At 58.2% G+C, this 56467-nt stretch carries 55 protein-coding genes and 1 riboswitch (2 of these 56 cut by a window edge); of the genes, 24 read left to right on the top strand and 31 right to left on the bottom strand.

The features are described from left to right. Positions 1-662, bottom strand: partial view of a gamma-glutamyltransferase gene (gene ggt, locus SPE70_RS24455; RefSeq protein WP_032740286.1) — the beginning only. It extends 1084 nt beyond the left edge of the window; the window shows 662 of its 1746 coding nt (coding positions 1-662); the start codon lies at positions 660-662; its stop codon lies off the left edge, out of view. 123 nt (positions 663-785) lie between these two features. On the opposite strand from ggt, the gene SPE70_RS24460 reads away from it, so the two are divergent. Next, positions 786-1106 carry a DUF2756 family protein gene (locus SPE70_RS24460; protein ID WP_032740288.1) on the top strand — a complete coding sequence of 107 codons (321 nt, stop codon included), beginning with the start codon at positions 786-788 and terminating at the stop codon, positions 1104-1106. Between the two features lie 23 nt (positions 1107-1129). On the opposite strand, the gene ugpQ is transcribed toward SPE70_RS24460, so the two are convergent. From ugpQ to livK, 10 genes are all read right to left on the bottom strand, one after another. After that, a complete protein-coding gene (gene ugpQ / locus SPE70_RS24465) occupies positions 1130-1870 on the bottom strand; it encodes a glycerophosphodiester phosphodiesterase (RefSeq protein ID WP_016161912.1) in 741 nt (246 codons plus the stop codon). Continuing rightward, positions 1867-2937 carry a sn-glycerol-3-phosphate import ATP-binding protein UgpC gene (locus tag SPE70_RS24470; protein WP_023323353.1) on the bottom strand — a complete coding sequence of 357 codons (1071 nt, stop codon included), beginning with the start codon at positions 2935-2937 and terminating at the stop codon, positions 1867-1869. Before SPE70_RS24470 ends, ugpQ begins: the two co-directional genes overlap by 4 nt. A 1-nt stretch (position 2938) precedes the next feature. Further along, positions 2939-3784, bottom strand: coding sequence for a sn-glycerol-3-phosphate ABC transporter permease UgpE (gene ugpE / locus SPE70_RS24475; RefSeq protein WP_032740290.1), 846 nt, complete (start codon positions 3782-3784; stop codon positions 2939-2941). Continuing rightward, positions 3781-4668, bottom strand: a complete 888-nt coding sequence (ugpA, locus tag SPE70_RS24480; RefSeq protein ID WP_012967120.1) for a sn-glycerol-3-phosphate ABC transporter permease UgpA — start codon at positions 4666-4668, stop codon at positions 3781-3783. The genes ugpE and ugpA overlap by 4 nt, the downstream gene beginning before the upstream one ends. 101 nt (positions 4669-4769) lie before the next feature. Then, entirely contained in the window at positions 4770-6086 is a 1317-nt protein-coding gene (ugpB, locus tag SPE70_RS24485) for a sn-glycerol-3-phosphate ABC transporter substrate-binding protein UgpB (protein ID WP_008806974.1), read from the bottom strand. Between the two features lie 271 nt (positions 6087-6357). After that, complete coding sequence (gene livF / locus SPE70_RS24490; RefSeq protein WP_004145133.1) at positions 6358-7071, bottom strand: high-affinity branched-chain amino acid ABC transporter ATP-binding protein LivF; 714 nt, start codon at positions 7069-7071, stop codon at positions 6358-6360. 1 nt (position 7072) lies between these two features. Beyond that, positions 7073-7840, bottom strand: a complete 768-nt coding sequence (livG, locus tag SPE70_RS24495) for a high-affinity branched-chain amino acid ABC transporter ATP-binding protein LivG (protein ID WP_008806972.1) — start codon at positions 7838-7840, stop codon at positions 7073-7075. Continuing rightward, on the bottom strand, positions 7837-9114 hold the full coding sequence (gene livM, locus SPE70_RS24500; protein ID WP_008806971.1) for a branched chain amino acid ABC transporter permease LivM: 1278 nt from the start codon (positions 9112-9114) through the stop codon (positions 7837-7839). Before livM ends, livG begins: the two co-directional genes overlap by 4 nt. Then, complete coding sequence (livH, locus tag SPE70_RS24505; RefSeq protein WP_012540389.1) at positions 9111-10037, bottom strand: high-affinity branched-chain amino acid ABC transporter permease LivH; 927 nt, start codon at positions 10035-10037, stop codon at positions 9111-9113. The genes livM and livH overlap by 4 nt, the downstream gene beginning before the upstream one ends. 61 nt (positions 10038-10098) lie before the next feature. Next, positions 10099-11208 carry a high-affinity branched-chain amino acid ABC transporter substrate-binding protein LivK gene (livK, locus tag SPE70_RS24510; protein WP_002920808.1) on the bottom strand — a complete coding sequence of 370 codons (1110 nt, stop codon included), beginning with the start codon at positions 11206-11208 and terminating at the stop codon, positions 10099-10101. Positions 11209-11631: 423 nt separating this feature from the next. Here livK and panM point away from each other — a divergent pair, with 423 nt between their 5' ends. Beyond that, positions 11632-12015 carry an aspartate 1-decarboxylase autocleavage activator PanM gene (gene panM, locus SPE70_RS24515; protein ID WP_012540387.1) on the top strand — a complete coding sequence of 128 codons (384 nt, stop codon included), beginning with the start codon at positions 11632-11634 and terminating at the stop codon, positions 12013-12015. 270 nt (positions 12016-12285) lie between these two features. On the opposite strand, the gene livJ is transcribed toward panM, so the two are convergent. The 3 genes from livJ to SPE70_RS24530 form a co-directional block, all read right to left on the bottom strand. Continuing rightward, complete coding sequence (livJ, locus tag SPE70_RS24520; RefSeq protein ID WP_002920812.1) at positions 12286-13389, bottom strand: branched chain amino acid ABC transporter substrate-binding protein LivJ; 1104 nt, start codon at positions 13387-13389, stop codon at positions 12286-12288. Positions 13390-13646: 257 nt separating this feature from the next. After that, a complete protein-coding gene (locus tag SPE70_RS24525; protein ID WP_032733893.1) occupies positions 13647-14891 on the bottom strand; it encodes an aromatic amino acid transport family protein in 1245 nt (414 codons plus the stop codon). Positions 14892-15038: 147 nt separating this feature from the next. Next, the gene (locus SPE70_RS24530) at positions 15039-16304 is read right to left on the bottom strand and encodes a 4-aminobutyrate--2-oxoglutarate transaminase (RefSeq protein WP_012540384.1); all 1266 of its coding nucleotides are present in this window, start codon (positions 16302-16304) and stop codon (positions 15039-15041) included. Between the two features lie 118 nt (positions 16305-16422). Here SPE70_RS24530 and SPE70_RS24535 point away from each other — a divergent pair, with 118 nt between their 5' ends. After that, entirely contained in the window at positions 16423-17946 is a 1524-nt protein-coding gene (locus SPE70_RS24535; RefSeq protein WP_136047519.1) for a MocR-like pyridoxine biosynthesis transcription factor PdxR, read from the top strand. 52 nt (positions 17947-17998) lie between these two features. Here the strand turns inward: SPE70_RS24535 and rpoH are convergent, their stop codons facing one another. The 4 genes from rpoH to ftsY form a co-directional block, all read right to left on the bottom strand. Continuing rightward, a complete protein-coding gene (rpoH, locus tag SPE70_RS24540; protein WP_002920815.1) occupies positions 17999-18853 on the bottom strand; it encodes an RNA polymerase sigma factor RpoH in 855 nt (284 codons plus the stop codon). Positions 18854-19122: 269 nt separating this feature from the next. Next, positions 19123-20178, bottom strand: a complete 1056-nt coding sequence (gene ftsX, locus SPE70_RS24545) for a permease-like cell division protein FtsX (RefSeq protein WP_008806965.1) — start codon at positions 20176-20178, stop codon at positions 19123-19125. Further along, complete coding sequence (ftsE, locus tag SPE70_RS24550; protein ID WP_008806964.1) at positions 20171-20839, bottom strand: cell division ATP-binding protein FtsE; 669 nt, start codon at positions 20837-20839, stop codon at positions 20171-20173. The genes ftsX and ftsE overlap by 8 nt, the downstream gene beginning before the upstream one ends. Before the next feature lie 2 nt (positions 20840-20841). Next, on the bottom strand, positions 20842-22365 hold the full coding sequence (ftsY, locus tag SPE70_RS24555) for a signal recognition particle-docking protein FtsY (protein ID WP_064170655.1): 1524 nt from the start codon (positions 22363-22365) through the stop codon (positions 20842-20844). 183 nt (positions 22366-22548) lie between these two features. Here ftsY and rsmD point away from each other — a divergent pair, with 183 nt between their 5' ends. Both rsmD and SPE70_RS24565 read left to right on the top strand, forming a co-directional pair. After that, a complete protein-coding gene (rsmD, locus tag SPE70_RS24560; RefSeq protein WP_002920820.1) occupies positions 22549-23145 on the top strand; it encodes a 16S rRNA (guanine(966)-N(2))-methyltransferase in 597 nt (198 codons plus the stop codon). Next, positions 23135-23410 (top strand): DUF1145 family protein, encoded by a 276-nt coding sequence (locus SPE70_RS24565; RefSeq protein WP_002920822.1) that lies wholly within the window; start codon positions 23135-23137, stop codon positions 23408-23410. The genes rsmD and SPE70_RS24565 overlap by 11 nt, the downstream gene beginning before the upstream one ends. A gap of 13 nt (positions 23411-23423) precedes the next feature. Here SPE70_RS24565 and SPE70_RS24570 read toward each other — a convergent pair whose 3' ends face one another. Then, positions 23424-23774: a DUF2500 domain-containing protein gene (locus SPE70_RS24570; RefSeq protein ID WP_023340790.1), complete on the bottom strand. Its 351-nt coding sequence runs from the start codon at positions 23772-23774 to the stop codon at positions 23424-23426. Between the two features lie 150 nt (positions 23775-23924). Here SPE70_RS24570 and SPE70_RS24575 point away from each other — a divergent pair, with 150 nt between their 5' ends. Both SPE70_RS24575 and zntA read left to right on the top strand, forming a co-directional pair. Beyond that, positions 23925-24551: a lysoplasmalogenase gene (locus SPE70_RS24575; protein WP_004173987.1), complete on the top strand. Its 627-nt coding sequence runs from the start codon at positions 23925-23927 to the stop codon at positions 24549-24551. A gap of 78 nt (positions 24552-24629) precedes the next feature. Then, positions 24630-26840 carry a Zn(II)/Cd(II)/Pb(II) translocating P-type ATPase ZntA gene (zntA, locus tag SPE70_RS24580; protein WP_023340791.1) on the top strand — a complete coding sequence of 737 codons (2211 nt, stop codon included), beginning with the start codon at positions 24630-24632 and terminating at the stop codon, positions 26838-26840. Between the two features lie 886 nt (positions 26841-27726). Here zntA and tusA read toward each other — a convergent pair. Continuing rightward, a complete protein-coding gene (gene tusA, locus SPE70_RS24585; protein WP_002920858.1) occupies positions 27727-27972 on the bottom strand; it encodes a sulfurtransferase TusA in 246 nt (81 codons plus the stop codon). Between the two features lie 206 nt (positions 27973-28178). On the opposite strand from tusA, the gene SPE70_RS24590 reads away from it, so the two are divergent. Continuing rightward, the gene (locus tag SPE70_RS24590; RefSeq protein ID WP_008806961.1) at positions 28179-28844 is read left to right on the top strand and encodes a 7-cyano-7-deazaguanine/7-aminomethyl-7-deazaguanine transporter; all 666 of its coding nucleotides are present in this window, start codon (positions 28179-28181) and stop codon (positions 28842-28844) included. Between the two features lie 73 nt (positions 28845-28917). Continuing rightward, complete coding sequence (locus tag SPE70_RS24595; RefSeq protein WP_012540380.1) at positions 28918-29475, top strand: DcrB family lipoprotein; 558 nt, start codon at positions 28918-28920, stop codon at positions 29473-29475. Here the strand turns inward: SPE70_RS24595 and SPE70_RS24600 are convergent, their stop codons facing one another. Then, positions 29476-30696, bottom strand: a complete 1221-nt coding sequence (locus SPE70_RS24600) for an MFS transporter (RefSeq protein ID WP_008806959.1) — start codon at positions 30694-30696, stop codon at positions 29476-29478. Positions 30697-30829: 133 nt separating this feature from the next. On the opposite strand from SPE70_RS24600, the gene SPE70_RS24605 reads away from it, so the two are divergent. Continuing rightward, positions 30830-31879, top strand: coding sequence for an AI-2E family transporter (locus SPE70_RS24605; RefSeq protein ID WP_008806958.1), 1050 nt, complete (start codon positions 30830-30832; stop codon positions 31877-31879). Here SPE70_RS24605 and arnF read toward each other — a convergent pair. From arnF to SPE70_RS24645, 8 genes are all read right to left on the bottom strand, one after another. Then, positions 31876-32256 carry a 4-amino-4-deoxy-L-arabinose-phosphoundecaprenol flippase subunit ArnF gene (gene arnF, locus SPE70_RS24610; RefSeq protein ID WP_008806957.1) on the bottom strand — a complete coding sequence of 127 codons (381 nt, stop codon included), beginning with the start codon at positions 32254-32256 and terminating at the stop codon, positions 31876-31878. The two genes, SPE70_RS24605 and arnF, sit on opposite strands and share 4 nt — an antisense overlap. Continuing rightward, the gene (gene arnE / locus SPE70_RS24615) at positions 32256-32594 is read right to left on the bottom strand and encodes a 4-amino-4-deoxy-L-arabinose-phosphoundecaprenol flippase subunit ArnE (RefSeq protein WP_008806956.1); all 339 of its coding nucleotides are present in this window, start codon (positions 32592-32594) and stop codon (positions 32256-32258) included. Before arnE ends, arnF begins: the two co-directional genes overlap by 1 nt. Next, positions 32591-34246, bottom strand: a complete 1656-nt coding sequence (gene arnT / locus SPE70_RS24620; protein WP_064170589.1) for a lipid IV(A) 4-amino-4-deoxy-L-arabinosyltransferase — start codon at positions 34244-34246, stop codon at positions 32591-32593. Before arnT ends, arnE begins: the two co-directional genes overlap by 4 nt. Continuing rightward, positions 34246-35148 carry a 4-deoxy-4-formamido-L-arabinose-phosphoundecaprenol deformylase gene (gene arnD, locus SPE70_RS24625; RefSeq protein ID WP_008806954.1) on the bottom strand — a complete coding sequence of 301 codons (903 nt, stop codon included), beginning with the start codon at positions 35146-35148 and terminating at the stop codon, positions 34246-34248. The genes arnT and arnD overlap by 1 nt, the downstream gene beginning before the upstream one ends. Beyond that, a complete protein-coding gene (gene arnA / locus SPE70_RS24630; RefSeq protein WP_064170590.1) occupies positions 35145-37130 on the bottom strand; it encodes a bifunctional UDP-4-amino-4-deoxy-L-arabinose formyltransferase/UDP-glucuronic acid oxidase ArnA in 1986 nt (661 codons plus the stop codon). The genes arnD and arnA overlap by 4 nt, the downstream gene beginning before the upstream one ends. Then, positions 37127-38110, bottom strand: a complete 984-nt coding sequence (gene arnC / locus SPE70_RS24635; RefSeq protein WP_008806952.1) for an undecaprenyl-phosphate 4-deoxy-4-formamido-L-arabinose transferase — start codon at positions 38108-38110, stop codon at positions 37127-37129. Before arnC ends, arnA begins: the two co-directional genes overlap by 4 nt. Before the next feature lies 1 nt (position 38111). Next, entirely contained in the window at positions 38112-39251 is a 1140-nt protein-coding gene (gene arnB, locus SPE70_RS24640) for a UDP-4-amino-4-deoxy-L-arabinose aminotransferase (RefSeq protein ID WP_012540377.1), read from the bottom strand. A 396-nt stretch (positions 39252-39647) separates the two neighbouring features. Further along, the gene (locus tag SPE70_RS24645) at positions 39648-40154 is read right to left on the bottom strand and encodes a phenolic acid decarboxylase (protein ID WP_012540376.1); all 507 of its coding nucleotides are present in this window, start codon (positions 40152-40154) and stop codon (positions 39648-39650) included. A gap of 97 nt (positions 40155-40251) precedes the next feature. Here SPE70_RS24645 and SPE70_RS24650 point away from each other — a divergent pair, with 97 nt between their 5' ends. The 8 genes from SPE70_RS24650 to SPE70_RS24685 all read left to right on the top strand — a co-directional run bounded on the left by SPE70_RS24650 (position 40252) and on the right by SPE70_RS24685 (position 47882). After that, positions 40252-41112, top strand: coding sequence for a LysR family transcriptional regulator (locus tag SPE70_RS24650; RefSeq protein ID WP_008806950.1), 861 nt, complete (start codon positions 40252-40254; stop codon positions 41110-41112). A 139-nt stretch (positions 41113-41251) separates the two neighbouring features. After that, positions 41252-42820 carry a nickel ABC transporter substrate-binding protein gene (nikA, locus tag SPE70_RS24655; RefSeq protein ID WP_012967108.1) on the top strand — a complete coding sequence of 523 codons (1569 nt, stop codon included), beginning with the start codon at positions 41252-41254 and terminating at the stop codon, positions 42818-42820. After that, a complete protein-coding gene (gene nikB, locus SPE70_RS24660) occupies positions 42820-43764 on the top strand; it encodes a nickel ABC transporter permease subunit NikB (protein WP_064142700.1) in 945 nt (314 codons plus the stop codon). The genes nikA and nikB overlap by 1 nt, the downstream gene beginning before the upstream one ends. Continuing rightward, a complete protein-coding gene (gene nikC, locus SPE70_RS24665; protein WP_012967107.1) occupies positions 43761-44594 on the top strand; it encodes a nickel ABC transporter permease subunit NikC in 834 nt (277 codons plus the stop codon). Before nikB ends, nikC begins: the two co-directional genes overlap by 4 nt. Then, on the top strand, positions 44594-45358 hold the full coding sequence (locus SPE70_RS24670; RefSeq protein ID WP_008806946.1) for a nickel import ATP-binding protein NikD: 765 nt from the start codon (positions 44594-44596) through the stop codon (positions 45356-45358). The genes nikC and SPE70_RS24670 overlap by 1 nt, the downstream gene beginning before the upstream one ends. After that, positions 45355-46146 (top strand): nickel import ATP-binding protein NikE, encoded by a 792-nt coding sequence (nikE, locus tag SPE70_RS24675; protein WP_008806945.1) that lies wholly within the window; start codon positions 45355-45357, stop codon positions 46144-46146. The genes SPE70_RS24670 and nikE overlap by 4 nt, the downstream gene beginning before the upstream one ends. After that, positions 46134-46532, top strand: a complete 399-nt coding sequence (gene nikR, locus SPE70_RS24680) for a nickel-responsive transcriptional regulator NikR (protein ID WP_032755954.1) — start codon at positions 46134-46136, stop codon at positions 46530-46532. Before nikE ends, nikR begins: the two co-directional genes overlap by 13 nt. Before the next feature lie 98 nt (positions 46533-46630). Next, positions 46631-46812: riboswitch (M-box (ykoK) riboswitch) on the top strand. Positions 46813-46868: 56 nt separating this feature from the next. Then, a complete protein-coding gene (locus SPE70_RS24685; protein ID WP_012540371.1) occupies positions 46869-47882 on the top strand; it encodes a magnesium transporter in 1014 nt (337 codons plus the stop codon). 34 nt (positions 47883-47916) lie between these two features. On the opposite strand, the gene SPE70_RS24690 is transcribed toward SPE70_RS24685, so the two are convergent. After that, complete coding sequence (locus SPE70_RS24690) at positions 47917-48192, bottom strand: LysR family transcriptional regulator (protein ID WP_004204933.1); 276 nt, start codon at positions 48190-48192, stop codon at positions 47917-47919. A gap of 336 nt (positions 48193-48528) precedes the next feature. On the opposite strand from SPE70_RS24690, the gene SPE70_RS24695 reads away from it, so the two are divergent. The 5 genes from SPE70_RS24695 to SPE70_RS24715 all read left to right on the top strand — a co-directional run bounded on the left by SPE70_RS24695 (position 48529) and on the right by SPE70_RS24715 (position 54851). Then, a complete protein-coding gene (locus SPE70_RS24695) occupies positions 48529-49482 on the top strand; it encodes a hydroxyacid dehydrogenase (protein WP_004204934.1) in 954 nt (317 codons plus the stop codon). Between the two features lie 10 nt (positions 49483-49492). Further along, positions 49493-50191, top strand: a complete 699-nt coding sequence (locus SPE70_RS24700; RefSeq protein ID WP_064170591.1) for an RraA family protein — start codon at positions 49493-49495, stop codon at positions 50189-50191. Positions 50192-50255: 64 nt separating this feature from the next. Further along, a complete protein-coding gene (locus SPE70_RS24705; RefSeq protein WP_004204936.1) occupies positions 50256-51650 on the top strand; it encodes a DASS family sodium-coupled anion symporter in 1395 nt (464 codons plus the stop codon). Positions 51651-51662: 12 nt separating this feature from the next. After that, entirely contained in the window at positions 51663-52826 is a 1164-nt protein-coding gene (locus SPE70_RS24710) for a metallo-dependent hydrolase (protein ID WP_064170592.1), read from the top strand. Between the two features lie 141 nt (positions 52827-52967). Continuing rightward, positions 52968-54851, top strand: a complete 1884-nt coding sequence (locus SPE70_RS24715) for a sigma-54-dependent Fis family transcriptional regulator (protein ID WP_032731397.1) — start codon at positions 52968-52970, stop codon at positions 54849-54851. A gap of 31 nt (positions 54852-54882) precedes the next feature. Here the strand turns inward: SPE70_RS24715 and SPE70_RS24720 are convergent, their stop codons facing one another. Beyond that, positions 54883-56076, bottom strand: coding sequence for a BaiN/RdsA family NAD(P)/FAD-dependent oxidoreductase (locus SPE70_RS24720; RefSeq protein WP_044649875.1), 1194 nt, complete (start codon positions 56074-56076; stop codon positions 54883-54885). Positions 56077-56305: 229 nt separating this feature from the next. Between SPE70_RS24720 and pitA the strand changes: the two genes are divergently transcribed. Next, positions 56306-56467, top strand: partial view of an inorganic phosphate transporter PitA gene (pitA, locus tag SPE70_RS24725; RefSeq protein WP_008806938.1) — the start only. 1335 nt of this gene lie beyond the right edge of the window; the window shows 162 of its 1497 coding nt (coding positions 1-162); it begins with the start codon at positions 56306-56308; the stop codon falls past the right edge of the window.

Raw genomic sequence — 56467 nt, forward strand, 5'->3', positions numbered from 1 at the left:
TCGCCCTTTTTCAGCGGCTCGCCGTTCTTCCAGAAGATCGCTTTACTGTTTTCATGCTGCGGGATCACTTCGCTGCCATAGGTCTTCAGATCGTCCGCCAGCGCATCGTTAACGATAAAGCCCTCTTCTGCCAGCTTAATCGCCGGGCGGATCACTTTGTTCAGCGGCATGGTGCCGTATTTTTCCAGGGCGAGAGAGAAACCGGCGACGCTGCCTGGCGTGCCGGAGGCCAGATGCGAAGTCAGTGATTTTTTACTGTCCGGGTTGCCCTGGTCGTCAAGGAACATGTCGCGGGTGGCCTGTTCCGGCGCCATTTCGCGGAAATCGATCGCCGTGGTCTTGCCGTCTTTAGTCCGCAGCATCATAAAACCGCCGCCGCCGATATTCCCGGCCTGCGGATGCGTGACCGCCAGCGCGTAGCCAACCGCCACCGCCGCATCGACAGCGTTGCCGCCCTGGCGCAGAATATCCACGCCGACGCGGGTCGCCAGCGCGTCCACCGACGCCACCATCCCCTGCCGGGCGCGTACCGGGTGGAACACATCTTCCTCTACGCCATAAGAGACCGGCGGCGGCGGTGGCGGATTGGCGGCGACGGTGAAACTACCGCCCGCCAGCAACGCAGCGATGACCACCTGGCGCCATATTGTTGTTTTTATCATTGTCTTACTCCTGAAAGGTAGGTTTCATTCCCCGCTTAAGCCTGGTTGATAACTCCTAAAAAATCATTGTTATGGCGGATTCGAGGTACACTTAAGTGATCCCACGCACGGGAGGAGAAAACCATGAAAGCGATTCTGTTTCTGGCGGCGCTGATGCCGCTTGGCGTATTAGCCCAGCCGATCAATATTAATAACAACCCTAACCAGCCGGGTTACGTGGTGCCCAGCCAGCAGCGCATGCAAAATGAGATGAAGGTGCAGCAACAGCAGCAGCAGAGCATGCTGAAGCAGGATCTGAACAATCAGACCCGCTCGCAGCAGCAGCATTTGCAAAACCAGTTGCAGACGAATCAGCAGCGCGCGACCCAGGGCGGCAATCTCAATCCGCCGCAGCAGGTGCTACCGAACAACAACGGTGGAATGCTGCGGCAGACCAACCCGTAAAGGTCAGCCGCCGCAAATCCGTCTTAAGGGTGGAAATTCGGCCCGATGACGTCAATGGCATCGGTGCAGATGCAATCTACACCCCAGCGCAGCAGCTCGGCGGCGCGCTGGGGTTTATTGACCGTGTACACCAGAATATGCAGGCCGGCCTGTTTCAGGCTCGCCACCCGCGCCGCATCCAACAGCTTGTGATTGAGGTGAATCGACACGCAGCCCAGCCGGGTGGTCAATTCGCGCCAGTCATCGCGCCACTCATCCAGCAGCAGCCCGCGCGGCAGCTCGGGCGCGGCTTCCTGCGCCGCCTCCAGAGCATCGATTTCAAAAGAGGAGAGCAGCGGCGCGGCCATGCCTTGCCACAGATCGCGCGCAGCCAGGGCCACCACGTTGCCGGTCTGCGGCCCCAGCCCGGTGGTCGGCTTAATTTCGATATTCGCCATCATACCGTGACGGCGGCAGCGCTCCGCCACCTGAGAGAGCAACGGCAGCGGCTCGCCCTTAAATTCACGGCTGAACCAGCTGCCGGCATCGACCTTCAGCAGATCGTCCCACGCCAGCTCGCCCGCCACGCCCCAGCCGTTGCTGGTGCGTTCGAGATTATCGTCATGCAGCAGAAAGATCTGCCCGTCCTTCGACAGCTTGGCGTCAAATTCAATCATCGTGTGCCCGTAGCGGGCGCCAACGTCGATAGCCGCCAGGGTGTTCTCCGGCGCCAGTTTACCGCCGCCGCGATGGGCGACGATGTGGGGATAAGGCCAGTTACTCATGCGCGTTGTCCTGTTTCACCATCAAAGAGGTGCAGATGTTCCAAAGGCAGATGCAGCCATAGCGTGCTGCCGCCCGCCGGGCGCTGCTGATGCGGCAGTCTGACCACCAGCTTCTGCTCGCCCCAGCGCCCGTGGGCGAGGTTATCGGCACCTAAAATTTCCAGGGTATCCATCAGCAGCGGAATGCCGCCTTGCGCCTGCGAGCTTAAAATAAAGTGCTCCGGGCGGATACCGAGCGTCATTTTACGCCCGGCGTAGCGCCGATGCTCGTGATTCATCGGCAACGCCATGCCACCGGCCAGCTCGAAGCGACCGCCGTCATCGCTGATGCGCCCTTCCAGCAGGTTCATGGCCGGGCTGCCGATAAAGCTTGCCACAAAGCGGCTGGCGGGCTTCTCATACACTTCCACCGGGGTGCCGATCTGCTCGGCAACGCCTTTATTCATCACCATCACCCGCTGGGCCAGGGTCATCGCTTCGACCTGATCGTGGGTGACGTACAGCGAAGTCGTTTTCAGGCGGCGATGCAGCTGCTGCAGTTCCAGACGCATCTGCACGCGCAGCTTGGCGTCGAGATTTGACAACGGTTCGTCGAACAGGAATACCGCCGGGTCACGCACGATAGCGCGGCCCATCGCCACGCGCTGGCGCTGACCGCCGGAGAGCTCCCGCGGGCGACGCTTGAGCAGACCATCCAGCTCCAGAATACGCGCCGCCTCCTGCACCCGCTCGGCAATCAATCCCTTACCCATGCCGCGGATCTTCAGCCCCCACGCCATGTTCTCTTCCACGCTCATATGCGGATAAAGCGCATAGTTCTGGAACACCATCGCGATGCCGCGATCTTTCGGTTCCATCTCAGTCACCCGTTTGCGATCGATCCAGATATCGCCGCTGGTCACCCGCTCCAGTCCGGCAACCATCCGTAGCAGCGTTGATTTCCCGCAGCCCGACGGGCCGACCATGACGATAAATTCCCCGTCCGCCACGTCCAGCGTCAGCGGTTGAATCACCTGGGTTTTGCCATCCCAGCTTTTGCTTACTGCCTGTAGTTTTAAACCAGCCATTTTATTTCTCACTATCGACCAGGCCACGCACAAAGGCGCGCTGCATGGCTAAAACGATGACGACCGGCGGGATCAGGGTCAGCAGCATCGCCGCCATCACCTGATTCCACTGGGTAGTACCTTCGCCGGTGGCGATCATGCCTTTGATACCGGCGACGGCGGTGCCAAGATTCACATCCTGAATAATCAGCAGCGGCCACAGATATTGGTTCCAGCCGTAGATAAAGGTGATGACGAACAGCGCCGCAAGATTGGTTTTCGACAGCGGCAGCACGATGTCGCGGAAAAAACGCATCGGCGAAGCGCCATCAATACGCGCCGCTTCAATCAGTTCGTCCGGCAGGGTCATAAAGAACTGGCGGAACAGGAAGGTGGCGGTGGCCGAAGCCATCAACGGCAGCGTTAACCCGGCGTAGCTGTCGAGCATGTCGAGGTTGGCGATGACCTCCACCGTCGGGAAAATCCGCACCTCGACCGGCAGCATCAGGGTAATAAAGATCATCCAGAAGAACAGGTTACGCAGCGGAAAGCGGAACCAGACGATGGCGAACGCCGAAAGCATCGACACCACGATTTTGCCGACCGTAATGGCGAACGCCATGATGAAACTGTTGAGCATCATCAGCCAGAACGGCGCGCTGTTGACGCCGACGCCGTTCACCCAGATGGTCTTCATGTTCTCCAGCAGATGGCCGCCGGGGATCAGGGTCATCGGCGTTTCAAACACCGATTGGTTATCCAGCGTCGCCGCCACGAAGGCGACGTACAGCGGGAATAAAATGACGGCAATACCCAGAATGAGCATGGTGTGGCTGAAAATCGTCAGCCCGCGACGGTTCTCAATCATTGGTAACGCACCTTACTTTCAACGTAACGGAACTGCACCACCGTCAGAATAATGACGAGGAACATCAGCACCACCGACTGTGCGGCGGAAGCGGAAAGATCGAGTCCGGCAAAACCTTCGCGATATATTTTGTAGATTAGGGTGGTGGTGGCCTGCACCGGGCCGCCGGCGGTGGCGGCATCGATCACCGGGAAGGTGTCGAAGAAGGCGTAAACCAGGTTGACCACCAGCAGGAAGAAGCTCACCGGCGCAATCAATGGCAGCGCCAGCTTAAAGAAGCGACGAATGGGCCCGGCGCCGTCAATGGCGGCGGCCTCAACCAGCGAACGCGGGATCGACTGCAGCGCGGCGAAGAAGAACAGGAAGTTATAGCTTATCTGCTTCCATACCGAGGCGAAGACCACCAGGAACATCGCCTGGCCGCTGTTTTGCGCGTGGTTCCAGTCGTAGCCCAGCTCGCCGAGGAAATGGGTGATCAGCCCGCGCCCGGGGTTAAAAAGGAAGATCCACAGCACCGCCGCGACGGCGGGAGCCACGGCGTACGGCAGCAGCATCAGCGTTTGATAAAAGCGGCTGCCGCGCACCACATAGTCGACCAGCGCGGCAAAAAACAGCGAAACGAGCAGGCCGCTAACAGTCACCAGGGTGCTGAATTTTATAGTGGTCCAGAACGAGTCCAGATAGTACGGGTCGTGGAACAGCGCAACGAAGTTATCCAGACCGACAAACTGGCTGGAGAGACCAAACGGATCGACGCTCTGCAGCGAGTACCACAGCGCTTCGCCCGCGGGCCAGATAAAGAAAATTAACGTGATAATCAGCTGCGGCGCGACCAGCACATAGGGCAGCCAGCGCGAGCGGAATACCGGACGGGATGATGACATGAAGATTTTATTCCTGAGCAGTGCCGGATGGCGCTACGCTTATCCGGCCTACATGTACTTTGTAGGCCGGGTAAGGCGAAGCCGCCACCCGGCATTTCATATTACGATTTGGTTGCTTGCTCGAAACGGCGCAGCAGTTGATTCCCGCGCTGAACGGCGGAATCCAGCGCCTGTTGCGGGGTTTTCTTGCCGGTCCACACGCTTTCCAGCTCTTCATCGACGATAGTGCGGATTTGCGGCATGTTGCCCAGACGCAGGCCTTTGGTGAACGGCAACGGCGGCTTGTTCAGCATCTGGCGGGTGGCGATATCGGCGCCCGGGTTCTTATCATAGAAGCCCTGCTGGCGCGTCAGATCGTAGGCCGCAGTGGTGATCGGCAGATAGCCGGTTTTCTGGTGCCATTCGGCGGCGATTTCCGGTTTGGTCAGGAAGTCGAGGAACTTCGCCACGCCGGTGTAAGTCTCTTTGTCTTTACCCTGCATCACCCACAGGCTGGCCCCGCCGATGATGGCGTTCTGCGGCGCGCCTTTCACGTCGGCATCGTATGGCATCATGCCGACGCCGTAGTTGAATTTGGCATACTGACGAATATCGGCCAGCGAGCCGGATGACGCGGTAGTGATCGCGCAGTCGCCGTTATAGAACTTCTCGGTGGACTCGTCTTTACGCCCGAAGTAGCTGAAATCGCCCTTCTTGTTCATCTCTTCGAGCAGGGCGATATGCTTCACCTGCTCCGGCTTATTGAACTCCAGTACCGCATCGGTACCGTCGAAGCCGTTATTTTTCGTGGCCACCGGCAGACCATGCCAGGCGCTGAAGTTTTCAATCTGGATCCAGCCCTGCCAGCCGCTGGCGTACCCGCACTTCATCCCGGCGGCTTTCAGCTTCGCGGTATAGGCCGCCAGATCCTGCCAGGTCTTCGGCGGCTGCTCCGGATCTAAGCCGGCTTTTTTGAAGGCGTCTTTGTTGTAGTACAGCACCGGCGTAGAGCTGTTAAATGGCTGGGAGAGCAGATGGCCGGTTTTCGAATCGGTGTAATACCCGGATACCGTCGGCACGAACTGCGATTCATCAAACTTGATGCCCGCCTCGCTAAACACCTGGTACACCGGCTTAATGGCTTTTGACGCCATCATGGTGGCGGTGCCTACTTCATACACCTGCAGGATCGCCGGGGCGTTGCCGGTACGGAAAGCGGCGATACCAGCACTCAGGCTCTGTTCATAGTTGCCTTTGTATACCGGAACGATTTTGTAATCAGGATTGGCCGCGTTAAAGCGTTGCGCCAGAGAATCCACTTCTTTACCCAGCTCGCCTTCCATTGAGTGCCAGAATGGGATGGTGGTAACCGCCAGGGCCTGACCGGCAAAAGCCAGGCTCAGCGCCAGTCCTAAAGCTGTATGTCGTAACGATATCATCGGTTATCTCTCTTGTTGTGCCGGATGCGCGATTTCACGCGTTTTATGCTCGCGGGGTAACATGACATGTTCGAATTACAGAAAAATAACTTTTTTATTACAAAAAAAAGATAGTAACGGGTCAGAGAGATGACAAGCCGATGAAAGGACGGGGGAAGTAAAGTGGGAGCTGAGACACGGATAATAGTTGCGCGATCGGCTCCCGGGGTCGGCGCAAGCGCCTCGCCCGGGCTACAAACCGGCGAAGCGAACGACGCCGGGTTGCGATGAATTAACCGCCGAGATAGGCGCTGCGCACCGCCTCGTTGGCCAGCAGCGCGTCGCCGGTATCCTCCAGCACCACGTGGCCGTTCTCCAGCACGTAGCCGCGGTCGGCCAGCTTTAGCGCCTGGTTGGCGTTCTGCTCAACCAGGAAGATCGTCATCCCCTGCTCGCGCAGCTGCTCGATGGTGTCGAAAATCTGCTGAATGATAATCGGCGCCAGCCCTAATGAGGGCTCATCAAGCAGCAGCAGGCGCGGCTGGCTCATCAGAGCGCGACCGATCGCCAGCATCTGCTGCTCGCCGCCGGACATAGTGCCGGCGCGCTGAATACGGCGTTCATGCAGACGCGGGAACAGCTCATACACCCATTTGATGCGGGTCTGGAACTGATCGCGGTCGGCAAAGAAACCGCCCATCGCCAGGTTCTCTTCCACCGTCATACGCGAAAAGACGCGCCGCCCTTCCGGGACGATCGCCACCGCTTCACGCATGATTTTCGCCGTCTGCCAGTCGGTAATATCCTTACCGTCAAAGACAATGCGCCCGCTGGAAGCGCGCGGATCGCCGCACAGCGTGCCGAGCAGGGTGGTTTTCCCCGCGCCGTTGGCGCCGATCAGCGTGACGATTTCACCCTGTTTGATATGCAGGCTGACGTTGTGCAGCGCCTGAATCTTGCCGTAGTGGGCGCTGACGTTGTCAAAAGTTAACATCGCGTTTTCCATCTTATGCCTCACCAAGGTATGCGCGGATCACGTCCGGGTTATTACGAATCTCTTCCGGCGTCCCGTTGGCCAGCGGCGTCCCCTGGTTCACGACGTAGATGCGATCGGAAATGCCCATCACCAGCTTCATATCGTGTTCGATAAGCAGGATGGTGGTGTTGTGATGGTTACGCAGCTCGGCGATAAGCTCGTCCAGCTCTTTGGTCTCTTTCGGGTTCAGCCCCGCCGCCGGTTCATCGAGCATCAGAATTTCCGGCTGGGTCACCATGCAGCGGGCAATCTCCAGCCGGCGTTGGTCGCCGTAGGCCAGGTTGCTGGCCTGACGGTTGGCGTGCTCCAGCAAGCCGATACGCTCCAGCCAGGTGGCGGCCCGGTCCAGCGCTTCGCTCTGCGCCCGACGGAAGGCCGGCGTTTTCAGCAGGCCGGAGAAGAGCCCGGTTTTCAGCTGCTGATGTTGCGCCACCAGCAGGTTTTCAATCACCGTCATTTCGCGGAACAGACGCACGTGCTGGAAGGTCCGCACCACGCCCATCCGCGCAATCTGCTGGCCCGGCAGCCCTTCCAGGTGCTGGTCGCGCAGCATAATGGTGCCGCCAGTGGGCTTGTAGAAACCGGTCAGGCAGTTAAAGACGGTAGTCTTCCCGGCGCCGTTAGGGCCGATCAGCGAGACAATCTCGCGCTCTCTGAGCTCCAGCGACACATTGTTGACGGCCAGCAGGCCGCCGAAACGCATCATCAGGCCGCTGACGGATAATAATGGCTGACTCATGCCTGCTCTCCTTTCGCCTGACCGTTTTTCAGCTTCAACTGCACGCGCGTCATTGGCAGAAGCCCCTGCGGACGCCAGATCATCATCAGCACCATCAGGCCGCCGAGCATTAACATGCTGTATTCGTTGAAGTCACGCATCAGCTCGCGCGAGACCACCAGCAGAATAGCCGCGAGGATCACCGCGAACTGCGAGCCCATCCCGCCCAGCACCACGATCGCCAGCACGAAGGCCGACTCGGCGAAGGTGAAGGATTCCGGGCTGACGAAGCCCTGGCGCGCAGCGAACAGCGTCCCGGCGAAGCCAGCAAACGCGGCGCTGATGGTAAAGGCGGTCAGCTTGATGCGCGTCGGGCTCAGGCCCAGCGAACGACAGGCGATCTCATCTTCACGCAGCGCTTCCCACGCCCGCCCCAGCGGCATTCGCAGCAGGCGGTTGATGACGAACAGGCTCAGCACGACCAGCAGCAGCGCCACCAGGTAGAGGAAAATCACCCGATCGGAGGGATCGTATTTGACGCCGAAGAAATTGCTGAAGGTATCCCAGCCGCCTTCGCGGGCGGTACGGCTAAATTCAAGGCCGAAGAAAGTCGGTTTCGGGATCTGGCTGATGCCGTTCGGCCCGCCGGTGATCTCGGTATTGTTGAGCAGCAGAATACGCACAATTTCACCGAAGCCTAAGGTCACAATCGCCAGATAGTCGCCGCGCAGACGCAGCACCGGGAAGCCCAGCAGGAAGCCGGCCGCCGCGGAGACCAGGCCAGCCAGCGGCAGACAGGTCCAGAAGCCGAGACCGTAATAGTGGTTCAGCAGCGCGAAGGTATACGCGCCGATGGCGTAGAACCCGCCGTAGCCCAGCACCAGCAGGCCGGAAAGGCCGACCACCACGTTCAGCCCGAGGCCGAGGATGATATAGATCATCGTCAGGGTGGCGATATCCACCGTGCCGCGCGACACCATAAACGGCCAGGCCACGGCGATCACCAGCAGGGCTATCAGGAACAGCTTCTGCTTCACCGTTGAGCCGTCAATCGCCGGCATAATAAACTTCGGCCCGGAGACGTTCTTAACCGCTTTCTGGAACAGCGGCCGCAGCAGCTGGAAGAAAAAGACCACCGCGGTGCCGATAAAGATCCACTGCCAGCGAATATCGGCGGCGGTATCGACTACCAGCTTGGTGCCGTCCAGCTCCAGCTGCACGCCCATAAAGACGCCCGCCAGAATGAAGAACATCACGGCAGACAGCAGCGCCATTGCAATTTGCATCGGTTTCATACTTTTTCCACCTCCGGGCGGCCCAGAATGCCGGTCGGCATCACTAACAGCACCAGAATCAGCAGCGCGAAGGAAACAACGTCCTTATATTCAGTGCTGAGATAGGCAGAAGAGAGCGCCTCGGCAATACCCAGGATCAAGCCGCCGATCATTGCGCCAGGAATACTGCCGATACCGCCGAGCACGGCGGCGGTGAAGGCCTTCATCCCGGCCATAAAGCCGATATAGGGGTTAATCACGCCGTAGAACTGGCCGAGCAGCACGCCCGCCACCGCCGCCATCGCTGCGCCGATGACAAAAGTCAGGGCGATGACGCGGTCGGTGTTAATCCCGAGCAGGCTCGCCATTTTCAGGTCTTCGGCACAGGCGCGGCAGGCGCGCCCCATCCGCGAGTAGCGAATAAACAGCGTCAGGGCCAGCATGGCGATAAAGGTCACCACCCAGATCACCAGTTGCATGGTGGTGATCGTCGCGGAGAAGCTGTCGCTGTGGCCGACGATCCACTGGCCGTTAAACAGGCTTGGCAGCGCCACGTCGCGCGACCCCTGGGTCAGGCTGACGTAGTTCTGCAGGAAGATAGACATCCCGATAGCGGAGATCAGCGCAATCAGACGCTTAGAGTTACGCACCGGCCGATAGGCAACGCGCTCGATACTCCAGCCGTAGGCGCTGGCAATCACAATGGCGCCCACGAATCCGGCGGCGACCAGCAACCAGCTGGTGTCGATGCCCATCATCATCAGCGCGGCGATGATCATGAAGGAGACATAGCTGCCAATCATGTAGACCTCGCCGTGGGCGAAGTTGATCATGCCAATAATGCCGTACACCATCGTGTAGCCGATGGCGATCAGCGCGTAGGTACTGCCCAGCGTGACGCCGTTAAACATCTGCTGCAGAAAATAGAGAAACTGCTCGGACATAAGGTAACCTTTTTCAAACCGCCCGCGGTTCGCGGGCGGAGGGATAACTCGTCTTCAGCGCTTATTTCGCCGCGCTCGAAGAGCCGTCGGCGTGCCACTGGAAGACACCAAACTCAAATCCCTTCAGATCGCCTTTTTCATCCCAGGTCAGCGGCCCAATCACGGTTTTCGCCCCGTGCGCTTTCAAATCTTTGATTAAATCCAGCGGCTGCTGGCTGCCGGTTCTGTCCATCGCCTGCGCCAGCGACTGAACGGCGGCATAGGTGATCCAGACGTACGGCCCGCTCGGATCTTTCTTCTCCGCTTTCAGCGCGTTAACGATGGCGCTATTGGCAGGGTCCTGATCGTAGCGTTTTGGCATTGTCACCAGCATGCCTTCCGCCGCGGCGCCCGCGATATTGGACAGCGAGGCGTTGCCGACCCCTTCCGGCCCCATAAACACTGTTTTCAGCCCGACGGAGCGCGCCTGGCGCAGCATCTGGCCCATTTCCGGGTAGTAGCCGCCGTAGTAGACGAAGTCAATGTTCTCTTTCTTCAGGCGCGCCAGCAGGGCGGAGAAATCTTTTTCCCCCGCGGTGATGCCGTCGAAGAAGACGATATTGGCCCCGGCTTTCTTCAGGTTGTCCTGCACCGAACGCGCCAGCCCTTCGCCGTACTGCTGCTTGTCATGAATGATGGCGATACGCTGCGGTTTCACTTTCTCGACGATATATTTCGCCGCGGTCGGCCCCTGCGAGGAGTCGAGGCCGGCGGTACGCATGATGTACTGATAACCGCGCTGGGTCAGCTCCGGATTGGTCGCCCCGGGGGAGATCATCAGGATGCCTTCATCCTCATAGATGTCGGAAGCCGGCTGGGTGGAAGAGGAGCAGAGGTGGCCGATAACGTACTGAATGCCGTCGTTGACGATTTTGTTGGCCACCGCGACCGCTTGCTTCGGATCGCAGGCGTCGTCATATTCGACGGCCACCAGCTTGTCACCCTTAATACCGCCGCTGGCGTTGATGTCTTTAATCGCCTGACGCGCGCCATTGAACTCCATGTCGCCCCACTGGGCCACCGGACCCGACATCGCGCCGACCACGGCGACCTTAATATCCTTGGCCATCGCCGCGTGCGACATCGCTAATGCGACAATGCCCGCGACGATGGTTTTCGCGTTCCTTTTCATGCTGCAGAACCCCGTTCGTGATGTGGTGTAAATGTTTTGTATTTTTATGGTTAAAAAGCATTCTGTGCTTTTATTAAACAACGCCATTTTTACCATTGAGTTTAATGGTTTAGCGCAGCTTTTCACTAAAAAACAGATTAAAATCTCTATTTTTCAGTCGATTAAGCAAAGATAATATTCTGTATTTTGGTGAAGATAAACAAAAAAAAGTCCATCCTGCAGCATAAAATAACGATACATAAGGCGGAATAAAACGCTGCACATTAGGTTAAAATTCTGCTTATTTTTCGATCCATGACGGATTGCGCTACCCTGACTACATCCGGAAAACGAATCCCCTGATGTACGCGCAAAAAACAGCGCTCCGCCAGACAGCAATTTTGGGTACACTGGCGCCTCTGTTTTGCACTGGATTTGCCGCCCATGAAACTGACCATTATCCGTTTACAGCACTTCAGCGATCAGGATCGCATCGACCTGGGGAAAATCTGGCCGTCGCAGGATCTGTCGACCCTAACCCTGGACGAGAATCATCGTCTCTACGCCGCCCGCTTTAACGAACGCCTGCTGGGCGCCGTGCGCGTCACCCTGCGCGGCGTCGAAGCCGAACTCAGCGATCTGTGCGTGCGTGAAGTGACCCGCCGCCGCGGCGTCGGGCAATACTTAGTGGAAGAGACGTTGCGTGATAACCCGGCCATCAATAGCTGGCGCGTCGCCGACCAAGGGGTGGAGGACCGCGGCGTGATGGCCGCATTTATGCAGGCGCTCGGCTTTAGCGCCCAGCAGACCGGTTGGGAAAAGCATTAAGCCGTAGCCCCAATATGCGGAGCATGACCAAGGAAGAACCCGGCGGCGCTTCGCTTAGCCGGGCTACCTGGAAATTGTAGCCCCGGTAAGCGCAGCACGACCGGGGTCTGACAACACATCTGTGGCGTGAAAGGCCCCCACCCATTTAACCCAGCATTTCGCGTTGCAAAAAGGCGTCAAGACCCGAAATCCCCGGGAGCTTACATCAGTAAGTGACCGGGGTTGAGGGCCGCAGACAACGCATTTGCAGCGTGAAAGGCGCCGGTTAAATTATTTGGCGTCGGTCGCCGTACCGTTAGCATGCCAGGTAAAGACCCCGAACTCGAAGCCTTTCAGGTCGCCTTTCTGATCCCACGACAGCGGGCCCATCACGGTGTCTACCGTCGCGCCTTTCAGGTATTTAGCGATTTCCGCCGGATCGTCAGACTGATTCAGGCCCGCCTGCAGCGACTGCAGCGCCGCGTAGGTGGTCCACACGAAGGCGCCGCTCGGATCCTGTTTCTTCGCCTTGATCGCATCCACGATCGGTTTGTTCGCCGGCACCTGGTCGTAGTTCTTCGGCTTGGTCACCAGCAGGCCTTCCGCCGACTCGCCGGCGATGTTAGACAGGGAGACGTTCGCTACGCCTTCCGGGCCCATAAACTGGGTTTTCAGACCGGCAGCACGGGCCTGACGCAGGATCTGGCCCATTTCCGGGTGGTAGCCACCGTAGTAAACGAAATCGATATTCTCTTTCTTCAGGCGCGCCACCAGGGTGGAGAAATCTTTCTCACCGGCGGTGATGCCGTCGAAGAAGACCACGTTCGCCCCGCCTTTTTTCAGGCCATCCTGCACCGCACGGGCCAAACCTTCACCGTACTGCTGTTTATCATGTACCACAGCGATACGCTGCGGCTTCACTTTGTCGAGAATGTATTTCGCTGCGGTGGGTCCCTGATCGGAGTCCAGGCCGGTGGTGCGCAGGATCAGCTTATAGCCGCGCGCGGTCAGCTCCGGGGCAGTCGCTGCCGGCGTGATCATCAGAATGCCTTCGTCTTCATAGATGTCAGACGCCGGCTGAGTGGAAGAGGAGCACAGATGGCCAATAACGTACTTGATGCCGTCGTTGACCACTTTGTTGGCGACCGCTACCGCCTGTTTCGGGTCGCAAGCGTCATCATATTTGACGATCTGCAGCTTATTGCCCTTGATGCCGCCCTTAGCGTTGATATCCGCTACCGCCTGCTCGGCACCGGTAAACTCCTGGTCGCCGTACTGAGCCACCGGGCCGGACATCGCCCCGACGACCGCGATTTTGATGTCTTCCGCCAGCGCCGCGCTGCTCATAACTAAGGCAATACATCCTGCCAGTAACGCTTTACCCTTCATATTCATCCTGAGGCTCCCCATTATTATGGTTTTTGCATTTGTTGTGATGTTGTTTGTTAGCACATTATTTTGTTTATATCGATAGGAAAAGCATATGATAGCTAATCCACCGGGGGCTGCTCGCGCTTTTGCAGCACACTATGCTAAACATACCGTCATTCTGAGGAATTTGAAACGACTAAATTGCGGGCTATGTAACAGATAAGTGACAAATAAAAAAACCGCGCCAGCATGAACCGGACGCGGTGCAAAACAGGCCCTGATTACCAGCCTGCGGGCAGGTAGCCTACCGCGGACGCTATCGCGTAGACGGCGCTGCAAAGATACAACAACACAATGAAGCATTGGATAAGCGGATGGGTCATCCAGGCCGGACAGGTCCAGCCAGGGGTCAGGTCGCCACGCTGGCGGGCGCCCTTCAGCATCAGGATCGGCATAATCGATAAAATAACGCCGCTGAACACTCCGGCAAAATAGAGCGCGTTGACGAAAGAAACCATGCCGCTATAGGCCAGCACGAACGGTGGGATCGCCACCACCAGCAGCACCATCAGGCGCCGGGCGGGCTGTTCGTCATTCCCCAGGCGGAACTGATCGAAGATATTGGTCAGAAAGCTGCCGCCCAGCCCCCAGTAAGAGGTCAGCATGGCGCACAGCGCAAACAGGTTGGCCGAGAAGAACGCCCATTCGCCAAGCGCCCGGCCCCAGGAGATGGTGGCCACATCCGAGATATTGTCCAGGCCATTAAGCGAGATAACCGATAGCGGCACCAGCGCCAGCAGGGCAAAGGTCAAAGCCATACCGACCATAATGGCCCTGGGCAATTTTTCCGGTTTGTCGGCGAAGCCCCGCGCCATCTCCGGCACGATATACTGTGCCGAGAAGCAGAATGCCACGACATTGAAGACCGGAACCATATACAGCCAGTTGCCGTCGAGCAGATAGCCCACACGGGTGGTCTCTTTCAACAGCGTGGCAATCACCAGCACCGAGATCATCACCACCATGCCGATGCTGATAAATTTCTCGCCGCGGCCGATCGCCTTCAGGCCCAGGTAGAGCACCCCTGCCGCCGGGACGAAAAACAGCACGCTGCCCAGCGCCGGCGAGATGCCAAACAACGAGTGCAGCAGCTTGCCGCTGCCGGTCATATAAGCCGTCAATGCGCCGACGCTGTTGACGCAAACGGAGAGGAACATCATCAGCGCGCCAAAGGCGCCGACGTAGCGCTTCGATAAACCGCTGAGCTGCAGATGTTTACGGGTACGGAGCGTGGATTCCGCGACATAGAGCATGGTCACCGTCGTCAGGCTGCCCACCAGCACCAGCCAGAACAGCAGCGGTAAGAAGCCCGCTTTGCTCGACGCATAGGCGATAGAGAGGACACCCGCACCGATATTGGTACCGACAATCATCGATACCCCTTCGATGAAGCTCAGAGATTTTGTAGGGACAGCCGTACGTTCCCGGCCGGTGAGGACGGGAGAAAAGGTGGAGTTTTCAGACATAATACTTTCCGTTTTACTCCGGCGGTTTTTACCGCCGGAAAAAAGGTGATATCAGGGTGATAAACCACTCACGCTGAGCATGAACAGCCGGCTGCGGCGTCCTGTTTCTGTTCGGCTTCCCTGCCGCCGCAGCCCGCCGGGGAGACGTTAGCTCTTCAGGATGCGCGCCAGAATATCCAGCGCTTTCGAGAACTGGGCGTCGGGGATAGTCAACGGATACAGGAAGCGGATCACGTTGCCGTAGACGCCACAGCTCAGCAGCAGCAGGCCGTTTTCCTGCGCTTTCTGTTGCACAAGGCGGGTGAACTCCGGCGACGGCTCGCCAGTTTGCGGATCGTTAAACTCCACCGCCACCATCGACCCCCGGCCACGGACATCAACGATCGCCGGGCAGGTGGCGCGCGCCTGGTTGAGCACCTCCTGCAGATGGCTACCCAGCTGTTCAGCCCGTTGACACAGCTGCTCTTCGGCAATGACATCCAGCACCGCGTGCGCCGCGGCCACCGCCAGCGGGTTACCGGCATAGGTTCCACCCAGCCCGCCTGGGGCTGGCGCATCCATCACCTCGGCGCGACCGACAACGCCCGACAGCGGGAAGCCGCCGGCGAGGCTTTTCGCCATCGTCATCAGATCCGGTTTCACCTCATAGTGCTGCATAGCGAACAGCTTGCCGGTGCGGGCGAAACCGGTCTGCACTTCATCAGCGATCAGCAGAATACCGTGGGTATCGCACAGATCGCGCAGCGCCTGCATAAAATCGGCCGGCGCGACGTTAAAGCCGCCTTCCCCCTGGATCGGCTCGAGGATGATGGCCGCTACCTGGTCCGGCGCAATATCCGCTTTGAAAATGCGCTCCAGGCTTTTCAGCGCATCCGCGGTGGTCACGCCGTGCGCCTCATTGGGATAAACGCCGTGATACACCGATCCCGGGAACGGCCCGAAGCCGATTTTGTAGGGCGCGACCTTACCGGTGAGGGCCATGGTCATAAAGGTACGGCCGTGGAAGCCGCCGCCGAAAGTAATCAGCCCCGGGCGGCCGGTGTAAGCGCGGGCAATTTTCACTGCGTTCTCAACCGCTTCCGCGCCGGTGGTGAAGAAAGCCGTTTTTGCCGGCCCGTCAATTGGCGCCAGATCGTTGATACGTTCCGCCAGCGAAACATAACTTTCGTACGGCACAATCTGATAGGCGGTGTGGGTGAACGCCTGCAGCTGATCGGCGACCGCGGCGACCACTTTCGGATGACGGTGACCGGTATTTAACACGGCGATCCCGGCGGCGAAATCGATCACCTCATTGCCTTCGATATCCCACAGCGTGGCGTTTTCCGCCTTCTCGACAAAGTAGTTACACATTACGCCTACGCCGCGCGGCGTCGCCTGCTGGCGACGTTGATTCAGTTCTGAGCTTTTCACCTGCGAATCTCCTGTCGTGTATGTCACGTTATCGCAACAAATTAGAAACGATGTCGTTTATTTACACAGGAGTTGGCCCTATAATCGAGTACCAATTTAGAATATCTGAGGGATCCAATTGCGTTCGCTGGTAGGTGACCTGGTGCTGGTCCGTTTGCAGGAAGAGCGGGATCCTCTTCTGCACAAACGCTTATATAACGCGCTGCGCCGCGCGATCCTCGATGGTTCGCTGGCGCCGCAAAGCCGCCTGCCGCCGTCGCGCGATCTGGCGGGTGAACTCGGCGTATCAAGAAACACCATATTAACAACTTATGAACAATTACTGGCGGAAGGATATGTGGTTTCCCGCCGGGGAAGTGGAACATTCGTTGCCCAAACCGCCCCTGAGAGCTCATTGACGGCTAAAGGTCAGCAAGAAAGCAGCAGTATCGCAGAACCGACGGCGCATCTTTCACGCCGAGGCCAACATCTGCTCAGCCAGGTCAGCGCCAGCCCGCGCCAGTGGGGGGCGTTTATACCCGGCGTGCCGGACGTTAACGCCTTTCCCCATCCGCTGTTCAGTAAGATCCAGGCCCGTATCAGCCGTCGGCCCAAACCGGAGCGGCTCAGCTATAGCTGCAACGGTGGCACCCCGGAACTGCAGCAGGCGCTGGTGGATTATCTGCGCGTGTCGCGCGGCGTCCACTGTCAGGCAGATCAAATTCTTATCACCGAGGGGATCCACCAGGCGATCGATCTGGTCACCCGCATGCTGTGTGATAACGGCGATCTGGCGTGGGTGGAGGAGCCTTCCTATTGGGGGATCCGCCACGTGCTGGCGATGAACGACGTTCGGGTGGAACCCCTGACCGTCGATGCCAACGGCCTGTGCCCGCCGGAAACGGTTGACGACGCGCCGAGGCTCATCTTCGTTACGCCTTCCCACCAGTACCCGCTGGGCGCGGTGATGAGCCTTGAGCGCCGCCAGCGACTGCTGGCGCTCGCCCGTCAGCAGGGGAGCTGGATCGTCGAAGATGATTATGACAGTGAGTTTCGCTTTTCCGGCCAGCCGATCCCCGCCCTGCAGGGTCTGGTCCCCGATGCCCCGGTGGTCTATATCGGCACCTTCAGCAAAACGCTCTATCCCGGCCTGCGCCTGGGCTACGTGGTGATCCCCCGTCCGCTGGTCAGCGATCTGAAGCACGCCCATGCCGAGCTTTACCGCGGCGGCCATTCGCTGATCCAGATGGCGCTGGCGGAGTTTATTACCGCCGGCCACTATTCGGCCCATATCCGCCGTATGCGGTTGCTCTACAGCCGTCGCCGCGCCTTTTTAACTGAGCTTATCCAGCGGCACTGTATGCCGTACGCCCTGTCTGACTTCAGCGATAATGCCGGGCTGCATTTGATCCTCAATTTGCCCGCAGAGGCTGACGATGTGGCGATTGCCAAAGAGGCTAATGCGCGCCACATTCTGGTGCGGCCGCTGTCGCGCTACTACCTGACGGCGGCGCGGAAGAAAGGATTACTGATGGGATTCGCCAGCCAGCCCGAAGAGCAGATGGCGCCGGCGTTCAGCGTCTTACTCGGCTGCCTGCAGACGCACTGCCCGCAGATGCTCCTGCCCCGGGAGGACGCAGAAAAACAAAACGCCCCAACCTGAGGCGGGGCGTTATCGGGGAGCCTGATATCAGGTATCAGGCAGGCGTGGCGTATCAGGCTTCGATAGCGGCACGCAGTTTTTTCATGGCGTTCTTTTCCAGCTGACGCACACGCTCTGCGGAGACGCCGTAGCGGTCGGCCAGTTCCTGAAGCGTGGACTTGTTGTCTTCGTCCAGCCAGCGGGCGCGGATGATGTCCTGGCTACGCTCGTCCAGGCCCTGCATCGCGTCAGTCAGCTTATTCGCCGCCTGCTCTTCCCAGTTGTCGTCTTCGATGCCGTCGGCAAAGTTAGACGTTTTGTCCTGCAGATAAAGGACCGGCGCCATCGGCTGGCTGTCGGACTCATCGTCGGAAGACATGTCGAAGGTCATGTCCTGGGCCGCCATACGGGATTCCATCTCGCGGACGTCTTTGCTCGACACGCCCAGCTCACGGGCCACCATTTCCACTTCATCCTGGTTGAACCAACCCAGACGCTGTTTGGTTTTACGCAGGTTAAAGAACAGCTTACGCTGTGCTTTGGTGGTAGCGACCTTCACAATACGCCAGTTACGCAGCACGTATTCGTGAATTTCAGCTTTAATCCAGTGCACGGCGAAGGAGACCAGGCGCACACCCACTTCCGGGTTGAAGCGACGCACGGCTTTCATCAGGCCGATATTGCCTTCCTGGATCAGATCCGCCTGCGGCAGGCCATAGCCCGAGTAGTTACGAGCAATGTGAACAACAAAGCGCAGGTGAGACAGAATCAGCTTTTTAGCTGCTTCCAGATCGCCCTGGTAATGCAGCTTTTCAGCAAGCTCCCGCTCTTCATCAGCCGACAGCATCGGCCAAGTGTTAGCGGCCCGGATGTACGATTCCAGGTTACCAACGGGGGCTAAAGCTAAAGTTTGCATTTCTTTGGTCATTCAAATCCTCTCAATTGATATCTTCTGACGCGTTCTTGTCCCCATCAGGCAACAAGCATGCCAGCATTCATGAGCAACGAGAATATCACTCACATTAGTATCAGACAGTGATTTTATCCACAAGTTCCATGCAACGGTGTGAATAAATTACGCACAAAATGTGACACCACGATGAACAAGTGAGGGCAGGAAAAGGAGAACAAGCTTGCGGTATCTTTCCCTGCGAACAGGAACTCATTGCAGCAGGGAAAGATTATATCACGCTTTTTTTAATCGGGAGTAAAGTGACGTAAATGTTGCACTGTCGCCAGCCAGGCGGCGACCCACCCGATCATCGAGCAGACAATCAGCATCAACAGGCACTCGTCGAAGCCCAGGCCGCTCAGCTCAAACTGGGTGCCGAACACTTTCGCCACTTCGGTCACTGCCGACGAGAGGCGCATCACCAGAATCTCCGACAGGATCAGCGATAAAAACGCGCCGGAGAAGCCCAGCATCGCCCCGCCGTAGAGGAACGGACGCAGGATAAAGCCGTCGGTGGCGCCGATCAGCTTCTGCACGTTAATGGTATCGCGGCGGGCAAAGATGCTCAGGCGCACGCTGTTGCCGATCACCAGGAACACCGCCGCCACCATCAGCACGCCGATCATCGCCGACACGCGGCCTACCAGCCCGGTAAGCGAGGAGAGACGGGCAAACCAGCTGTCGTCCATCCGCACCTCATCCACCCCCTGGATCCGCGATACCCGCTCGCGCAGGGTATTGAGCGCTTCCGTGCTCTGGAAATCCAGCTTCGGCACCACGATGGCGACCGCTGGCAGCGGGTTCTCTTCCAGCATATCCAGTGCGCCGCCAAAGCCTGACCAGTTACGAAATTCACCCAGCGCCTCGTCACGGGACAAATAGTTTACCTTGTCGACGCCCTGCTCCGCCTGCAGCTGGCCCACCACCCGCGCCGCGGCGTCGTCATCCAGCGTTTTTTCCAGATAAACGGTGATCTGCGGCGATGGATAATACTGTGACGCCGCGCTGCTGACGTTTTTGTAGACCATGTAGCAGACGCTTGGCAGGGTCAACGAAATGGCGATGACCATCACCGTCAGGAAGGTCGCCAGCGGCGTGCTTTTGAGATCCTGCAACGCGCCGTGCCAGGCATAGCGCACCTGTTCGTTGAACACGTTACTCTTACGCGAGGCCGGGTTAGGCGCCGCTTTCGGCCGTTTTGGCGCATTGCGCCCGCCGCCGCTGCCGCCCGCCGCGTTGCGCAGGCGATCGAACTTACTGCCGAACTGGCGAATCTGGTTCATTGCGTCGCGCTTATTCACCCCGAATGCCTCCATGCAGATGGCCGTCGCTGAGCGACAGCACGCGGTACGGACGACTGGAGATAAGCCCCAGATCGTGCGTCGCCATCAGTACCGTCACCCCAACGCGGTTAAACTCTTCAAACAGACGTAAAATCCCCTCCGAGAGCGCCTCGTCGAGGTTACCGGTCGGTTCATCCGCCAGCAGCACCGCCGGCTTGTTGACCACCGCGCGGGCTATACCGACGCGCTGCTGCTCACCGCCGGAGAGCTGAATCGGAAAGTTCTTCGCTTTGTCCAGCAGGCCGACCTTGTCCAGCGCCGCCGAGACGCGGCGACGAATGTCATCGCCGCTGGCGCCGGCGATAATCAGCGGGATCGCCACGTTGTCATACACGGTACGATCCATCAGCAAATGGTGGTCCTGGAAAATCATGCCGATCTGGCGGCGCAGGAACGGCACCTCACGGCTCTTCAGGCGGCTGATTTCATGACCGCTGAAGAAAATTTTCCCGGCGCTGGGCCGTTCGATACCACAGATAAGCTTCAGCAGGGTACTCTTCCCTGCGCCGGAATGGCCGGTCAGAAACGCCATCTCGCCCGGCTGCAGGTGGAAGGTCACCCCCTGCAGCGCTTGTCTCCCACCGAGATAGGCTTTGCTGACTTGTTCAAAGCGAATCATTCTTAATCCTCTCGGGCAAAAAGTGCCTCAATAAAGTCGCCCGCATTAAACGGACGCAGATCCTCAATACGCTCGCCGACGCCAATATAGCGAATCGGAATGCCGAACTGATCGGCCACCGAGAAGATCACGCCGCCTTTGGCGGTGCCGTCCAGCTTGGTCAGGGTGATCCCGGTCAATCCTACCGCCTCATGGAACAGTTTGGCCTGGCTAATGGCATTCTGCCCGGTGCTGGCGTCAATAGTTAACATCACCTCATGCGGCGCGTCGACGTCCAGTTTTTTCATCACCCGGACAATCTTCTTCAGCTCTTCCATCAGGTGCGATTTATTCTGCAGACGCCCGGCGGTGTCGGCAATCAGTACGTCAACATGGCGCGCCTTCGCCGCCTGAATGGCGTCGAAAATCACCGAGGCGGAGTCCGCGCCGGTATGCTGGGCGATCACCGGGATATTGTTACGCTGACCCCAGACCTGCAGCTGTTCCACCGCCGCCGCGCGGAAGGTATCCCCCGCCGCCAGCATCACCGATTTACCCTGCTGCTCAAACTGACGCGCCAGCTTGCCGATGGTGGTGGTTTTCCCCACCCCGTTTACGCCGACCATCAAAATAACAAATGGCGTTTTGCCTTCTACGTTCAGCGGCTCATCCACTTTGGCGAGAATCTCGCCCATCTCTTCTTTCAGCAGGCCGTACAGCGCTTCCGCATCGCGCAGTTGCTTACGGCTGGCGCCTTCCGTCAGGTTGGTAATGATCTTGCGAGTGGTTTCCACCCCGACGTCGGCGATCAGCAGTTGCTCTTCCAGCTCTTCAAATAGATCATCGTCGATCTTCTTGCCGCGGAACAGGCTGATAAATCCGGAACCAAGATTTTCTTTGGTTTTCAGAAGGCTACGCTTGAGGCGGGCGAAAAAGCCTTCTTTCGTCGGTTTTTCCTGCTCCTGAGCCAGCGCTTCCACCGGCGCCTCGTCCTCGGGCTCCGGCACTACGACCGCCGCCTCTTCGGCCGCCTCGGCCGCCAGCGCCAGTGCTTCCAGCTCTTCATCGCTTAACGGGGCGTCCTCTTCAGGGACATCCGTCTCCTGCGGCTCGGCGATAACGTCTGCCACAGGCTGCTCTGCTACGGCTTCCGCCACCACCGGTTCGGCGATCACCTCTTCCGCCAGCGGCTCAACCACCGCAGGCTGTTCAGGCGGTTCGCTGACCGCGGGCTCCGGTTCAACAACAGGCGCGTCTCCGGTCAGAGCAGGCGTTTCCACCCCCTCTTCTTCCTGCACGCTGGCAGGCTCCGCGAGGTGCGCTTTTTCGCTTTCGACCACCGTCTCGGTCACTTCGACGACATCTTCGGCAAACGCCTCCGGGTCTGCTTTCGGCGCGCTCGGCTCAGCAGGGGTTTCCGCTACCGGCGACTCATCGGCAACCGCTTGTTGTTCTTCTACTTTTTGTTCAGTCTCGGTTTCCTGTGCCTGTTCTTTCTGTCCAAAGCCCAGCCAGGAAAAGAAGCCACGTTTTTTCTCTTTTGCCATTTGCGACCACACTCCTCGCTGTTTTATTCATGGCGCAGCTTCATCAGAAGCTGAAAAAATGATGAAATTAGTCGGATAGTCTATCACTTAACTTAACTCGCAGCACCGCCCCCGGATTAAGGTTTCGTCAACCGCCGTCGATCGCTAGAATAGCAGGCCGGAAGTTGAGACTTGAGCAGAGAGATGAAAAAACCAAACCACGCGGGCAGCGGCCAGATCCGCATTATCGGTGGGCAATGGCGCGGCCGTAAATTACCGGTGCCGGAGAGCCCGGGCCTGCGGCCGACCACCGACCGGGTTCGCGAAACCCTTTTTAACTGGCTGGCGCCGTCCATCGTTGACGCGCACTGCCTCGACTGCTTTGCCGGCAGCGGCGCGCTGGGGCTGGAGGCGCTGTCCCGCTATGCGGCCAGCACCACGCTACTGGAGATGGAGCGCGGCGTAGCCCAGCAGTTGCAAAAAAATCTCGCCACCCTGAAAGCGGATCGCGGCAAGGTGATCACCACCAACACCCTCAGCTTCCTGAGTCAGCCGGGGACACCGCACCAGATCGTGTTCGTCGACCCGCCGTTCCGTCAGGGGCTGCTGGAGGAGACGCTACGTCTGCTGGAGACACAAGGCTGGCTGGCCGATGAGGCCCTGGTGTATGTCGAAAGCGAAGTCGAAAACGGTTTACCGCCGGTGCCAGCTAACTGGCAGCTGTATCGTGAAAAAGTGGCCGGACAGGTCGCCTACCGTCTTTACCAACGTGAGGCCCAAGGAGAGCACCATGCTGATTAATTTAGGCCGCCTGCTGATGCTGTGCGTCTGGGCCTTTCTGTTATTGAACCTGTTTCAGCCCTTCCCGAAGCCGCTGAATATCTTCGTCAACGTCGCGCTGATTTTCATGATCCTGATGCACGGGCTGCAGTTGACGCTGCTCAAGGCGACGCAGCCGAAAGAGGCGCCGCCGCTGAGCCGCTTTGAGCAAATCCGTATTTTTATCTTCGGCGTGTTTGAGCTCGTCGCCTGGCAGAAAAAACTGAAGGCGACGCTGAAAAAGTAGTCCTGAAAAGGGCTCAGGGATCGGGCGTAAACGCCACGAACGCTGTGCCCTTATAACTCAACATCCCGCGATCGCCCACGCTCAGCGCATGATATTGCGGCGCGTCGAGGCGAAACATCACCTCCAGTCCACCGTTTTCGGGGCGAAAGCTCGCTTCATAGCGCATCTCACTGCCTGCGGGCGTCACCGTCTGCTGCCGCGAGCGCCGATCGTTAATCACTTTTTCCCGTTTATTGCTGACGATAACCCGCTTTTGTAGCAACGGCGCGGCGTCATTCGCCTGTTTCTCACGGCGCTGCTGGACATAGCGAAACGAAGCCGCCACCACAATCACCGCGACGACCAGAACAAAAAAGAGGGGCATTTTACTCATCAAGGTTACCCATAAAAAATATCAGGAATCAGCATACTGCGTCGGGAATAACATTGTCATCTGCTACGCCAAACCACTACACTGAGTTGTAGCATCACGCATCCGTAACTTTCTTTATGATAACAGATACAGGGACTTACTATGCTTTGGTCATTTATTGCTGTCTGTTTCTCCGCATGGCTTTATGTCGATGCATCCTATCGTGGGCCGGCCTGGCGACGTTGGGTATTTAAACCTGTCACCCTGATTCTGTTGCTGTTACTGGCCTGGCAGGCGCCGATGTTCAATGCCATCAGCTATCTGGTGCTGGCCGGCCTGTGCGCCTCGCTGCTCGGCGACGCCCTGACCCTGCTGCCGCGCCAGCGGGTGATGTACGCGGTGGGCGCTTTCTTCCTGTCACATCTGCTGTATACCATCTGGTTCGCCAGCCAGCTGACGCTGTCGTTCTTCTGGCCGCTGCCGCTGGTGCTGCTGGTATTCGGCGCCCTGCTGATGGCGGTGATCTGGAGTCGGCTGGAAGAGATGAAAATGCCGGTGCTGACCTTTATTGGAATGACGCTGGTGATGGTCTGGCTGGCCGGTGAGCTGTGGTTTGCCCGCCCCACCAACACCGCGCTGTCCGGTTTCGCCGGCGCGGCCCTGCTGCTGCTGAGTAATGCCGTGTGGCTGGTGAGCCACTATCGTCGCCGCTTCCGCGCCGATAACGCCATTGCCGCCGCGTTCTACTTTGCCGGCCACTTCCTGATCGTGCGCGCGCTATACCTGTAATTTAGTCCTTGACTCTGGAGTCGACTCCAGAGTGTATCCTACGGCTAATGAGAAAATTATCATTTCCCGGAGGGTGCCATGTCGACTCCAGACGCGCAGGATAAAAAAGTCCCACAATTCTCGTCATTCACCATGCGGCCAGCGACCGCGCCGGCGGAGAGCTGCTGTACAGATCACGCCTGCGCCACAGAATCCGCCCCTGCCGCCGAAGCGCTCAGCGACGCCCGCTATAGCTGGCAGGTTGATGGCATGGACTGCGCCGCCTGCGCCCGCAAGGTGGAAACCGCGGTTCGCCAGGTGCCCGGCGTCAGTCAGGTCCAGGTGCTGTTCGCCACAGAAAAGCTGCTGGTTAACGCCGAGGGCGATATCCGCGCTCAGGTTGAGAACGCGGTCCGCCAGGCGGGCTATACGCTGCGCGATGCCGATGCTCCCGCAGCAGAGAAAACCCGAGGGTCGCTGCTGCGCGACAATCTGCCGTTACTGACGCTGGTTATCATGATGGCCCTGAGCTGGGGGCTGGAGCAGGCCAACCACCCCGCCGGTCAGTTGGCCTTTATTGCCACCACCCTGGTTGGCCTGTGGCCGGTTGCTCGCCAGGCGCTGCGCCTGATCAAGAGCGGGAGCTGGTTTGCCATTGAAACGCTGATGAGCGTCGCCGCCATCGGGGCGCTGTTTATCGGCGCCACTGCGGAAGCGGCGATGGTCCTGCTGCTGTTCCTGATCGGCGAGCGTCTCGAAGGCTGGGCCGCCAGCCGCGCACGGCAGGGGGTGAGCGCGCTGATGGCGCTGAAGCCCGACACCGCCATCCGTCTGCGCAACGGTGTGCGGGAAACCGTCGCCCAGCGCGACCTGCGTCCCGGAGATGTGATTGAAGTGGCCGCCGGCGGGCGTCTGCCGGCGGATGGCCAGCTGCTGTCGCCGTTTGCCAGCTTTGATGAAAGCGCCCTGACCGGCGAGTCGGTGCCGGTGGAGCGTCAGGCCGGGGAACGAGTCGCGGCGGGCGCCACCAGCGTCGATCGCCTGGTGCAGCTTACCGTGATATCCGAACCGGGCGACAGCGCCATCGACCGCATCCTGAAGCTGATTGAAGAGGCAGAGGAACGTCGGGCGCCAATCGAGCGTTTTATCGATCGCTTCAGTCGGATCTACACCCCGGCCATTATGGTCGTAGCTTTGTTGGTCGCCATTGTCCCGCCGCTGTTCTTCGCCAGCGCCTGGCTGCCGTGGATTTATAAAGGGCTGACGCTGCTGCTGATCGGCTGTCCGTGCGCGCTGGTCATCTCCACGCCGGCGGCCATCACCTCCGGCCTGGCGGTCGCCGCCCGCCGCGGGGCGCTAATCAAAGGCGGCGCGGCGCTGGAACAGCTGGGCCAGGTGCGGCAGGTGGCGTTCGATAAAACCGGCACTCTGACCGTCGGCCAGCCGCAGGTGACTTCGGTGATCGCCACAGCTGAGGTTGACGACAACGCGCTGCTGGCGCTGGCGGCGGCGGTGGAGCAAGGCTCCAGCCACCCGCTGGCGCAGGCCATCGTCCGTGAAGCACAGCGGCGTCAGCTGAGTATTCCGCTTGCCAGCGGCCAGCGGGCGCTGGCGGGCTCTGGCATCGAAGCCGAGGTGAACGGCAGCCGCATCTTGATCTGCGCCGCCAGCAAAGCCGCCCCGGCAGAACATGAGGCGCAGATCCAGCAGTTGGAAAGCGCCGGGCAAACGGTAGTGCTGGTGATGCGCGGCGAGACGCTGCTCGGTATTCTGGCGCTGCGCGACACCCTGCGCGACGACGCGCGTCAGGCGGTGGATGCTCTGCATCAGTTGGGGGTTCAGGGGGTGATCCTTACCGGGGATAACCCGCGCGCCGCGGCAGCCATCGCCAGCGAACTGGGGCTGGAATTCCGCGCCGGTCTGCTGCCGGCGGACAAAGTGAAAGCCGTCATGGCGCTGAATGCCGATGCGCCGCTGGCGATGGTCGGGGACGGAATCAACGACGCCCCGGCGATGAAAGCGGCCACCATCGGCATCGCCATGGGCAGCGGCACCGATGTGGCGCTGGAGACGGCCGACGCCGCGCTGACCCATAACCGTCTGACCGGCCTGGCGCAGATGATTTCCCTGGCGCGCGCCACCCATGCCAATATTCGCCAGAACATCGCGATTGCCTTAGGGCTGAAGGGGATTTTCCTCGTCACCACCCTGCTCGGCCTGACCGGCCTGTGGCTGGCGGTGCTGGCGGATACCGGCGCCACCGTGCTGGTAACGGCTAACGCGCTGCGGTTATTGCGTAAGAAGTTGTAGCATAGATACCGGCTTCCCTGCTCGCGCTGCGCTTAGCAGGGCTACGGTTCCAGACCGTCGGGTAGCCCGGATAAGGCGCTACGCGCCGCCATCCGGGATATTCCCTGCTCGCGCTACGCTTAGCAGGGCTACGATTCCGGACCGTCGGGTAGCCCGGATAAGGCGCTACGCGCCGCCATCCGGGGTATTCCCTGCTCGCGCTGCGCTTAGCAGGGCTACGGTTCCAGACCGTCGGGTAGCCCGGATAAGGCGCTACGCGCCGCCATCCGGGGTATTCCCTGCTCGCGCTGCGCTTAGCAGGGCTACGGTTCCGGACCGTCGGGTAGCCCGGATAAGGCGCTACGCGCCGCCATCCGGGATATTCCCTGCTCGCGCTGCGCTTAGCAGGGCTACGATTCCGGACCGTCGGGTAGCCCGGATAAGGCGCTACGCGCCGCCATCCGGGGTATTCCCTGCTCGCGCTGCGCTTAGCAGGGCTACGGTTCCGGACCGTCGGGTAGCCCGGATAAGGCGCTACGCGCCGCCATCCGGGATATTCCCTGCTCGCGCTACGCTTAGCAGGGCTACGATTCCGGACCGTCGGGTAGCCCGGATAAGGCGCTACGCGCCGCCATCCGGGGTATTCCCTGCTCGCGCTGCGCTTAGCAGGGCTACGGTTCCGGACCGTCGGGTAGCCCGGATAAGGCGCTACGCGCCGCCATCCGGGGTATTCCCTGCTCGCGCTGCGCTTAGCAGGGCTACGGTTCCGGACCGTCGGGTAGCCCGGATAAGGCGCAACGCGCCGCCATCCGGGGTATTCCCTGCTCGCGCTGCGCTTAGCAGGGCTACGATTCCGGACCGTCGGGTAGCCCGGATAAGGCGCTACGCGCCGCTATCCGGGAAAAGCTCAGTGGCTTTTGCGGATCAGATAGCGGTACGGCAGGGCTTCGGTTTCCTGGGCCACCAGCTCATGCTCCATAAAGCGGCAGAATCCCGGGATATCGCGGGTGGTGGCCGGATCGTCAGCAATAATCAGCAGCGTCTCGCCGACCGGCATCGTCCGCACGGTTTTACGCACCATCATGACCGGCTCCGGGCAACGGAGCCCCAGGGCATCCAGGGTGTGGTCAGGAGTGGAGAAAAGTTCGCTCATTTTAGTCTCACGTTAACAAAACGGCCCTAGTTTACCCCCAGTTCGCCAGTACGCAAGCCAGGTTAACGTTTGCGCGAAAAACAACCATTGCATTACGCCGACAACGCAGTATCATGCAGCCGTTTTTTATTGGGTTCCCTCACCCCAACGTTCCGCTGCCGATTGCTCCTTAACCTGAAGCATGACGGGCATAAAAAGGTCACAATATGAATCCGTTTACTACCGTACAGCGCAAAAAAGCGCTCGTCTGGCTTTCGCTATTTCATCTGCTGGTCATCACCTCCAGCAACTATCTGGTTCAGCTGCCGATCTCCATTTTTGGTTTCCATACCACCTGGGGCGCGTTTAGTTTTCCGTTTATCTTTCTCGCCACCGATCTGACGGTACGCATTTTTGGCGCACCGCTGGCGCGACGCATCATTTTCGCGGTGATGGTCCCGGCGCTGGTTATCTCTTACGGCATCTCTGCGCTGTTCTACATGGGCGAGTGGCAGGGCTTTGCCGCGCTGGGCACCTTTAATCTCTTCGTCGCGCGCATCGCCATCGCCAGCTTTATGGCCTATGCGCTGGGGCAGATCCTCGACGTCCACGTCTTCAACCGCCTGCGGCAGAGTCGCCACTGGTGGCTGGCCCCCACCGCCTCGACGCTGTTCGGCAACATCAGCGATACCGTCGCGTTCTTCTTTATCGCTTTCTGGCGCAGCCCGGACCCGTTTATGGCCGCCCACTGGGGGGAAATCGCCCTCGTCGACTACAGCTTTAAAGTGCTTATCAGCATTATTTTCTTCCTGCCGATGTACGGCGTGCTGTTAAATATGCTGTTGAAAAGACTGGCGGATAAATCTGATTTGTCGGCATTACAGCCGAGTTAAAGGTACTCGCGGGCCGATGTGTTAAGATAGCCGGATGAGCCATTAGTGGCCGTTTATCGAAAGGAAGATGTCAATGCGCAATTTGGTTAAATATGTCGGTATTGGCCTGCTGGTAATGGGGCTTGCCGCCTGCGATAACAGCGATTCAAAAGCGCCAACCGTTGGCGCAGCAGCGGAGAGCAATGCCAGCGGCCAGGCAATCAGCCTGCTGGATGGCAAACTGAGCTTCACCCTGCCTGCTGGCATGGCCGACCAGAGCGGCAAACTGGGTACCCAGGCGAACAACATGCACGTCTACTCTGACGCTACCGGCCAGAAAGCGGTCATCGTCATCGTCGGCGACAGCACCAATGAAGATCTGGCGGTACTGGCGAAACGACTGGAAGATCAGCAGCGTAGCCGCGACCCGCAGCTGCAGGTGGTGAGCAACAAATCGCTGGAGATGAAAGGCCATACCCTGCAGCAGCTGGACAGCATCATCTCTGCCAAGGGGCAGACCGCCTGGTCTTCAGTGATCCTCGGCAAAGTGGATGACAAACTGCTGACCCTGCAGGTGACCCTGCCGGCGGACAACCAGCAGCAGGCGCAGACCGAAGCAGAAAGCATCATCAACACCCTCACCATCCAGTAATTACTGGCCTGGTGCGATGGCCTCCGGTTCGCTAACCGGGGGCCGTTTTTTTAGCCGCCAGCCCAACAGCAGCGCCGCCATCACCAGCCCAGCCGCGGCGAGATAAATCATCGAGATCCCGGTCCACGCCATCAACAATCCGGCCAGCGGCCCGGTGACCCCCAACGACAAATCCATAAACACGGTATAGGTCGCCAGCGCCGACCCCTGATTGTGCTGCGGCACCGCTTTGACCGCCACCACCCCCAGCGCCGGGAAGACCAGCGAGAACCCCGCCCCGGTAAGGAAGGTACCGATTTTCGCCAGCAACGGCGTATCGGCAAAGCCGACCAGCAGTAGTCCGATAATCTCCACGCTAAAGCAGAGCATCGCCACGTTCAGTCCACCGAGGCGATTAATGCCGTTAGGAAACAGCAGCCGCGTGCCAACGAACGCGCAGCTGAATAACGTCAGAGCGAAAGCCGCGCCGTCCCAGCCTTTGGCGTCATAAAACAGCGTGATAAAGGTGGCGATCACCCCGAAGCCGGCGGAGGCCAGCGCCAGCGCCATACCGTAGGGCCAGACCCGGCCAAGCACCGCGCGAAACGACATCGCTTTACCTTTGGTAGCCTTCACCGCCGCGCGGGGCAGCGCACAGAGGATCGCCACCAGCGCCACCGCCATAATGACTACCGCCAGGCCGCTGAGGCCAATGTGTGAATAGCACAGCACGCCGAGCGGCGCGCCCATCGCCATCGCCCCGTAGGTCACAATCCCGTTCCACGAGATCACCCGCCCGATATGCAGCGAACCGACCACGCCGACGCCCCACAGCGTCGAGCCTGTGCCGGCGAAGCTCTGGCCGATACCAAGGATCACCCGTCCGAGGCATAACAGCAGCAAGCTAACCAGAGGCCAGCCGCTGCTCCAGGCCGCCAACAGATAGCTCAAACCGCTCAAAAAACAGCCGCAGAGACCGAAGACGACAATCTTTTTAGGCCCCAGCAGGTCGGCATAGCGCCCGGCATGCGGGCGGCTGAGCAGCGTGGCGAAATATTGCAGACTAATCACCAGCCCGGCCCAGAAAGCGCTAAAGCCCATGACATCATGCACATAGCCGGGCAGCACCGCCAGCGGCAGGCCGATGGTGAGATAGCTGGCAAAGTTAAAGATAACGACAGAGACAATCCGCAGATTGAGGCGCAGTCCATTGAGCGCCGGCTCGGCGACGGGTTCGGGCATCAGGTTCCACCAGATTTCGACAATCAGCTTTCACTATTACCACGCTGTCGGCGGAAAAGCAGCCCTCCTTTCGGAATATTGGCAGTCGGCGAACCGCTACACTTATCTGGCGCGACTCATAAAAGGAATACCTATGTCCTCTCCGCAGGCTGATAAAGCCGGGCTCCATATTTTACTTAAGCTGGCAGCGTTAGTGATTATCCTCGCCGGGATCCACGCCGCCGCCGATATTCTGGTGCAGCTGCTGCTGGCGCTGTTTTTCGCTATTGTTCTCAACCCGCTGGTCACCTGGTTCATTCGCCGCGGGGTGCGGCGTCCGTTCGCCATTACCCTGGTGGTGACGGCGATGTTGGTGATGCTCACCGCGCTGCTTGGCGTACTGGCGGCGTCGCTCAATGACTTTGTCGCCATGCTCCCCGATTTCAACCGCGCCCTGACGCGCAAGATCCTCCAGCTCCAGGAGTATCTCCCCTTCCTTAATCTGCATATCAATCCGGAGCGCATGCTGCGGCGCATGGATTCAGAACGGCTGATGACCTGGGCCACGACGCTAATGACCCAGCTTTCCGGGGCGATGGCCAGCATCGTGCTGCTGGTGATGACGGTGATCTTTATGCTGTTTGAGGTTCGCCACCTGCCCTACAAACTGCGTTTTGCCCTCAATAACCCGCGCCTGCATATCGCCGGCTTGCACCGGGCGCTGAAAGGCGTCACCCATTATCTGGCGCTGAAGACGCTGATTAGCCTGTGGACCGGGCTGATTGTCTGGCTGGGGCTGCTGGCGATGGGGGTACAGTTCGCCCTGATGTGGGGGGTGCTGGCGTTTCTGCTGAACTATGTGCCGAACATTGGCTCCGCTATCTCCGCTATCCCCCCGATGCTGCAGGCGCTGCTGTTTAGCGGCATTTATGAGTGCCTGTTGGTCGGGGCGCTGTTTCTGGTGGTGCATATGGTGCTGGGCAACATGGTGGAGCCGCGCATGATGGGCCATCGGCTGGGAATGTCGACCCTGGTGGTGTTCCTGTCGTTGCTGGTCTGGGGCTGGCTGCTGGGGCCGGTGGGGATGCTGCTCTCGGTACCGTTAACCAGCGTCTGTAAAATCTGGATGGAGACCACCGTCGGAGGCAGCAAGCTGGCGATCCTGCTCGGCCCGGGCCGTCCCAAAAGCCGGCTCCCCGGCTAGCGGCGTTTGACCGGCCAGAAGATGGTCAACACGCCGGCGACAATGATCGTCACGCCCAGCAGCGATTGCCAGTAGAACGGCTCATGCCAGCCGGGCAACCAGATGGCGGCGGCCCACACGAGGATATAGCTCAGGCTCAGCAGGGCATACGCTTTCGACAGCGGCAGGCGATGCAGGGCAAAGTACCAGCAGACCATCGACAGCAGGTAGCCCAGCAGGCCGAAAAACAGGCCGAAGGTCCCGGGCTGGAAATGCAGCAGATGCTGGAGAAATGCCACAATATCGGTCAGCGGCGGCAAGGCCACCATGGCGCTGCGCAGCAGCAACTGCGCGGCGCTGACGAGGCCGACGCTGAATAATGCCCAGAGAAAGCCCATCAGACGCTGGTCCCCAGAATGACAATGCCCACGACGATCAACCCGACGCCAAGCCAGTGACGGCGAGCGACCGGCTCATGCCAGATGCCCCAGCCCGCGAGGGTAACCCAGACGAAATTCAGGCTCAGCATCGGATAGGCGATGCTGACCGGAATAGACTGCAGCACGCTCAGCCACAGCAGCATGCCGCAGCCCAGGCATAACAGCGCCATCCCCAGCCAGAAGAGTATATGGCGACTCCGCCGTCCGCGACGGGACGGGCGGGTCGCCTGTTTCTGGCAGAGTTGCCCGGCGCAGCTCAGCAGGCTGGCGAACACCAGACAGATCCAGACGCTCATTGCGGCAGATACTGAAGGAAGACCACCCGACCCAGCTCGTAGGCGTTATCTGGCTTCGGTAACGGTAAGTCAACCATACTCTCTCCTTTATCCATCAACAGCACCAGCGAGACCGGCCCCTGCTGACGGTGCGTGGCCAGCCAGTCGGCAAAACCGGCCTGGCTGACAAAGCTTCCCTGAGCATCCGGCCAGTCGAGACCGTACTTCAGCTCACCCTGTTTGTCGAACATAATAATATCGCTGCGCTTCAGCTCCCAGGCCAGGCCGCCGGCGATCCCAACGTTGTTGGTCAGGACGTAACGGCTGGGCTGCAGGGATTCACTGACGATATCCACGAGGAACTGCGGCTGTTTGCTGTCGATAACCCGGTCCGGGATGGCGAAGCCCACCAGCAGCGCCAGGCCGAGCGGACAGAGCGCGGCGAGGCTCCAGCGGCGGCCAGGGTTTTTCATCGCCAGCCAGCCCATCAGCGCCCAGACGGCGAAGGCGATCGCCGCCAGCAGACATTTATACAGCTCAATCTTGGTCCACACCGGCTTGTGCATCACGCCCCAGGGTGAGACCACCAGCACGGCGATCAGCCCCAGCAGGCCAACGCCCAGGTTGATCATCCCGTTGATGCGCAGCGCTTTTGCGCCGGTCTTTGCGGCCTCCAGCGCGTAGCGGGACATCAGAATCGACAGCGGCGCAAAGCACGGCAGGATATAGGTCGGCAGTTTGCCTTTGGCGATACTGAAGAACAGGAACGGCATCGCCACCCAACCCAGCAGATACAGCGCGCCGCGAGCCTCATCGCGCTCAAGCCAGCCGCGCTTCAGCGCCCCCGGCAGCAGGGCCAGCCACGGCAGGCTGCCGGCGATCAGGAACGGAATGTAGTACCAGAACGGCGCTTTGTGCTGGGCATCTTTTTCGGCAAAACGCTGAATATGCTCGACCCAGAAGAAGTAGCGCCAGAAGTCCGGCTCGCGCTGGGCGATAGCCAGCCCCCAGGGCAGCACCACCAGCGTACAGACGATCACCGCCAGCCAGCCGTAGGTCAGCACTTCACGCCAGCGTTTACGGGCGATCACCCACGGCAGCACGCCCACCACCGGCACCGCCAGCGCCAGGAAGCCCTTGGTCATCACCCCCATACCGCAGGCGACGCCCAGCAGCGCGTAGCCCAGTATTTTGCCGCTGCGGCTCTGCGCCTGCGCCGCGCCCCAGAAGCTGCACATCGCCAGCGCCAGCCACAGGGTGATCATCGGGTCCAGCACCGCATAGGTGCCAATCGCATACACCAGCATCGCGGTAAGGAAAATCACCGGCGACAGGACAGCCACCTTTTTGTCGCGAAAGACGCGCCACGCCAGCCAGGCCACCAGCAGGGCAGTCATGGTGATAGCGAAGACCGACCCAAAGCGTACGCCGAAGTTATTATGGCCAAACAGCCACTGACCGATACTGTTGATCCAGTAACCGGCAATCGGCTTTTCGAAGTAGCGCAATCCGAGAAAATGCGGCACCACCCAGTCACCGGTGGCCAGCATTTCACGGCTGATCTCCGCATAGCGGGTTTCATCGGGTTGCCAGAGCAAACGAAAATTAAGCGGCAGCAGGTAATACAGCGCAAACAGCGCAATCAGAGAGACGCCATAGCGAATGCTTTTCATCAAACACCCGAAGTCAGTAATTGTTCACGTCCGAGCCAGCCTTCCCGGCCAGCCAGTTCACCCCGAACCACTTTGCCAGACGGCAGCTCGCTAAAGTCAGCGGGCAGCAGCTGGCTCAGTGGGCAAAACTGAATTTCCTCTTCCGCCGCCATGGTCAGCAGTTCATTGAACTGATCGGCGTAAGCAATACCTTCCACTTCGGCGTGAATGGTATAGACCGGCACGCCCGGGTCGCGATGGATGCAGTCGAGCAGGTAGCGGTTAAAGCCGGCGATATCGACCGCCGTGCCCACCGCCTCATCCCAGGTCGGCAGCGTGACCGGGATCTGCACCGTACCGAACGTGCCGCTACCGAGCTGGGGCAGGAACGGCCGCGTGCCGCGACAGTCGCTGTTGTAGAGAAAATCGAAGGATTCTTTGGCTTTGACCACCCGCTGATCGGCGCGCCAGCCGGCGACAGCCGAACAGGTGACCGGCCGGCCGATGATGCGTTCCAGTTCGAGCAGGCCGCGCTCAACCTCCAGCGCCAGCCGTTCCTGCGGCCAGACGCCGCTCCACGCCTGCCAGCTGTAGTGATCCCAGGCGTGCAGCCCGACTTCATGAGACTCGGCGGCCGCGCGGATCACCGCTTCGTTCCCCGCGCCGATGCGGCGTCCCGGCCACGCGGTGCCAGCCAGCAGAATATCCCAGCCGTACAGCGAAGCCGCTCTGGAACGCAGCATCTTCCACAGAAACTTCGGTTTTACCAGGCGCCACAGATGGCGCCCCATATTGTCCGGCCCGACGCTGAAGAAGAAGCTTGCCTGGATCCCGTGCTGGCCCAGCAGGTCCAGCAGCCGCGGAACGCCGTCCCGCGTTCCGCGAAAGGTATCGACATCTATGCGTAAGCCGACCTGTTTCATGGATTTTTATCGTCCACCAGTTCAACTGTACGCAGGAAGAAGTCCAGCGTGTGTTCGACCGTTTCTTCCATCTCCACCTTCGGTTCCCAGTTCAGGCAGCGTTTGGCGTTGCGAATGCTCGGCTTACGATGCTCAACGTCCTGGTAGCCCTTCCCGTAGTAATCGCTGCTTTCCACTTCACGGAAGCCGGCAAACGGCGGGAAGCGATCGCGCAGCGGATGGCGTTCGAAGCAGGCGAGCAGCATTTCGGCCAGCTCTTTGATGCTCGCTTCGTTTTCCGGGTTGCCGATGTTGATGATCTGCCCGTCGCAGCGGCCGTCTTTGTTCTCGATGATGCGGAACAGCGCTTCGATACCGTCGCTGATATCGGTGAAGCAGCGCTTCTGCTTGCCGCCCTCGATGAGCTTGATCGGCGACCCTTCCACCAGGTTGAGGATCAGCTGGGTGATGGCGCGGGAACTACCGATACGCGCGGCGTTGAGGTTATCCAGGCGCGGTCCCATCCAGTTGAACGGACGGAACAGGGTGAACTTAAGATCGTACTTATCGCCGTAGGCCCAAATCACGCGGTCCAGCAGCTGTTTAGAAACCGAGTAGATCCAACGCTGTTTGTTGATCGGCCCGACCACCAGATTGGAGGTATCTTCGTCGAAGTTTTTATCGGTGCACATGCCATACACTTCAGAGGTCGACGGGAAGATGATGCGCTTATTGTATTTCACGCAATCGCGGATGATCTTCAGGTTCTCTTCGAAATCCAGCTCGAACACGCGCAGCGGGTTGCGGGTGTATTCGATAGGGGTGGCGATGGCCACCAGCGGCAACACCACGTCGCATTTCTTAATGTGATACTCGATCCACTCGGAGTGAATGCTGATATCGCCTTCCACGAAGTGGAAACGCGGGCTCTCAAGGAAACGGCTGATGGCGTCGGAGCCGATATCCAGGCCGTAAATTTCATAGTTGTCGTCCTGCAGCAGGCGCTCGGTCAAATGGTTACCGATAAAGCCATTGACGCCGAGGATCAGCACGCGGGTGCGACGCTTAATCGCCACCACCGGTTTGCTGCTGATCACCGCCCCGGACACCAGGCCCAGCGCCTGCGCCAGCTGAGCGCCCTGCATGTACACACCGCGTTCGGTCTGGCCGGTGACAATTTCCAGCGCCCCGTCCTGGCACGCCACGATCAGCGGCGCAACGGAGATAACGGTGCCCGGTTTGGCTGCCGGCAGATCGTGACGGACGCGGGATTTCCAGACGATAAACTTGTTCGCGCCAGCGTAGCCGAACGCGCCCGGCCACGGATCCGAGACGGCACGCACCAGATTGTGCAGGGTCTGCGCCGGCTGCTCCCAGTCGAGGCGGCCATCCTCCGGGGTACGACGCCCCACGTAGGTCGCCTGGCTGTGATCCTGCGGGCGCTCTGCGGTTTTTCCTTCAAGGATCGCCGGCAGCGCCTGGCTCAGCAGCTCAGTGGCGGCGGCGCACAGCTTACGATGCAGCGTCAGGGCCGCGTCATCCGGGCCAATCGCCACGGTTTGCTGGGCGACGATATCGCCGGCATCCGCGCGGTTCACCATGCGGTGCAGGGTGACGCCGGTTTCGCTTTCGCCATTGACCAGCACCCAGTTCAGCGGCGCACGGCCACGATATTTCGGCAGCAGCGAACCGTGCAGGTTAAATGCCCCTTTCGGCGCCAGATTGAGGATCTCATCGCCCAACAGGTTGCGGTAGTAGAAGGAGAACAGCACGTCCGGCTTCATCTCGCGGATACGCTCAATCCACAGCGGATGGTTCACGTCTTCCGGCGCCCACACTGGAATGCCCTGCTCGGCGGCAAGGCGCGCCACGGAGCCAAAGAAATGGTTTTCGCCAGGGTTATCCGGGTGGGTGAAAATAGCAGCGATATCATACCCGGCGTCCAGCAGGGACTGGATACCGGTGCAGCCCATATCGTGATAAGCGAAGACTACGGCTTTCATGAACGATCTTCCTCTTTAGATGCCGTTTCCGGCTGGCGAACAACACGTTGAATAAAGTAGCGGGGACGAGCGCGAACGTCGTTATAGATGCGTCCGATATACTCGCCGAGCAGGCCCATACCGATAAACTGGGCGCCGATGAACATAAACAGCACGGCGAAGAGCATGAACACCCCTTCTGCCGCCCACTGCGGCCCAAAGGCCAGGCGCAGCACCACCAGCAGCAGGCCGAAGGCGAAGCCCAGCAGGGCAATCACGCTGCCGAAAATGCTGAGCAGACGCAGCGGCGTGGTGGTCAGACAGGTCACCAGGTCGTACATCAGGTTGATCAGGCGCATGAAGCTGTATTTGGAGTCGCCGAATTCGCGCTCGGCATGCATCACCGGGATCTCGACCGCGCGACGGGCGAAGGTATTCGCCAGGATCGGGATAAAGGTGCTGCGCTCGTGGCAGTTGAGCATCGCGTCGATAATATGGCGGCGGTAAGCGCGCAGCATGCAGCCGTAGTCGCCCATCGCTTTGCCGGTGGTGCGCTGGATCAGGCGGTTGATCATCTTCGAGGCGCTTTTGCGGAAGATGCTGTCCTGACGGTTCTGGCGGACGGTGCCCACCACGTCGTAGCCTTCATCAGCCTTCTCTACTAACCGCGGAATTTCCTCCGGTGGGTTTTGCAGATCGGCATCAAGGGTAATAATCAGATCGCCCGTCACATGGCTAAAGCCGGCCATGATCGCCGAGTGCTGGCCGTAGTTACGGTTTAACAGCACGGCGACGACGTGACTGCCTTCCGCCTCGGCGGCTTCGGTCAGCATGCGCGCGGAATCGTCGCTGCTGCCATCGTCGATCAGCAGAATTTCATATTGCCGCCCCAGCGTGGCGCAGGCGGTATCCGTACGACGAAGCAGTTCCGGCAGACTATCCTGTTCGTTATAAACCGGGATAACCACCGAGACCTTCTTCACGGGAGGGTAAGTAAGCATATCAACGTCCTGACAGCTGGCGCAGTGCGGAAATGACGCGAGTGACATCGTCATCGGTCATGTCCGGGAACAACGGGAGAGAACAGATGCGGGCGCTGTTCCATTCGGTATTTGGCAGGGAAACCTCAGGGAAGCGCTCGCGGTAATATTTTTGCGTATGAGCCGCACGGAAATGCAGACCCGTGCCGATACCCATCGCCTTCAGCTTTTCCATCAGCGCGTCGCGGCTGATGCCGCATGCGGCCTCATCGACGCGGATGATAAACAAGTGCCAGGCGTGCTGGTGATCCCATGCCGGGACGGTCAGCGGTTTAAACGGCGTGTCCGCCAGCTCGCGCAGGTAGCGCTGGGCAATCTCCGTCCGGCGCTGATTGGCGTGGCTCAGTTTTTCCAGCTGGACCAGCGCCAGAGCGGCGTTGATATCGGCAAGGTTGTACTTGAAGCCCGGGGTGATCACCTCCGCCTGCGGCGCGCGGCCGTGGGTCTGACGATCATAGGCGTCCACGCCCAGACCATGGAATTTCAGACTGCGGATACGGGAGGCCAGCTCGTCGTCGTCGGTGACAATCAGCCCGCCTTCGGCGCAGGTCATGTTCTTGATCGCGTGGAACGAGAAAATGGCGGTCCCCTGCCAGCCAATGTGGCGGCCTTTATAATGGGTACCCGCCGCATGGGCGGCATCTTCAATCACCGGAATGCCGTGGCGCTCGCCCACCGCGCGAATGGCGTCGATGTCGGCTGGCGCGCCCGCGTAGTGCACGGGAATTATCGCTTTGGTACGCGAAGTGATCGCCGCTTCCACCGCGTCAGGGGTAATCATCAGATTGTCGTTATCGACATCGATCATCACCGGCGTAGCGCCCAGCAGGCAGATCATATTGAGAGTGGAGACCCAGGTCTGGGACGGCGTAATGACTTCATCGCCGGGGCCAATACCCAGCGCCATCAGGGTCACATGCATCCCGCCGGTCGCTGAACTGACGGCAATCGCGTGGCGGTTGCCGGTCAGCTGGCAGAATGCCGCTTCGAGTGCCTGATTCTTCGGTCCGGTGGTGATCCAGCCCGACGCTAAAACTTCACGCAGCGCAGCCAGCTCTGCGTCGCCCATCGACGGGCGCGAAAACGGCAAAAAATCGCTCATCATCATCCTGTTCTGTAGTTGACCCACGCACAAATCAGGGTCGTTAGAATAAAATATCCTGCGCCTGCGGACTTAAACGAAATTAAAATGAAGTGAGTTCAGCGCGGCATTCCATTTCAGGGTATTTCGACCACTATTAATGTAGTCGACCTTGCTTAGGATAATATTAAGAAATTAATATTTTCTCAGAATAAGTAATAACTCATTACTAAACAGTATGATAGGAATTTTTTATGGCAGGGGTATGACAGGAAAGCGTTCCTGTTAAGCGGCAAGAAACAGGAACGCAATAGCAAAAAGTAAACGGGAATTAAACCAATACACAATACTTAAATTAGCGATCGTCACGCTTAATGACAAAATGTTAGCGCAGATCACAAAGTTATTTCTGCTGAATTACAAATTTGCAGGAAAATCCGCAGGTAATTCGCTCGCCGGGCAATTAATGACCTCGTCATTATCGGCGCCACAGTCGCGAATGAAGGTGATAGTGGCGAACTCGTCAATCACTTCCGTTGGATAGGCCGGGCCGGCATCACGGTACGAATTCATCAGCGGAATATGGTCGTTCTGGAAGCAGACGGTTTTTTCCGGGTTATTCATGATCCAGCGCGGGAAGAAAATGGTGCCGTGGAACAGTTTGTCGCCCAGGTTGACGATCAGGCTGACGTCGGTGCCGGTCGGTTCGGTCCAGGAGATTTTGTAGATACTTTCCCCCACCCGCACGATGTACGCTTCCTGATCTTTCACCCAGCGATTGCCGACGATGCCGCTGTGAATACGGTAGTCGAGGGTGTGGCCATTTTTGACGTAAATCTCGTAGTTCCAGCCGTTGTCGTAGGTATAGACCAGATGTTTACCGATAAAGCCGCTGAGGTCATGTTTGTCGAAAGTGCTCATCATTTATTCTCCTCTGTTTTGTTGAGGACAGCATACGTCTTTAAAAAATGAATGAATAACGCTATGTTTGGATTAAATACATCCAAATTTTAGATTGATTATGCACAAGACAACCCTGGAGCAATGGGCGTTACTCGAAAAGGTAGTGGAATTGGGGAGCTTTGCCAGAGCGGCGGAGGAGACCAACCGCAGTCAGTCTTCGGTGAGCTATAACCTCGCGCTGCTGCAGGAGCGCTTAGGCGTGGCGCTGCTGGCGCCGTCCGGCCGGCGGGCGGTGCTGACCCCGGCCGGCGAACTGCTGCTGAATCAGGTCAAACCGCTGCTGCAGGCCTTCGCCTACGTCGAGACCCACGCCGCCACCTTACGCAACGGGGCGCGTACCCGCCTGGATCTGGTGGTCGACAGCATTTTCCCTCGTCAGCGACTATTCGCCATTCTGCGCCAGTTTCAGCAGCGCTATCCGCAGACCCAGGTCAGACTCACCGAAGTGCTGGAAAACGTTGATGACGAGAGCGCGGCGCGGACGGAAGCTGATGTGATGGTGCTGACCCGCCGCCAGGATATTACCGGCCGCGGAGAGTGGCTGATGAATATTGATTTTATCGCCGTCGCCCACCGCGACCACCCTCTCGCCACGCTCGACGGGCCGCTGGAGGACAGCACGCTGGCGCCGTGGCCGCTGGTGCGCATTGCCGATCAGACCGGCGATGGCCAGGCGACGCGTGACGCCTGGACCTTCTCCACCATTGACGCCGCCATTGATGCGGTGATGTATCAGGTCGGGTTCGGCTGGCTGCCGGAAGAGCGCATTCGCCCCCATCTCGACCAGGGCGTGCTGAAGCGGCTGCCCCTCAGCCACGGCGCGCGCCGCGCGACGCCGCTGCACCTGATCGTTAAGCGGGACCTGGCGCCGATCGACGAGCAGGTAGCCACGCTGCTGGGCTTATTCCGGGCGCCCTGAGAAGCGCAGGCGGTGTTTACCGCCCGCGTGTAATGATACGATTTTCTTATACTTTCCGGCGCAATATTGATCCAGGTTACTCCCAAAGTATGATGAATCACTAAAATCGTCATACTTTCCTGTCGCTGAGATCACCGTCTTGTCTACTATCCGCCTCACCCTGCTGGCGCTGGTTGCCTGCGTCCCTTTACTGGCTCAGGCCGCGCCGCACCAGCTCACCACCGCCTGGCCGGTTAACGTCGGCCCGCTGAATCCCCATCTCTATACACCCAACCAGATGTTTGCCCAAAGCATGGTCTATGAACCGCTGGTGAAGTATCAGGCTGACGGCAGCGTACAGCCCTGGCTGGCGACCCGCTGGCGTCACGCCGCCGATGGTAAAACCTGGTGGTTCACCCTGCGCGACGATGTGACCTTCTCCAATGGCGAACCGTTTAACGCCCAGGCCGCGGCGGCCAATTTCCAGGCGGTGCTGGCCAACCGCCAACGCCATGCCTGGCTTGAGCTCGCCAACCAGATCACCGACGTGCGGGCGCTCAGCGCCACTGAGTTGCAGATCACTCTGAAAAGCGCCTACGCGCCCTTACTCCAAGAGCTGGCCCTGCCCCGCCCGTTCCGCTTCATCGCGCCCTCGCAGTTTATCGATGGCGGCACCGCCAGGGGCATTAAAGCCCCGATCGGCACCGGTCCGTGGCGACTGGCGAGCTCGCAGCTCAATCAGCGCGATGTGCTGGTACGCAATGAGCGCTACTGGGGTCGTAAACCGGCACTGCAGCAAATCACCATCAAGGTGATCCCCGACGCCACCAGCCGGGCGGTGGCGTTCGAAACCGGGGAAATCGATATGCTCTACGGTGACGAAGGGCTGCTGCCGCTGGACACCTTCGAACGTTTTCGCCATCACCCCGGCTACGTGGCGCGCCTGTCCGCCCCGGTGGAAACGGTGATGCTGGCGCTGAACGCCAGCCAGGGCCCGACCCGCGAGCAGGCGGTTCGTGAGGCGCTCAACTACGCCGTCGATAAACAGACCCTTGTCGATAGCGTGTTGTATGGCACCCAGCAGGTTGCCGACACCCTGTTTGCCCCCTCGGTCCCCTACGCGCCGCAGGATCTGACGCCGCGCCGTTACGATCCGGCAAAAGCCCGCGCCCTGCTGGAGCAGGCTGGCTGGCAGCAGCCAGAGGGCCAGCCCTGGCGACAAAAAGCCGGGCAACCGCTGGCGATTGAGCTGGCGTTTATCGGCACCGACGCGCTGGCTAAATCAATGGCCGAAATTATTCAGGCCAATCTGCGGCAGGTCGGCGTCCAGGTCACCCTGGTGGGTGAGGAGGAGAGCAGCATTTACGCCCGCCAGCGCGAAGGCCGCTTCGGTATGATCTTCAATCGCACCTGGGGCGCGCCCTACGATCCGCATGCCTTTTTAAGCTCGATGCGCGTCCCGTCGCATGCGGATTACCAGGCCCAGCGAGGCCTGCCGGACAAGGCGCTGATTGATAAAGAGATTAGCGAAGTACTGACCACGGGGGACGAGGCGCTGCGGAGAAAACTGTACCACGATGTGCTGACCCGCCTGCATCAGGACGCGGTGTATCTGCCCATCAGCTATGTCTCGCTGATGTCGGTTGCGCACCAGGAGGTCGGGGAGATCCCGTTCGCCCCGGTGACCACCGAGATCCCTTTCGATCAGATTAACCCGGTAACGCCATAATGCTACGCTATATTTTACGCCGCCTGCTGCTGCTGATCCCGCTGCTGCTCGCCGCCTCCGCCATCATCTTTCTGCTGCTGCGGCTCGGCACCGGTGACCCGGCGCTGGATTATTTACGCCTGTCGAACCTGCCGCCCACTGAAGAGATGGTTGCCTCGACCCGCGAGCTGCTGGGGCTCAACCAGCCGCTGGCGATGCAGTATCTGCACTGGCTGTGGCGGGCGCTGCACCTGGATTTCGGTCTCTCCTATGCCACCCAGCGCCCGGTCCTGGATGACCTGCTGCACTTCCTACCCGCCACCCTGCAGCTCACCGGCGCGGCGCTGGCGCTGATCCTCGTCACCTCCCTGCCGCTGGGCATCTGGGCGGCGCGCCATCGCGATCGCCTGCCGGATTATGTGGTACGGCTGATTGCCTTTCTCGGCGTCTCAATGCCGAACTTCTGGCTGGCCTTTCTGCTGGTGATGCTCTTTTCCGTGCATCTGCAGTGGCTCCCGGCGATGGGGTATGGCGACTGGCAGCACCTGATTTTGCCCGCCGTATCCATCGCCTTTATGTCGCTGGCGATCAACGCCCGCCTGCTGCGCGCCAGCATGCTGGACGCCGCCAGCCAGCGTCACGTGATATGGGCGCGGCTACGCGGATTGAGCGCGCGCCAGGTGGAGCGCCGACATATCCTGCGCAATGCCACCCTGCCGGTGGTGACCGCCCTGGGCATGCACATTGGCGAGCTGATCGGCGGCACCATGATTATCGAAAATATCTTTGCCTGGCCCGGGGTCGGCCGCTACGCGGTTTCCGCCATTTTCAATCGCGATTACCCGGTGATCCAGTGCTTTACCCTGATGATGGTGACGGTGTTCGTGCTGGCTAATCTGGCGGTGGATGTGCTTAACGCGGCGCTCGACCCGCGCCTGCGCCGCCACGAGGAGGTGAGCGCATGAGATGGCTACAAAGCTTTCGCTGGCCGGTAAAACTGGCCATGCTGGTTATCGCGCTGTTGGCAGTCATCGCCATCGGCAGCGGCTGGTGGCTGCCCTGGGATCCAGCGGCGATTGACCTTCAGCAGCGGCTGCTACCGCCGGGCGCAGCACACTGGCTCGGCACCGATCATCTCGGCCGGGATATTTTCTCACGCCTGCTGGCCGCCACCCGCGTTTCGCTGGGGGCGGTGATGGCTTGTCTGCTGCTGGTGCTGCTGATCGGTCTGGCGGTCGGCGGCAGCGCCGGGCTGCTGGGCGGCCGCGCCGACCGCGGCCTGATGCGCCTCGCCGAACTGTTTATGACCTTTCCGACCTCGATCCTGTCGTTCTTTATGGTGGGGGTGCTGGGTACCGGGTTGACCAACGTGATCCTCGCCATTGCGCTGTCGCACTGGGCCTGGTATGCCAGAATGGTGCGTAACCTGGTGGTTTCCCTGCGCCAGCGCGAATTTATCCTCGCCGCCCGACTGAGCGGCGCCAGCCAGTGGCGGCTGTTCAGCGACCATCTGGCCGGGGCGGTGATCCCCTCGCTGCTGGTGCTCGCCTCGCTGGATATCGGCCATATGATGCTTCACGTGGCCGGCATGTCGTTCCTCGGTCTCGGCGTCAGCGCGCCGACGGCGGAATGGGGGGTAATGATCAACGACGCCCGACAGTATATCTGGACCCAGCCGCTGCAAATGGTCTGGCCGGGGCTGGCGCTGTTCATCAGCGTGATGGCTTTTAACCTGCTGGGCGACGCGCTGCGCGATCGTCTCGATCCCCACCTGATCGCGGAGCATAGCCACTGATGCCGCAGAAGATCCAACTGGAACAGATCTCGCTTGCCGCTGACCGACCGCTGGTCAGCGACGTTTCCTTCACCCTGCGCCGCGGGCAGGTGCTGGCGCTGCTCGGCAGCAGTGGCTGCGGAAAATCGCTGACCTGCGCCGCCGCGCTGGGCATGTTGCCGCCTGGCGTCAGGCAAACCGCCGGCCGGGTGCTGCTCGACGGCATTCCGGTGCACGGCGAACAGCTGCGCGGCACGACCATCGCCACCATCATGCAAAACCCACGCAGCGCCTTTAATCCACTGCAGACCATGGCCGCGCACGCCCGGGAAACCTGCCGGGCAGCGGGTCGTGAAACGAATGACGCCGTGCTGCTGGCAGCGATGGAGGAGGTCGGTCTGGACAATCCGCGGGCGCTGCTGAAGCGCTACCCCTTTGAGATGAGCGGCGGCATGCTGCAGCGGATGATGGTCGCTCTCGCCCTGCTCAGCCGCGCGCCCTTTATCATCGCCGACGAGCCGACGACCGATCTCGATGCCATCGCCCAGGCGCGCATTCTCGATCTGCTGGCGGATATCGTCGCCAGGCGCGGTCTGGGGCTGCTGCTGGTGACGCATGACATGGGCGTCGTGGCGCGGCTGGCGCATCACGTGACGGTCATGGAGAACGGTCGCCTCGTTGAACACTGCGATGTGAATACGCTATTTAGCGCCCCGCGGCACCCGCTCAGCCAGCGCCTGCTGGCCGCGCATCTGGCGTTATACGGTCTGGAGAAAACACCATGAATTTACTCAGCGTCACCGGAGTGAGTCACGATTATCCTCACCACGGCAGGGTCCTGCATGCGATCCATCTCGCCATCGCCCCCGGCGAAACGGTGGCCCTGCTCGGACGCAGCGGCTGTGGGAAAAGCACCCTGGCGCGGATGCTGGTGGGTCTGGAAACGCCGCAGCACGGCGATATTGCCTGGCGCGGCACGCCGCTGACTGCCCTCAAGGGCGAGGCCATCGGCGCCTTCCGCCGTGATATTCAGCTGGTATTTCAGGATGCCTTCAGCGCGGTGAATCCGCGCAAAACGGTGCGCGAGATCGTCAGCGAGCCGCTACGCCATCTGTTACGCTTGTCGCGTGAGGCGCGTTCGCGGCGGGTGGAAGAGATGCTGCTGGCCGTCGACCTCGCGCCGTCGCTGCTCGATAAGCGCCCGGCGCAGCTCAGCGGCGGGCAGCTGCAGCGCGTCTGCCTGGCACGCGCCCTGGCGGTGCGGCCGCAGCTGTTGATCCTGGATGAAGCGGTTTCAAATCTCGATCTGCTGCTGCAGGCGGAGATTATCGCCCTGCTGAAGCGCCTGCAGGCGCAGTTTGACACCGCCTGCCTGTTTATCACCCACGACCTGCGGCTGGTGGAGCGCTTTTGCCAGCGAGTGCTGGTGATGGAGCACGGGCGCATCGTCGAAACCGCGACGGTCAGCTTACCGCTGCGCCTGCACTCCCCTGCAGGTCAGGCGCTGCAGCGCGCGGTGCTGCCACCTTTTCCTGCCACTCTGCTAAACGAGGCCATGCCATGCAGCGCGTAACCCTGACCCTTGATGATGATCTGCTGGCCGCCCTCGATGCGCTCAGCGCCCGCCGTGGCTACCACAATCGCTCGGAGGCGGTACGCGATATTCTGCGCGACGCCCTCAACCAAGATCCTGCGTCGCCGGAATCACGGCGCGGGTATGCCGTCCTGTCGTACGTGTATGAACATGAGAAACGCGAACTGGCGAGCCGGCTGGTGGCCACCCAGCATCATCATCACGATCTCTCCGTCGCCACGCTGCATGTGCATATCAGTCATGACGACTGCCTGGAGATTGCGGTGCTGAAAGGTGACATGGCCGAGGTACAGCATTTTGCCGACGAGGTGATTGCCCAGCGCGGCGTGCGGCATGGGCATTTGCAGTGTTTAGCGGATGATTAATTATTTGAAAATTCTTGGGTGGTTTATCAACAGTTGATAAACCACATAAACTATACGCTTTGTGAATTATCCCTCTTCGCCAATAATGGCGCCTCATTTAACGATCTCGTTATGGCGAGGCTCCTGCATAAATACAAGTTACCGCCCTGTTGGTATCGAGAGAGACCACTCAGGGAAATACAGGCTTCCATCGAATCAAGGTGTTGCCAAGGTAACTTCTGGCGGTCATGACCGTTCAGATACGTTATGCAGTGCTAAAACCAGGACGTAGGGATCTGCCTGCGCTAACCCTGTCTTGTTCGCCCCTATGAGTGATTTTTTATAGGGATTTTAATCATGTCTTCCATTCAACTCTGCGCCGCCCATCAGGCGACCTCTGGCTTCGACGGCGATGCGATCGCCCAGTACATGCGTACCGATTTTATTACGCTGCAGGAACATCTCAGCGTCCATGAGGCGCGCGAACACTTTATCTCCCAGCTGGACAGTGATGATATTCCCGGCCAGGTGTTTGTCGTCGCCGGCAGGAAACTGCGCGGCAGCCTGTCGGTCAAAAAGCTCCTGCAGGAAGGGGATGTCGGGCAGTCTATCCGCTACCTGATGGACAGCTGCCTGTTTCGCGTCAAACCTGACGACGAGCGCCCGCAGGTGATTGCCGAACTCACCGAGCGCGGCCTCGATCTGGTACCGGTTGTCGATAAAGGCGAGCTGGTCGGCTGCCTGATGGAAAAGGAGATCGCCCATCTGCTGGAGGATGACGTCACCGAAGACGCCCAGCTGCAGGGGGCGACGCTACCGCTGGAAAAACCGTACCTCGAGATCAGCCCCTGGACGCTGTGGAAGAAACGTTCGGTCTGGCTATTGCTGCTGTTCGTGGCCGAAGCCTATACCAGCAGCGTGCTTCAGCATTTCGAAGAGGCGCTGGAATCGGCCATCGCCCTCGCCTTCTTTATTCCGCTGCTCATCGGCACCGGCGGCAATAGCGGAACGCAGATCACCTCGACGCTGGTGCGCTCGATGGCGCTGGGGGAAGTGCGGCTGCGCGATATGGGGCGGGTGATCCGCAAAGAGGTGTCGACCTCGTTTCTGATTGCCCTGACCCTGGGTCTGGCGGGCTGCCTGCGCGCCTGGATGATGGGGATTGGCATGGAAATCACGCTGATCGTCAGCCTGACGCTGGTATGTATTACCCTGTGGAGCGCGATTGTCTCGTCGATCATTCCGATGGTGCTTAAGCGGATCGGCATCGACCCGGCGGTGGTTTCCGCGCCGTTTATCGCTACGCTGATTGATGGCACCGGGCTGATTATCTATTTCAAAATCGCCCAGTATTTTCTTGGGTTGAACTAACATCACGTAACAGCCCGGCCGATTTGCGCCGGGCTTATTCAACCAGGTTCTGGGCGCAACGAATCGTGGCGATAGCATTCAGGATACAAAGGATCTCTGGCGTGAGTTTGTAAAAAGCCTTTCCCTTTTCCGTTAATATTACCTTCCTGATATTTTTCCCTCGCACGATGAGATTAAAACCAATCTCGTTTTCCAGCGCACAAATACTGGTGGTAATGGACGCGGCATCGATACCAAAACGTTGTGCTGTATGATGAATATTCCCTGTTTGTACCATAACACTGAACATTTCAATCTGGGCATTATTCATAGTCAATACCCCCTTTTTATTTATTCATTCCGCCATCGTTTTAGTTAACCGCAAACAAAATGTCAATCACTGGCTGCCAATGCCCTGTCGCGCAACAATGTGAAATGCATAACACCGTTATTTAATTTTGCAATCCAGCCATTTCATAATGAAAAAAACCGACGATAACCCCTAATATAAATTTGTGATACTCATCAACATAAGAACAATTCACCATTAATTAACAAAATAAAAATCATTTTAATTTCAATATATTATAAAAATTATCACACTATAAATAAGTTGTGGCATAGGGCATGCACTTATCTCCACGTAAACAACACTGGAGAAATTGACATGACGTATAAAATTCTACTCCCGCAAGAGATCATGGCCGAAGGGAGAGAGTATCTGGAAAGCCGGGGTTATCAGCTAATTAATGGTTCCGGGATGGAAGAGGAAGATATCATCCGCGATATCGGCGACTGCGACGGTATCATCGTGCGCCTGTCAAAAATGTCCGACCGCGTTTTTGAAGCGGCTAAAAAGCTCAAAGTGGTGGCCCGCCATGGCGCAGGTTACGATACCGTAGATCTGGAGTCCGCCAAACGTCATGGCGTTGTGGTATTAAATGCCCCGATAGCCAACAGTATGTCAGTTGCGGAACTGACCATATTTTATATGCTGCACTGTTCACGTAATTTCAAGCTGGTCGAAGAAAAAATGCTTGAAGATTATTACTGGGCAAAACTGCGCACCCCGAAAGTTGAACTTGATGGTAAAACCCTGGGTTTAATTGGTGTAGGAAATATCGGCTCGCGCGTCGCGTTAAAAGCATTGCACGGCTTTAATATGAAAGTCATTGCCTATGATCCCTATAAAACGCAGCAGCAGATCCCCGAGGGTGTCGAACTGACTGACGATTTCGACCGAATTTTCAAAGAGAGTGATTTCGTTTCGCTGCACTGCCCAACAACAGCGGAAACCACCGACTTCGTCGGCGAAAAACAGTTCTCGATGATGAAGCCCAGCGCCTATTTCATTAATACCGCCCGCGGCAAACTCGTCGATGAGCGCGCACTTTATCACGCCTTAAGCCAGCAAATTATCGCCGGCGCCGGTGTTGATGTTTTGAAGAAAGAACCCTTCGATGCCAACGATCCTATTTTCGCGCTGAGCAATATCGTCATCGGCCCCCATATCGGCGCCGCCACTATCGAAGCAACCGACAGGGCGTCTCTTCATTCCGCCATCGGCATTGACGAAGTGTTATCGGGTAAAAAACCGTCCTGGCCGGTCCCAGGTTTTTAAGGAGCAAGAGATGACTATTGGTAACCGTGTATTTTTAAAACGTCCGTTGGGAAATATTGCCCTGCTGAAAGAATATGAGCACCTGCCGGCGGCAAATATTGCTGACACCATGAACCGTATCGCGGTATTAGGCAACGGCATCAAGCGTATTTCCTCACCTCAAAAACCGATTATGGCCGGCTTCGCCATTACGGTAAAAGCTCGCGCCGGCGACAATTTGATGCTCCATGCCGCCCTGGATATGGCGGGGGAAAATGACGTCATCGTGGTCTCCAACGAAGGGGATCGCTCGCGGGCATTGATGGGCGAAATCATGGTGGCGTATGCCCACCACATGAAGAAAATTGCCGGTATCGTGCTGGACGGGCCGATTCGCGATATCGACGCCCTATCGGTGCTTGATTTTCCGCTCTATGCCACAGGCTCGAATCCGGCAGGCCCTTTCAAAATGGGACCCGGGGAAGTGAATACCCCCATTGCCGTGGGCGGCGTCGCTGTCTGCCCTGGCGATTTAATTGTCGGCGATGCGGATGGCGTCATTGTCATCCCACTGAGCGATGCAGAAACGGTGCTGGATAAAGCGAAAGAGTACGCCAAATTCGATGCCAGCAAAGTGGACGCCGCCAAAAACGGTACCGCCAATCGTCAATGGGTTAAAAAATCGCTGGATGCAACGGGCGTCGAATATATCGACGACACGTATCGTTAATTCGATTAAATAATATAAGCCACGGTGGTTTATCTGCCGTGGCCTTAAAGCAAAGGTAACAAAAATGCTTTATTTAAAACTCTTGCCGATTATCTTTTTCCCTGTTTTATTTTGGATAATACCGCATCCGGAAGGCGTTGCCGCCCCGACATGGCATATGGTTGGCATTTATCTGGCCATGCTCTGTGGCTTGGTTTTACGCCCGTTTACCGACGCGGTGATTATGCTGATTATTCTGGGATTCGCCTCTCTGGTACTCGACCCCGGTCCACTATTCGCTGGATTTGGCAGCCCGATGGTATGGTTTATTATCAGCGCTTTTATTATTTGCAAAGCGTTTGTCATTACCGGGTTAGGTAAACGCATTGCTTATCTATTACTCAAACGCTACGGCAAAAATACCCTGACGCTCGGCTATCTGATGATGGTCACCGACACGGTGCTGGCCCCGGCGACCGGTTCAAACATGTCGCGTTCGGGAGGGATTACCTACCCCATTTTCAGGAATATCGCCGAAGCGCTTGGCTCGAAGCCCGACGACGGTAGCCGCAAAATCGGTGCCTATCTGACTATCCTGATGTACGTCGTCTCGATGGGGACCTCCAGCCTGTTCCTGACCGGGATGGCCACCAACTCGATCACCGTTTCATTAGCCAATGAAATTATGAAGGTCAATCTTGAGTGGATGACCTGGTTTAAAGCCGCCGTTGTCCCGGCGGGACTGGTGCTCATTCTGGCGCCCTGGATCCTGTATAAAATCTATGCCCCGGAACTCAAAGTTATTGAGAACGTGAACGAAATTGCGGAAAAAGGCCTCAATGAATTAGGCCCGGTCAAACGCGAAGAGAAGCTGTTGATCGTGTTCTTTATTCTCGGCGTGTTAGGCTGGATGACCGGGTCTATCACCGGTATTGCCTTTATTCCGGTAGGGCTCGCCTTCCTCGCCTGTCTGCTGCTTTTCGGCGTCCTGAGCTGGAATGACGTGGTCAGCGAAAAATCAGCCTGGCAGACCTTTGTCTGGTACGGCGCCTTCTACGGTTGCGCGGTGGCGCTGTCAAAAGGGGGCTTCTATGTTTACCTGGTCGACGTGATTAAAAATTATCTCGATCTCTCGCATTTGAGTGAAATCAGCGCGATTGCCGTGCTGGTGTTTATCAGCCTTGCGGTCCGCTATTTCTTCGTCTCAAACAGCGCCTTTGTGGTCTCTTTCTATCCGGTGCTTTTTACCCTGGGTATGACCACGCAGGCACATCCGATGTACGTCGCGCTCTCCCTGGCCTTCTCCGCAGGCTATGGCGCGTTATTGACCCACTATGGCAATGGGGCTGGTGTATTTACCTTCTCCAGCGGCTACGTGCCACAGAAAACCTTCTGGATGCTCGGCACCATTATGGTTGTGGTGAACGTGTTAATCTTCTTCTTAATCGGTATTCCTTACTGGAAGCTTATCGGCATCTGACAGGAGCATAAAATGAAACTGGATATAGTCATTAAAAACGGTCAGATCGCCGATATTGAAAACCGTACTTATATCAACGCCGATATTGGTATTAAGGGTAACCGCATCGTTGATATTTCTCATCATAGCGACCTGCAGGCTGAAACCGTTATTGATGCGTCGGGCTGTATCATTCTTCCCGGCCTCATCGATTTTCATGGCCATGTTTTCCATGGCGGAACGGCGATTAGCGTTAACCCTGATATCGTCTGTTTACCCAACGGCGTCACCAGCATGGTCGATGCCGGGAGCAGCGGATGGGTCAACTATTCGCTATTTCGTAATAGCGTGATCCATCCGGCGATGGTGAAAATTAAGAGCTATTTAAACGTGGTCAATGTTGGCCTCTCCACCCTCGGTGGCGGGCCCACCGGCTACCTTGAAAATACCAATCCGGCCAATTACAACGAGGAAAAAATTGCCCAGACGCTGAATGACAATAGAGACAACATCCTGGGTTTGAAATTACGCTATAGCCAGGATATCGCCCGAGGCAGACAGTATGCCAGCGATCCGCTGTTAGCCACGGTCGCCCTCGCACGCAAACTGGAAACCTCGATTTGCGTGCATGTCACCGACTCCCTGTTGTGCGCCGATGAACTGATCCGCTATTTTGAAGAGGGTGACATCTATGCGCACTGTTTCCACGGTACCGGTCATTCCATTCTCAACGAACAAGGGCTGGTGTATGCCGCCATCAAAGAAGCACAGTCCCGGGGGGTGATCTTCGATTGTTCAAACGGTGTCGCCCACTTTGATTTCAAGGTGGCGCAATCGGCGATGGAGCAGGGATTCTACCCTGATATCATCAGTACCGATTTAACCCTGCGCAATAGCTTGCGTACTGATAAGGTCTATAGCCTGCTGCATGTGATGTCGAAATATCTCAATATGGGCATGCCGTTCTTTGACGTTATCCGCGCCGTGACCGCCACGCCGGCTCGCCTGATGAAAATGCAGGGGCAGATTGGTACCCTGGCGGCAAACGCTATTGCCGATATTTCCATTGTGAAATTACGCAAAGATAAGATCACCTTTGAAGATACCCGGGGAAAAACCCTGGAGGGTGATTGCTACCTCGATAACTGCGCCACTATCTGTAACGGACAGATTGTTTATCGCCGTCTGCGTTTCTAATTCGCAAGCCACCAGCCATACGCCTTTCCAGGCGTATGGCTGGTATGATAAAACCCCTCTTCTATGACCTTCGTCATTATTTATCTGCGCCTTAAAATTATAATGATTTTAGCCAATCCTGAGCCGATAAGTGAATAATGTATGAAGAATAATGAAATTGTCATCTTCTCAGTTTCCAGCACCATTACCCAACGGATAATGAATGTTCTTATTGAGCGTAAACTGGAAATTCCCGTCTATGAATTTCGTTATTCTGACGTTCTCAATAAAGCTAATGAAATGATCCAGTCCGGCACCAGAATCATTATTAGCCGGGGCGGCACTGCGGCCCTGCTTCGCAATAACATCCCTATTCCGGTTATCGAAATTGCCCATGATTTTCATGGCGTATACCGCATCCTGCAGGAAGCCAAGAATAAATCACAGAAAATTGCCGCCATTGGTTTCCCTCAGTTTTGCCGGGCGCTGCGGCATTACCAAAGCATGACCAACGACGAGTTTAAAATCTGCCAGGTTTACAATCACCATGATATTGAAAATGTTATAAAAAATCTGTCAGAAAATGGTTATCATATGGTCATTGGTGGTTTGACTGTCGCCGAAATGGCCAAGAAATACAATCTCAACGTTATTGAAGGCGACGCCGACAATAATTCCATTGAACAAGCCATTAATGAAGCTCATGGCTTACTAAAATATATTAATCGGGAAAATTTAAAGTTAGTCATGAGCCATGCGGCATTGAATCAATCACGCGAAGGCATTATGTGTGTTGATCAACTGGGTGAAATCATTAATATCAATGCTATCGGCATGACCTTATTTCAATGTCAGGTGGGTGACAAAATCTTTAAAAAAGAAGCTTTTAAAGATATCTATGCCAGCATGATTAATGAGTCCAACATCAAAGAGCAAACTATCGAAATTAATGGCACACTTGTTTGTATCTCAGTCCGTCATTTTTCCAATCGCCAAAACACCTATGCCATTATCACTGGCTTAAGCCAGGAAAGCACACTCTGGCAGCAGACTAACAGTAAAAAAAGTAAATTACGCGGCTATGCCACCAGCTATTCTTTTGACAATATTATTACGCAATCGCCGATCATGCATCAGGTGATACGAAAAGCCAGGCTGTGCGCTCAGCATGATCTTCCGGTCCATCTCTTAGGGGATACCGGCACGGGGAAGGAACTGTTTGCTCAGAGTATTCATCACGTCAGCGCCCGCAGCCATGGTCCTTTTATCGCCATCAACTGCGCGGCTATTCCGGAGAGCCTGCTGGAAAGTGAACTTTTCGGTTATGCCGAAGGCGCATTTACCAATGCGCGGAAGGGAGGCAAACCCGGGGTCTTTGAAATGGCCACTAACGGAACGGTATTTATCGATGAGATCAGTGAGGCCCCGCTGTCGGTCCAGGTGAAGCTGCTGCGCGTATTGCAGGAGAAGCAATTTTCCCGTCTTGGTGGCGACAGCCTGCTCTCAGCCGATTTTCGCCTGATCACCGCCAGCAATAAAGATCTGGGTCAGCTCATCGCCAGCGGGGAGTTCCGCCAGGATCTCTATTACCGAATCAATATCCTTGAACTGCAGCTCCCGCCATTACGCGAAAGACCTGAAGATATTATGGTGCTGATTCACCATCTTCTGCAGCAACAGAACAAGCACCTCACCTTTACCCCGGATGCCGTGAACTGCTTACAGAACTATGACTGGCCAGGCAATATCCGTGAGCTGCAGGCGGTCATTTATCGCCTCATCGTCTTGCTGGAGGGTAATACGGTGGATAAAGCGGTATTGCAGCAGATCAGTCACCTCTCATCGCCCTGTCACCAGGGCGTGTCTCTTGTGACTGACCTCGCGGTGGTCGCGGATGAGAGCGATCTGCTAAAAAAACAGGAGAAACAGCTGATCGCGAGCGTGATTGAAAAAACGGATGGCGACAGAACCAAAGCCTCGGCCATCCTCGGCATCAGTCCTACCACCCTGTGGCGTAAACTGAAGCAACATAACATCAGCGGATAAACCGAACCTGTCCGCCGGAATAAAACCGCCGTTACCCTTCCACCAGCGCCTGCGCGCAGGCCCAGGCGCTTGACCACGCCCACTGGAAGTTATAGCCGCCGAGCCAGCCGGTGACGTCCATCACTTCGCCGATAAAGTAGAGACCCGACGCCTTACGCGCCTCCATGGTACGTGACGAAAGTTCGTTGGTATCCACGCCGCCGAGGGTCACCTCCGCCGTCCGGTAGCCTTCGGTGCCGTTCGGCTGCACGCGCCAGGCGGTCAGTGTCTCCACCAGCGTCTGCTGATCGCGAACGTTCAGTTGCTTCAGTGTCACATCAGGTATCTGTCCCAGCTGCTGCAAACACTCCACCAGCCGCTTCGGCAGCTGCATCGCCAGGGTATTTTTCAGGCTCTGGTTGGGATGCGCGCTGCGCTGCTCGTTAAGGAAGTCCTCAAGATTGCAGTCCGGCAACAAGTTAACAGTGACGAACTCGCCGGGCTGCCAGTAGCTGGATATCTGCAGCACCGCCGGCCCGGAAAGGCCACGATGGGTAAACAGCAGATTTTCGCGGAACAGGGTGCCGTTCTCGGCGGTAATGGTAGAAGGCACCGAAACACCGGAGAGCACCTGAAGCTGCTCGAGCAGCGGCTTATGCAGGGTAAACGGCACCAGCCCGGCGCGGGTCGGCAGCACCTTCAGGCCGAACTGCTCGGCCACCTTGTAGCCAAACGGCGAGGCGCCGAGCCCCGGCATCGACAGACCGCCGGAGGCAATCACCAGCTTTTTGGTCATCAGCGTTTCGCCGTTCACCTGTAGCCGGTAGCCTTGTTCATCTCGCTCGACGCTGAGGATTTCGCTGCGCAGGCGGATCTGCACGTCGCCCTTTTCGCATTCCGCGAGCAGCAGATTGACGATCTGCTCCGCCGAAACATCACAAAACAGCTGGCCGAGCGTCTTCTCATGCCAGGCGATGCCATATTTGCCGACCAGCTCGATAAAGTCCCACTGGGTGTAGCGCGCCAGGGCAGATTTGCAAAAATGCGGGTTTTGGCTCAAATAGGCCGCCGGCTCAACATACATGTTGGTAAAGTTGCAGCGGCCGCCGCCGGACATCAGAATTTTTCGTCCCGGCTTTTTGCCGTTATCGAGCAGCAGGACGCGGCAGCCGAGCTGGCCCGCCTGCGCTGCGCAAAACATTCCCGCCGCTCCGGCGCCAACGACAATGGCATCAAACCTTTCCACACCGCGTTCCTCGTTCCCCAATTGTCGGGTTTTGTAAATATTTCACTCTGGTCACACCAGCGGGAAAAATCCCGCATTAGATACATCATTGAAAGATATAGGATTACTCCCAACAGGGTAAAACCTAAACAGGAAGAAAATCAAAAAAAGTCTATATTTCACTTTGCCCGCGCCGCTAAAGTCACTGATAATGCGCCGCGTTCATGTCCTCAAAATGGCGTAACGTCCTATGCTACATTTATTTGCCGGTCTGGATTTACATACCGGACTATTATTATTGCTTGCTTTAGCTTTTGTACTGTTTTACGAAGCGATTAACGGTTTCCATGATACCGCAAACGCGGTGGCTACGGTTATCTACACTCGCGCAATGCGGTCGCAGCTTGCTGTG

This window comes from Klebsiella sp. ZJOU C1, from assembly GCF_035620215.1.
In the GTDB taxonomy this organism is placed as follows: domain Bacteria; phylum Pseudomonadota; class Gammaproteobacteria; order Enterobacterales; family Enterobacteriaceae; genus Klebsiella; species Klebsiella variicola.

Excerpts from the sequence above, each read along its gene's own strand:
- SPE70_RS24460 (WP_032740288.1), top strand. The coding sequence starts at position 786 with ATGAAAGCGATTCTGTTTCTGGCGGCGCTGATGCCGCTTGGCGTATTA.
- ugpQ (WP_016161912.1), bottom strand. The coding sequence starts at position 1,870 with ATGAGTAACTGGCCTTATCCCCACATCGTCGCCCATCGCGGCGGCGGT.
- SPE70_RS24470 (WP_023323353.1), bottom strand. The coding sequence starts at position 2,937 with ATGGCTGGTTTAAAACTACAGGCAGTAAGCAAAAGCTGGGATGGCAAA.
- ugpE (WP_032740290.1), bottom strand. The coding sequence starts at position 3,784 with ATGATTGAGAACCGTCGCGGGCTGACGATTTTCAGCCACACCATGCTC.
- ugpA (WP_012967120.1), bottom strand. The coding sequence starts at position 4,668 with ATGTCATCATCCCGTCCGGTATTCCGCTCGCGCTGGCTGCCCTATGTG.
- ugpB (WP_008806974.1), bottom strand. The coding sequence starts at position 6,086 with ATGATATCGTTACGACATACAGCTTTAGGACTGGCGCTGAGCCTGGCT.
- livF (WP_004145133.1), bottom strand. The coding sequence starts at position 7,071 with ATGGAAAACGCGATGTTAACTTTTGACAACGTCAGCGCCCACTACGGC.
- livG (WP_008806972.1), bottom strand. The coding sequence starts at position 7,840 with ATGAGTCAGCCATTATTATCCGTCAGCGGCCTGATGATGCGTTTCGGC.
- livM (WP_008806971.1), bottom strand. The coding sequence starts at position 9,114 with ATGAAACCGATGCAAATTGCAATGGCGCTGCTGTCTGCCGTGATGTTC.
- livH (WP_012540389.1), bottom strand. The coding sequence starts at position 10,037 with ATGTCCGAGCAGTTTCTCTATTTTCTGCAGCAGATGTTTAACGGCGTC.
- livK (WP_002920808.1), bottom strand. The coding sequence starts at position 11,208 with ATGAAAAGGAACGCGAAAACCATCGTCGCGGGCATTGTCGCATTAGCG.
- panM (WP_012540387.1), top strand. The coding sequence starts at position 11,632 with ATGAAACTGACCATTATCCGTTTACAGCACTTCAGCGATCAGGATCGC.
- livJ (WP_002920812.1), bottom strand. The coding sequence starts at position 13,389 with ATGAATATGAAGGGTAAAGCGTTACTGGCAGGATGTATTGCCTTAGTT.
- SPE70_RS24525 (WP_032733893.1), bottom strand. The coding sequence starts at position 14,891 with ATGTCTGAAAACTCCACCTTTTCTCCCGTCCTCACCGGCCGGGAACGT.
- rpoH (WP_002920815.1), bottom strand. The coding sequence starts at position 18,853 with ATGACCAAAGAAATGCAAACTTTAGCTTTAGCCCCCGTTGGTAACCTG.
- ftsE (WP_008806964.1), bottom strand. The coding sequence starts at position 20,839 with ATGATTCGCTTTGAACAAGTCAGCAAAGCCTATCTCGGTGGGAGACAA.
- ftsY (WP_064170655.1), bottom strand. The coding sequence starts at position 22,365 with ATGGCAAAAGAGAAAAAACGTGGCTTCTTTTCCTGGCTGGGCTTTGGA.
- rsmD (WP_002920820.1), top strand. The coding sequence starts at position 22,549 with ATGAAAAAACCAAACCACGCGGGCAGCGGCCAGATCCGCATTATCGGT.
- SPE70_RS24565 (WP_002920822.1), top strand. The coding sequence starts at position 23,135 with ATGCTGATTAATTTAGGCCGCCTGCTGATGCTGTGCGTCTGGGCCTTT.
- SPE70_RS24570 (WP_023340790.1), bottom strand. The coding sequence starts at position 23,774 with ATGCCCCTCTTTTTTGTTCTGGTCGTCGCGGTGATTGTGGTGGCGGCT.
- SPE70_RS24575 (WP_004173987.1), top strand. The coding sequence starts at position 23,925 with ATGCTTTGGTCATTTATTGCTGTCTGTTTCTCCGCATGGCTTTATGTC.
- zntA (WP_023340791.1), top strand. The coding sequence starts at position 24,630 with ATGTCGACTCCAGACGCGCAGGATAAAAAAGTCCCACAATTCTCGTCA.
- tusA (WP_002920858.1), bottom strand. The coding sequence starts at position 27,972 with ATGAGCGAACTTTTCTCCACTCCTGACCACACCCTGGATGCCCTGGGG.
- SPE70_RS24590 (WP_008806961.1), top strand. The coding sequence starts at position 28,179 with ATGAATCCGTTTACTACCGTACAGCGCAAAAAAGCGCTCGTCTGGCTT.
- SPE70_RS24595 (WP_012540380.1), top strand. The coding sequence starts at position 28,918 with ATGCGCAATTTGGTTAAATATGTCGGTATTGGCCTGCTGGTAATGGGG.
- SPE70_RS24600 (WP_008806959.1), bottom strand. The coding sequence starts at position 30,696 with ATGCCCGAACCCGTCGCCGAGCCGGCGCTCAATGGACTGCGCCTCAAT.
- SPE70_RS24605 (WP_008806958.1), top strand. The coding sequence starts at position 30,830 with ATGTCCTCTCCGCAGGCTGATAAAGCCGGGCTCCATATTTTACTTAAG.
- arnF (WP_008806957.1), bottom strand. The coding sequence starts at position 32,256 with ATGGGCTTTCTCTGGGCATTATTCAGCGTCGGCCTCGTCAGCGCCGCG.
- arnE (WP_008806956.1), bottom strand. The coding sequence starts at position 32,594 with ATGAGCGTCTGGATCTGTCTGGTGTTCGCCAGCCTGCTGAGCTGCGCC.
- arnT (WP_064170589.1), bottom strand. The coding sequence starts at position 34,246 with ATGAAAAGCATTCGCTATGGCGTCTCTCTGATTGCGCTGTTTGCGCTG.
- arnD (WP_008806954.1), bottom strand. The coding sequence starts at position 35,148 with ATGAAACAGGTCGGCTTACGCATAGATGTCGATACCTTTCGCGGAACG.
- arnA (WP_064170590.1), bottom strand. The coding sequence starts at position 37,130 with ATGAAAGCCGTAGTCTTCGCTTATCACGATATGGGCTGCACCGGTATC.
- arnC (WP_008806952.1), bottom strand. The coding sequence starts at position 38,110 with ATGCTTACTTACCCTCCCGTGAAGAAGGTCTCGGTGGTTATCCCGGTT.
- arnB (WP_012540377.1), bottom strand. The coding sequence starts at position 39,251 with ATGAGCGATTTTTTGCCGTTTTCGCGCCCGTCGATGGGCGACGCAGAG.
- SPE70_RS24645 (WP_012540376.1), bottom strand. The coding sequence starts at position 40,154 with ATGATGAGCACTTTCGACAAACATGACCTCAGCGGCTTTATCGGTAAA.
- SPE70_RS24650 (WP_008806950.1), top strand. The coding sequence starts at position 40,252 with ATGCACAAGACAACCCTGGAGCAATGGGCGTTACTCGAAAAGGTAGTG.
- nikB (WP_064142700.1), top strand. The coding sequence starts at position 42,820 with ATGCTACGCTATATTTTACGCCGCCTGCTGCTGCTGATCCCGCTGCTG.
- nikC (WP_012967107.1), top strand. The coding sequence starts at position 43,761 with ATGAGATGGCTACAAAGCTTTCGCTGGCCGGTAAAACTGGCCATGCTG.
- SPE70_RS24670 (WP_008806946.1), top strand. The coding sequence starts at position 44,594 with ATGCCGCAGAAGATCCAACTGGAACAGATCTCGCTTGCCGCTGACCGA.
- nikE (WP_008806945.1), top strand. The coding sequence starts at position 45,355 with ATGAATTTACTCAGCGTCACCGGAGTGAGTCACGATTATCCTCACCAC.
- nikR (WP_032755954.1), top strand. The coding sequence starts at position 46,134 with ATGCAGCGCGTAACCCTGACCCTTGATGATGATCTGCTGGCCGCCCTC.
- SPE70_RS24685 (WP_012540371.1), top strand. The coding sequence starts at position 46,869 with ATGTCTTCCATTCAACTCTGCGCCGCCCATCAGGCGACCTCTGGCTTC.
- SPE70_RS24690 (WP_004204933.1), bottom strand. The coding sequence starts at position 48,192 with ATGAATAATGCCCAGATTGAAATGTTCAGTGTTATGGTACAAACAGGG.
- SPE70_RS24695 (WP_004204934.1), top strand. The coding sequence starts at position 48,529 with ATGACGTATAAAATTCTACTCCCGCAAGAGATCATGGCCGAAGGGAGA.
- SPE70_RS24700 (WP_064170591.1), top strand. The coding sequence starts at position 49,493 with ATGACTATTGGTAACCGTGTATTTTTAAAACGTCCGTTGGGAAATATT.
- SPE70_RS24705 (WP_004204936.1), top strand. The coding sequence starts at position 50,256 with ATGCTTTATTTAAAACTCTTGCCGATTATCTTTTTCCCTGTTTTATTT.
- SPE70_RS24710 (WP_064170592.1), top strand. The coding sequence starts at position 51,663 with ATGAAACTGGATATAGTCATTAAAAACGGTCAGATCGCCGATATTGAA.
- SPE70_RS24715 (WP_032731397.1), top strand. The coding sequence starts at position 52,968 with ATGAAGAATAATGAAATTGTCATCTTCTCAGTTTCCAGCACCATTACC.